This is a genomic window from Mesorhizobium sp. ArgA1, from assembly GCF_053714375.1.
On record NZ_JBSKBQ010000003.1, the window covers coordinates 55125 to 110979 of the forward strand.

General features: G+C 63.0%; 54 protein-coding genes and 2 pseudogenes (2 of these 56 only partly in view). 27 read left to right on the forward strand and 29 right to left on the reverse strand.

Annotated features, from left to right (window positions below; translation table 11 throughout):
• From ACWGTI_RS10000 to ACWGTI_RS10030, 7 genes and pseudogenes are all read left to right on the forward strand, one after another.
• Window positions 1-65: the 3' portion of a patatin-like phospholipase family protein gene (locus ACWGTI_RS10000; RefSeq protein WP_454586968.1), read on the forward strand. The gene continues 784 nt to the left of window position 1, outside the view; only the last 65 of its 849 coding nucleotides appear in the window; the start codon falls outside the window, past its left edge; the stop codon is at window positions 63-65.
• A 230-nt stretch (window positions 66-295) separates the two neighbouring features.
• Window positions 296-565: a BufA1 family periplasmic bufferin-type metallophore gene (locus tag ACWGTI_RS10005; RefSeq protein ID WP_378916685.1), complete on the forward strand. Its 270-nt coding sequence runs from the start codon at window positions 296-298 to the stop codon at window positions 563-565.
• Window positions 566-607: 42 nt separating this feature from the next.
• Window positions 608-1636 carry an MNIO family bufferin maturase gene (gene bufB / locus ACWGTI_RS10010; RefSeq protein ID WP_454586969.1) on the forward strand — a complete coding sequence of 343 codons (1029 nt, stop codon included), beginning with the start codon at window positions 608-610 and terminating at the stop codon, window positions 1634-1636.
• Between the two features lie 16 nt (window positions 1637-1652).
• Entirely contained in the window at window positions 1653-2408 is a 756-nt protein-coding gene (locus ACWGTI_RS10015; protein ID WP_454586970.1) for an HvfC/BufC family peptide modification chaperone, read from the forward strand.
• A gap of 11 nt (window positions 2409-2419) precedes the next feature.
• Window positions 2420-2896: a DoxX family protein gene (locus tag ACWGTI_RS10020; RefSeq protein WP_454586971.1), complete on the forward strand. Its 477-nt coding sequence runs from the start codon at window positions 2420-2422 to the stop codon at window positions 2894-2896.
• A 434-nt stretch (window positions 2897-3330) separates the two neighbouring features.
• The gene (locus ACWGTI_RS10025; protein ID WP_454587314.1) at window positions 3331-3726 is read left to right on the forward strand and encodes a GNAT family N-acetyltransferase; all 396 of its coding nucleotides are present in this window, start codon (window positions 3331-3333) and stop codon (window positions 3724-3726) included.
• A pseudogene (locus ACWGTI_RS10030) lies at window positions 3723-4148 on the forward strand (GNAT family N-acetyltransferase); the annotation flags it as partial. The gene ACWGTI_RS10025 and the pseudogene ACWGTI_RS10030, both read left to right, overlap by 4 nt.
• 217 nt (window positions 4149-4365) lie before the next feature.
• Here ACWGTI_RS10030 and ACWGTI_RS10035 read toward each other — a convergent pair.
• The 3 genes from ACWGTI_RS10035 to ACWGTI_RS10045 all read right to left on the reverse strand — a co-directional run bounded on the left by ACWGTI_RS10035 (window position 4366) and on the right by ACWGTI_RS10045 (window position 7253).
• Window positions 4366-5724, reverse strand: a complete 1359-nt coding sequence (locus ACWGTI_RS10035) for a chloride channel protein (RefSeq protein ID WP_454586972.1) — start codon at window positions 5722-5724, stop codon at window positions 4366-4368.
• A gap of 188 nt (window positions 5725-5912) precedes the next feature.
• The gene (locus ACWGTI_RS10040; RefSeq protein WP_454586973.1) at window positions 5913-6212 is read right to left on the reverse strand and encodes a hypothetical protein; all 300 of its coding nucleotides are present in this window, start codon (window positions 6210-6212) and stop codon (window positions 5913-5915) included.
• A gap of 135 nt (window positions 6213-6347) precedes the next feature.
• On the reverse strand, window positions 6348-7253 hold the full coding sequence (locus ACWGTI_RS10045; RefSeq protein ID WP_454586974.1) for a LysR family transcriptional regulator: 906 nt from the start codon (window positions 7251-7253) through the stop codon (window positions 6348-6350).
• A gap of 169 nt (window positions 7254-7422) precedes the next feature.
• Between ACWGTI_RS10045 and ACWGTI_RS10050 the strand changes: the two genes are divergently transcribed.
• From ACWGTI_RS10050 to ACWGTI_RS10075, 6 genes are all read left to right on the forward strand, one after another.
• Window positions 7423-8499: a class I SAM-dependent methyltransferase gene (locus ACWGTI_RS10050; RefSeq protein ID WP_454586975.1), complete on the forward strand. Its 1077-nt coding sequence runs from the start codon at window positions 7423-7425 to the stop codon at window positions 8497-8499.
• Window positions 8500-8538: 39 nt separating this feature from the next.
• Window positions 8539-8838, forward strand: coding sequence for a putative quinol monooxygenase (locus tag ACWGTI_RS10055; protein WP_454586976.1), 300 nt, complete (start codon window positions 8539-8541; stop codon window positions 8836-8838).
• A 139-nt stretch (window positions 8839-8977) separates the two neighbouring features.
• Entirely contained in the window at window positions 8978-9616 is a 639-nt protein-coding gene (locus ACWGTI_RS10060) for a DUF1326 domain-containing protein (RefSeq protein WP_454586977.1), read from the forward strand.
• 9 nt (window positions 9617-9625) lie between these two features.
• Window positions 9626-10483 (forward strand): DUF2182 domain-containing protein, encoded by an 858-nt coding sequence (locus tag ACWGTI_RS10065; protein WP_454586978.1) that lies wholly within the window; start codon window positions 9626-9628, stop codon window positions 10481-10483.
• Between the two features lie 113 nt (window positions 10484-10596).
• The gene (locus ACWGTI_RS10070; protein WP_454586979.1) at window positions 10597-12042 is read left to right on the forward strand and encodes a DUF5939 domain-containing protein; all 1446 of its coding nucleotides are present in this window, start codon (window positions 10597-10599) and stop codon (window positions 12040-12042) included.
• A gap of 89 nt (window positions 12043-12131) precedes the next feature.
• A complete protein-coding gene (locus ACWGTI_RS10075; protein ID WP_454587315.1) occupies window positions 12132-12380 on the forward strand; it encodes a substrate-binding domain-containing protein in 249 nt (82 codons plus the stop codon).
• A gap of 10 nt (window positions 12381-12390) precedes the next feature.
• Here ACWGTI_RS10075 and ACWGTI_RS10080 read toward each other — a convergent pair whose 3' ends face one another.
• Window positions 12391-12549: a hypothetical protein gene (locus ACWGTI_RS10080; protein ID WP_454586980.1), complete on the reverse strand. Its 159-nt coding sequence runs from the start codon at window positions 12547-12549 to the stop codon at window positions 12391-12393.
• Window positions 12550-12737: 188 nt separating this feature from the next.
• Window positions 12738-13040: a DUF982 domain-containing protein gene (locus tag ACWGTI_RS10085; RefSeq protein WP_454575040.1), complete on the reverse strand. Its 303-nt coding sequence runs from the start codon at window positions 13038-13040 to the stop codon at window positions 12738-12740.
• Window positions 13041-13232: 192 nt separating this feature from the next.
• On the opposite strand from ACWGTI_RS10085, the gene ACWGTI_RS10090 reads away from it, so the two are divergent.
• The 5 genes from ACWGTI_RS10090 (at window position 13233) to ACWGTI_RS10110 (ending at window position 20838) form a co-directional block, all read left to right on the forward strand.
• On the forward strand, window positions 13233-14294 hold the full coding sequence (locus tag ACWGTI_RS10090) for a glycosyltransferase family 4 protein (RefSeq protein ID WP_454586981.1): 1062 nt from the start codon (window positions 13233-13235) through the stop codon (window positions 14292-14294).
• Between the two features lie 43 nt (window positions 14295-14337).
• The gene (locus tag ACWGTI_RS10095; RefSeq protein WP_454586982.1) at window positions 14338-16500 is read left to right on the forward strand and encodes an amylo-alpha-1,6-glucosidase; all 2163 of its coding nucleotides are present in this window, start codon (window positions 14338-14340) and stop codon (window positions 16498-16500) included.
• A gap of 133 nt (window positions 16501-16633) precedes the next feature.
• Window positions 16634-18415 carry an alpha,alpha-trehalose-phosphate synthase (UDP-forming) gene (locus ACWGTI_RS10100; protein WP_454586983.1) on the forward strand — a complete coding sequence of 594 codons (1782 nt, stop codon included), beginning with the start codon at window positions 16634-16636 and terminating at the stop codon, window positions 18413-18415.
• Entirely contained in the window at window positions 18412-19182 is a 771-nt protein-coding gene (otsB, locus tag ACWGTI_RS10105; RefSeq protein WP_454586984.1) for a trehalose-phosphatase, read from the forward strand. The genes ACWGTI_RS10100 and otsB overlap by 4 nt, the downstream gene beginning before the upstream one ends.
• Before the next feature lie 198 nt (window positions 19183-19380).
• Window positions 19381-20838, forward strand: coding sequence for an NCS1 family nucleobase:cation symporter-1 (locus tag ACWGTI_RS10110; RefSeq protein ID WP_454586985.1), 1458 nt, complete (start codon window positions 19381-19383; stop codon window positions 20836-20838).
• 64 nt (window positions 20839-20902) lie between these two features.
• Here ACWGTI_RS10110 and ACWGTI_RS10115 read toward each other — a convergent pair whose 3' ends face one another.
• The 5 genes from ACWGTI_RS10115 to tpiA form a co-directional block, all read right to left on the reverse strand.
• The gene (locus tag ACWGTI_RS10115; RefSeq protein WP_454586986.1) at window positions 20903-21442 is read right to left on the reverse strand and encodes a DUF1697 domain-containing protein; all 540 of its coding nucleotides are present in this window, start codon (window positions 21440-21442) and stop codon (window positions 20903-20905) included.
• Between the two features lie 16 nt (window positions 21443-21458).
• Window positions 21459-23096, reverse strand: a complete 1638-nt coding sequence (locus ACWGTI_RS10120; protein WP_454586987.1) for a CTP synthase — start codon at window positions 23094-23096, stop codon at window positions 21459-21461.
• 154 nt (window positions 23097-23250) lie between these two features.
• Complete coding sequence (locus tag ACWGTI_RS10125; protein ID WP_454587316.1) at window positions 23251-24369, reverse strand: L,D-transpeptidase; 1119 nt, start codon at window positions 24367-24369, stop codon at window positions 23251-23253.
• A 201-nt stretch (window positions 24370-24570) separates the two neighbouring features.
• Window positions 24571-25056: a preprotein translocase subunit SecG gene (secG, locus tag ACWGTI_RS10130; protein WP_454586988.1), complete on the reverse strand. Its 486-nt coding sequence runs from the start codon at window positions 25054-25056 to the stop codon at window positions 24571-24573.
• Between the two features lie 179 nt (window positions 25057-25235).
• On the reverse strand, window positions 25236-26006 hold the full coding sequence (gene tpiA, locus ACWGTI_RS10135) for a triose-phosphate isomerase (RefSeq protein ID WP_454586989.1): 771 nt from the start codon (window positions 26004-26006) through the stop codon (window positions 25236-25238).
• A 145-nt stretch (window positions 26007-26151) separates the two neighbouring features.
• On the opposite strand from tpiA, the gene ACWGTI_RS10140 reads away from it, so the two are divergent.
• The 6 genes from ACWGTI_RS10140 (at window position 26152) to lexA (ending at window position 32458) form a co-directional block, all read left to right on the forward strand.
• Window positions 26152-28047, forward strand: a complete 1896-nt coding sequence (locus ACWGTI_RS10140) for a peptidyl-prolyl cis-trans isomerase (RefSeq protein WP_454586990.1) — start codon at window positions 26152-26154, stop codon at window positions 28045-28047.
• Window positions 28048-28077: 30 nt separating this feature from the next.
• Window positions 28078-29088 (forward strand): anthranilate phosphoribosyltransferase, encoded by a 1011-nt coding sequence (trpD, locus tag ACWGTI_RS10145; protein ID WP_454586991.1) that lies wholly within the window; start codon window positions 28078-28080, stop codon window positions 29086-29088.
• A gap of 4 nt (window positions 29089-29092) precedes the next feature.
• Complete coding sequence (gene trpC, locus ACWGTI_RS10150; protein WP_454586992.1) at window positions 29093-29905, forward strand: indole-3-glycerol phosphate synthase TrpC; 813 nt, start codon at window positions 29093-29095, stop codon at window positions 29903-29905.
• Window positions 29906-29907: 2 nt separating this feature from the next.
• Window positions 29908-30390, forward strand: coding sequence for a cyclic pyranopterin monophosphate synthase MoaC (gene moaC, locus ACWGTI_RS10155; RefSeq protein ID WP_454586993.1), 483 nt, complete (start codon window positions 29908-29910; stop codon window positions 30388-30390).
• Window positions 30391-31596 (forward strand): molybdopterin molybdotransferase MoeA, encoded by a 1206-nt coding sequence (locus tag ACWGTI_RS10160; protein ID WP_454586994.1) that lies wholly within the window; start codon window positions 30391-30393, stop codon window positions 31594-31596. It abuts the gene before it with no gap.
• Between the two features lie 118 nt (window positions 31597-31714).
• Window positions 31715-32458 (forward strand): transcriptional repressor LexA, encoded by a 744-nt coding sequence (gene lexA / locus ACWGTI_RS10165; protein ID WP_454575024.1) that lies wholly within the window; start codon window positions 31715-31717, stop codon window positions 32456-32458.
• Here the strand turns inward: lexA and ACWGTI_RS10170 are convergent.
• Window positions 32452-34908 carry a ComEC/Rec2 family competence protein gene (locus ACWGTI_RS10170; RefSeq protein ID WP_454586995.1) on the reverse strand — a complete coding sequence of 819 codons (2457 nt, stop codon included), beginning with the start codon at window positions 34906-34908 and terminating at the stop codon, window positions 32452-32454. The genes lexA and ACWGTI_RS10170 overlap by 7 nt on opposite strands.
• Before the next feature lie 103 nt (window positions 34909-35011).
• On the opposite strand from ACWGTI_RS10170, the gene gltX reads away from it, so the two are divergent.
• Both gltX and gltA read left to right on the forward strand, forming a co-directional pair.
• Window positions 35012-36436, forward strand: a complete 1425-nt coding sequence (gene gltX, locus ACWGTI_RS10175) for a glutamate--tRNA ligase (RefSeq protein WP_454586996.1) — start codon at window positions 35012-35014, stop codon at window positions 36434-36436.
• A 181-nt stretch (window positions 36437-36617) separates the two neighbouring features.
• Complete coding sequence (gene gltA / locus ACWGTI_RS10180) at window positions 36618-37946, forward strand: citrate synthase (RefSeq protein WP_454575021.1); 1329 nt, start codon at window positions 36618-36620, stop codon at window positions 37944-37946.
• A gap of 53 nt (window positions 37947-37999) precedes the next feature.
• Here gltA and lpxB read toward each other — a convergent pair whose 3' ends face one another.
• From lpxB to ACWGTI_RS10245, 13 genes and pseudogenes are all read right to left on the reverse strand, one after another.
• Entirely contained in the window at window positions 38000-39175 is a 1176-nt protein-coding gene (gene lpxB, locus ACWGTI_RS10185; protein ID WP_454586997.1) for a lipid-A-disaccharide synthase, read from the reverse strand.
• Window positions 39162-40067: an LpxI family protein gene (locus ACWGTI_RS10190; RefSeq protein ID WP_454586998.1), complete on the reverse strand. Its 906-nt coding sequence runs from the start codon at window positions 40065-40067 to the stop codon at window positions 39162-39164. The genes lpxB and ACWGTI_RS10190 overlap by 14 nt, the downstream gene beginning before the upstream one ends.
• Entirely contained in the window at window positions 40054-40887 is an 834-nt protein-coding gene (lpxA, locus tag ACWGTI_RS10195) for an acyl-ACP--UDP-N-acetylglucosamine O-acyltransferase (RefSeq protein WP_454587317.1), read from the reverse strand. The genes ACWGTI_RS10190 and lpxA overlap by 14 nt, the downstream gene beginning before the upstream one ends.
• Before the next feature lie 15 nt (window positions 40888-40902).
• Complete coding sequence (fabZ, locus tag ACWGTI_RS10200) at window positions 40903-41355, reverse strand: 3-hydroxyacyl-ACP dehydratase FabZ (protein WP_142865736.1); 453 nt, start codon at window positions 41353-41355, stop codon at window positions 40903-40905.
• 1 nt (window position 41356) lies between these two features.
• Window positions 41357-42415 carry a UDP-3-O-(3-hydroxymyristoyl)glucosamine N-acyltransferase gene (gene lpxD, locus ACWGTI_RS10205; RefSeq protein ID WP_454586999.1) on the reverse strand — a complete coding sequence of 353 codons (1059 nt, stop codon included), beginning with the start codon at window positions 42413-42415 and terminating at the stop codon, window positions 41357-41359.
• Between the two features lie 77 nt (window positions 42416-42492).
• On the reverse strand, window positions 42493-44865 hold the full coding sequence (bamA, locus tag ACWGTI_RS10210) for an outer membrane protein assembly factor BamA (RefSeq protein ID WP_454587000.1): 2373 nt from the start codon (window positions 44863-44865) through the stop codon (window positions 42493-42495).
• Window positions 44866-45082: 217 nt separating this feature from the next.
• On the reverse strand, window positions 45083-46225 hold the full coding sequence (rseP, locus tag ACWGTI_RS10215; protein ID WP_454587001.1) for an RIP metalloprotease RseP: 1143 nt from the start codon (window positions 46223-46225) through the stop codon (window positions 45083-45085).
• A 104-nt stretch (window positions 46226-46329) separates the two neighbouring features.
• On the reverse strand, window positions 46330-47145 hold the full coding sequence (locus ACWGTI_RS10220; protein WP_454587002.1) for a phosphatidate cytidylyltransferase: 816 nt from the start codon (window positions 47143-47145) through the stop codon (window positions 46330-46332).
• A gap of 11 nt (window positions 47146-47156) precedes the next feature.
• Entirely contained in the window at window positions 47157-47876 is a 720-nt protein-coding gene (locus ACWGTI_RS10225; RefSeq protein ID WP_454587003.1) for an isoprenyl transferase, read from the reverse strand.
• Window positions 47877-47907: 31 nt separating this feature from the next.
• Window positions 47908-48462, reverse strand: coding sequence for a ribosome recycling factor (gene frr / locus ACWGTI_RS10230; RefSeq protein ID WP_454575013.1), 555 nt, complete (start codon window positions 48460-48462; stop codon window positions 47908-47910).
• 103 nt (window positions 48463-48565) lie between these two features.
• Window positions 48566-49288, reverse strand: a complete 723-nt coding sequence (gene pyrH, locus ACWGTI_RS10235; RefSeq protein WP_454575012.1) for a UMP kinase — start codon at window positions 49286-49288, stop codon at window positions 48566-48568.
• Window positions 49289-49439: 151 nt separating this feature from the next.
• A pseudogene (locus ACWGTI_RS10240) lies at window positions 49440-50541 on the reverse strand (aldo/keto reductase).
• Window positions 50542-50576: 35 nt separating this feature from the next.
• Window positions 50577-51101, reverse strand: a complete 525-nt coding sequence (locus tag ACWGTI_RS10245; RefSeq protein WP_454587004.1) for a nuclear transport factor 2 family protein — start codon at window positions 51099-51101, stop codon at window positions 50577-50579.
• Between the two features lie 112 nt (window positions 51102-51213).
• Here ACWGTI_RS10245 and ACWGTI_RS10250 point away from each other — a divergent pair, with 112 nt between their 5' ends.
• A complete protein-coding gene (locus tag ACWGTI_RS10250; RefSeq protein WP_454587005.1) occupies window positions 51214-52140 on the forward strand; it encodes a LysR substrate-binding domain-containing protein in 927 nt (308 codons plus the stop codon).
• A gap of 34 nt (window positions 52141-52174) precedes the next feature.
• Here ACWGTI_RS10250 and tsf read toward each other — a convergent pair whose 3' ends face one another.
• From tsf to ACWGTI_RS10275, 5 genes are all read right to left on the reverse strand, one after another.
• On the reverse strand, window positions 52175-53095 hold the full coding sequence (gene tsf, locus ACWGTI_RS10255; RefSeq protein WP_454587006.1) for a translation elongation factor Ts: 921 nt from the start codon (window positions 53093-53095) through the stop codon (window positions 52175-52177).
• Between the two features lie 109 nt (window positions 53096-53204).
• Window positions 53205-53993 (reverse strand): 30S ribosomal protein S2, encoded by a 789-nt coding sequence (gene rpsB, locus ACWGTI_RS10260; protein ID WP_454587007.1) that lies wholly within the window; start codon window positions 53991-53993, stop codon window positions 53205-53207.
• A 176-nt stretch (window positions 53994-54169) separates the two neighbouring features.
• Window positions 54170-54781, reverse strand: coding sequence for a LysE family translocator (locus tag ACWGTI_RS10265; RefSeq protein WP_454587008.1), 612 nt, complete (start codon window positions 54779-54781; stop codon window positions 54170-54172).
• A complete protein-coding gene (locus tag ACWGTI_RS10270) occupies window positions 54778-55056 on the reverse strand; it encodes a DUF4031 domain-containing protein (RefSeq protein ID WP_454587009.1) in 279 nt (92 codons plus the stop codon). Before ACWGTI_RS10270 ends, ACWGTI_RS10265 begins: the two co-directional genes overlap by 4 nt.
• 31 nt (window positions 55057-55087) lie before the next feature.
• A protein-coding gene (locus ACWGTI_RS10275) for a cell envelope integrity EipB family protein (RefSeq protein ID WP_454587010.1) crosses the window boundary here: on the reverse strand, window positions 55088-55855 show its 3' portion. 63 nt of this gene lie beyond the right edge of the window; only the last 768 of its 831 coding nucleotides appear in the window; its start codon lies off the right edge, out of view — the gene reads right to left on this strand; the stop codon is at window positions 55088-55090.

Here is a 55855-nt window from a genome sequence, read left to right on the forward strand (position 1 = left end):
TTCTCGCCGACCATCCGATCTTGAGCGAAAGCTCAGTCGTCGACAGCAAAAATCGATACGTCTAGGCGCCTCCCTCCGCCTAGCCACGCCTGCTTCGCTCCGCTCACGAAGTGCAGGCGCAAAGCCCTCCGGTTCCCCGCCGGAGGGCTTTTTGCTCGTTATCCCCTCAACATAGTGACCGCGTATCAAATCCATGCCGAGACAGCATTTCAGCTTTATCACGCGTTGGACGACACTGCTTGCAGACAGGCCGCCAGGTCAGTCTTTCCTCGAAACGCAACCAGGAGAAATGACCGTGATCAACACCAAGACCCTCATCGGATCGGCCCTCGCTGCCGCCACCTCGCTTGCTGCAACTGCAGCTTATAGCGGCCCGGCCGCTCAGCCCAACTTCTCGTTCGAGAAGTGCTATGGCGTCGTCAAGGCCGGCCAGAACGACTGCCAGACCGCGACGCATTCATGCGCGGGCACCTCGACCGCCGACAACCAGCCGGACTCCTGGCTCTACGTGCCAGCTGGCAGCTGCGCCAAGATCACCGGCGGCAGCGACAAGCCGAAAGCCTGAACAGCCAGACTTCGAGCCAACCCCTAGGAATGGAGCAGACCGATGTCCCGTGCGTTTCAAGATATCGCCGTCCCCGCAACCGCGGGCATCGGTCTTCGCTCTCCTCACATCAGCGAAATGCTGAGCCGCAGGCCTTCCGCCGGCTGGCTCGAGGTGCATGCCGAGAATTATATGGGCGACGGCACCACCGTCGAGGCGCTTGAACGGCTGCGCCAGATATATCCGCTGTCGGTTCACGGTGTTGGCCTGTCTCTGGGCAGCGCACAAGGGGTGGACCGCGACCATCTGGAAAGGCTGCGCAAGGTCTGCGAGCGGTTCCAGCCTGACCTCGTTTCGGAGCATCTTGCCTGGAGCGTTGCCGACGGAGCCTATCTCAACGACCTGCTGCCGCTTCGCTACGACGAAGAGGCGCTGGCGATCGTGGCGCGCAACGTGGCGACCGTCCAGGATACGTTGAAGCGACGTGTGCTGATCGAGAACCTGTCCGCCTATGTCGCGTTTGCGGACTCGTCGATGAATGAAGCTGAATTTCTGGCTGAGCTGGTGGCGCAAACTGGCTGCGGCCTGCTTCTAGACGTCAACAATGTCCAGGTTTCGGCGCACAATCTCCAGTACGACGCAAAGACCTTCATCGACGCTTTGCCCGCCGATGCCATCGGGGAGATCCACCTTGCCGGTCACGCGACCAATGAGGTCGGCGGCGACACCGTGCTGATCGACGATCACGGCTCTCGTGTGCCGCCAGTTGTGTGGGGGCTCTATCACCATGCCATCAGCCATCTCGGGCCGCGCCCTACGCTGATCGAATGGGATACCGATGTTCCGGTTCTCGACGTGCTGCTCGGCGAGGCTATGTGGGCCGACATGCTCTCCGCTTCGATCATGTTCAGCCGCAAGCAGGCCGCAAGGCAGACCGCCCCGACCATCGTCCTGCCGGTGTCCAGCCTGCCAACTTTCGAAAGCACGCGAACCAGCATGCCTGTGCTTGCGGCATTTGCCGCCGCCAAGACGAGACCGGCCATGCCCGTCGCCTTGCCGACAATCGAAGGAGGATATCATGCTGCCGCTTGAACATCTGCAGACCATCGTGGCGCGCTCGGTGCTGGCCATGGAGCCTCTGGTCGACGCGAGAATGCTAACCGCTGGCAAGGCCGACCCAATGGCTCGCCTGCGCATCTACCAGAACAACACACGCAGTTCGTTGACTGCCGTGCTGATGGCGGTGTTTCCCGTTACGGCCCGCCTCGTCGACGAACGTTTCTTCCGCTTTATGGCGAGCGAGTTCATTCGACGGCATCCGCCGGCGGAGTCACGCCTGGTGCGATATGGTGCGGGCTTCCCTCGCTTCCTGAAGACCATCGACACCCTGTCCGACATGCCGATCGTCGCCGAGACGGCGCGGCTCGAATGGGCCATTGCCGAAGCGCTCGATACAGCTTCGCGGCCGGCCCGCAGCCTCGCAGAATACGACAGCAACGACCTTGGGCTGTCGCCGGATATCCTGCTCCAGCCCTCACTGCGATTGATCGTCTCGCACTGGTCGATCCTATCGGTATGGATGGAGCATCAAAAGGAGACGGCGGCCGATGAAAAAATCACCTGGACAAGGCGCCCCGAGCGCGTGGCGCTTTGGCGATCGGGGAACTACGTGCGGCTTTTTCTGCTCGACCGCGCGAGCTTCGCGTTCTGGCATTCGCTGAAGCACGGCTTCGGCCTTGAGCATGCCGCTGGCCGCGCCTTGGCGCTCGACCCGGCCTTCGACCTGGTTTCAGCGCTTGTGCGCCTGTTCCGCGACAGGCTCGTCACCGACGTGCGCGTCCCGGTGCCCCCCCTCTCAAACTGAAGGAGACGATCATGACTGCGATACCGGAATATTCCGCCCCTCGCCCTGGCGGCCTTGTTGGTCTTTACCGACGAGTGATCAAGTTGCCGGAGCGTATCCCATTTTCGCTGGTGCAGCTCGCAGCTCGAGCCGCGATTGCGCATGTCTTCTGGCAGTCAGCTCAATCGAAGCTGGCGTCCTGGCCGGTGACGCTGCAGCTGTTCGCCAGCGAATACAATCTACCCCTCATCGATCCGTCGATCGCGGCTCCGCTGGCGACAACGGCAGAGATCACCGGGGCGGTGCTGCTTTTCCTGGGGCTGTTCTCGCGTCTCGGCGCGCTGATGCTGCTCGGCGTTGTTTCAGTGATCCAGATCTTCGTGTTCCCGGAGAACTGGGCCGAGCATCTGCTGTGGGCCTCGCTTTTGCTGCTCGTTCTAACACGGGGCGCCGGCGTCCTCTCGCTCGACTACGTCGCCGAGCGGACCTTTTCGGCGTCGCCATCGTAGCCGAGAACTTCCTGACCAATCTCATCAACAATGTCGCCGAGACCGATATCGACTTTCCCGCCTTTCTCGCCGCCGAAGCCGCCTGACCGATGCCCGGTCCGCCGCCCAGGGTGGATCGGGCGATTTCGATTCTGCTCTCGTCGAGGCTCGCAGCGGCGATAACGATGCCGTGAGGTTGTAACGGTCGGTTCCCATGGGGCGAATAAGAGACCGTCACAGCCATTCCCAATACGGATTTTTCTCGGTGAAGTTTGCCGAAGTGACAGCCACAGGAATCCGGTTCGGGCCCGTCGGCTATGAAATCATCCTGCTTTATCTGGCCGGCCTTTTAACGCTTGCAGTAGGCGGCCCCGGCCGTCTGTCGCTTGAGACGGTCTTGTCTCGGCCCAAGGGAATCGAGCGCTCGACCCCAGCACGATCTTTCTGCAATTGAGATCGACGCCTTCGAAGACAGGATCTATGCCTACAATCGGGAGGCGGTAGGGCGCGATGACGCTCAGAGCCTTGGCTTTGTGATCCGCGACCCGGTTGGACGCATCATCGGTGCTGCAACAGGATTTTCCTGGGCAGGCACTTCCGAACTCAAACAGATGTGGATCGACGAGGGACATAGGGGACGTGGCTATGCGCGGGCGTTGTTGAACGCCTTCGCGGCCGAGGCCAAAGATCGAGGCGTTCGGCGGATTTGGGTGCAGAGCCATGATTTCCAAGCGCCAGGAATGTATGAAAAAGCCGGCTTCGTGCGTGTAGCTGAATTTGCGGATTGGCCCGAGGGACACTCCAACGTCATTCTCTGCAAAATACTTGAAGATCCGACTGCAACCCAATGACCACCATCCGAATTGCGCGAGACGCTGACGCGGAAGCCCTGCCCTATATCGAACAGTCGGCGGGTGAGGCCTACCGTGAGATCGAGGAGTTGGCCTGGATTGCCGACGACGACAACCAGACCGTCGAGCGCCACCGTGAACTCATCGCCAAGGGCACGTCCTGGGTGGCGGCGGACCCCTACGATCGACCGGTCGCATTCCTGAGCGCGGAGATCCAGGATGACACGTTGCACATCTGGGAACTTGCCGTGCGCCTTGATCGACAACGCTCGGGTATCGGACGCGCCCTGCTGGAAAAGGCAATTGCGGATGCGAGGCGTCGCCGCCTTGTCGCTCTTACCCTGACGACGTTCCGGGATGTGATCTGGAACGCGCCATTTTACCAGAAGCTGGACTTTCAGGTGCTGGATGACGCGCAGGCCGGAGAGCGGCTTCGCCAGGTGCTACTCCGAGAGGTCGAGCACGGGATGCCGGCAAGCAGACGTTGCGCCATGCGCCTTGTCCTCACTCAAGTTTGTGCTTGCTGGCGGAACTCAGACTGCGCTTCAGAGCGTTTCACGGAATCGCTGCACCGCTCTAACTCTTTGTTTTTACGCAATTCCGGACGGAACACCGTTACACACTTATCCTGGAATTGCTCTAAGCGGCGGCATCGGGTGTTTCAAGGTTTCTGGTTCTTCTGCGCCGGATCGCCTCGGCGACGAACAGGCGAGATAGGGCGTGGTAGAGCGGCTCGTTCGAAATCAATCGCGCTGTCCCATAGCCCAGCATCGATGCGCACATCAGCGCAATGACATTGTCGTGGTTCCCGGTCATTTCGAGGATGATGACGAAGGCCGTCATCGGAGCCTGCACGACGCCGGCAAAATAGCCGGCCATGCCGAGCAACGCAGCGGTGCCGGTGGCGGCGCCGAGGAGTAGGCCAAGCGTGCTGCCAAGGCCGGCTCCTACGGCCAGCGATGGCGCGAAGATGCCGCCCGGAATGCCCGAAACCATCGAGAGCAGGCCAGCCGCGAATTTCTCGGCAAAGAAGAACGCCGGCAGCGGCGTGCCTTCGATGGCTCCGCGTGCCTGCGCGTAACCGGTGCCGAAGGTGAGGCCATTCGAGGCCATCCCGATCGCGGCCACCGCCAGCCCGCAAATGCTTGCCACAACCATTGTGCGCCAGAGCGGCTGCAACGCGTTCCAGCGCCGGATGCGACGCGTCGCTTTCAGCGCCAGCAACGAAAACAGCGCGCCGATGCCGCCGCCGACGACGCCGCAGGCAAGCACCAGCGGCCAATCGCTGGCAAAGGCCACTGTTTCTTTGGCGACGCCGAAGTAAGTGTAGTTTCCGACCAGGCCCAACGAGGCGAGTCCGGCGAGGATCACCGCCGTTAACACCAGCCCGTTGGTGCGGGATTCATAGGCGCGCCCCATCTCCTCGATAGCAAAGACAATGCCGGCAAGCGGTGTGTTGAAGGCAGCCGCTATGCCTGCCGCCGACCCGGCCAGGATCAGCCCGCGCGCCTGCCCCATGCCGCCCCAGCGCGCGACCTGCAGCATCAGCGAGGCGCCGACCTGCACTGTCGGTCCCTCGCGGCCAATCGAGGCCCCGCAGCCGAGACCGACGACGGTGAGCGCGATCTTGCCCACCACTAGCCGCAGCGACAGGATGTGCCCGCGGTCGTCGTCATCGCGCAAATGACGTGCGGCGATCGCCTGCGGAATGCCGCTGCCCTGCGAGCCCGGAAAAAAGGAATGCGCAAGCCAGGCGCAGAGAACGAAGCCGAGCGGCGTCATCACCAGCGGCAGGTAAAAGCGCCAGCCGCCCTGATGGCCAATCGCGATGTGGAAGAGTGCCTGCGCCTGGTCGGCCAGAACTGCGAACAGCACGCTGATCAGACCAATCGAGATGGCACCCGCCCAAAAGACGATGCGGGGCTGCCAGACGCGCCGCGAAACCCACATTGCCTGCGAGCGCCGCAGCATCGGGTGTTTTCGCGAAATGGGTGCCATGTCGGATCCTGTCGTGATCGATCCGGCCTAGCACACCCATGGAGCCGATCAACCCTGCGAGGCCAGGGCCATGGCAGGCGGGATCAGCGACGAATGCTCCGGCAGAACTCCGACGGCGAAGGATGGATGGGACATCCCGCCAGCGCGCGTGCCGGCGGGACGAAAGCGTCGGCGGAGCCCGAAGGCTTCTACATCGCCATTTTTTCGCACTCGGCCTGGGCCTTCTTGGTCGACGTATCGATCATGTAGGTTTTGCCCTTGGCGTCGGTCATCATCATCATGCAATGCTTGATCGGCTTGGCCATTTTCATCATTTCGGCGCTCATTTTGGCGTCCGGCATCATGGTGCCCATATGCCCGTCGGGCATGATCGCCGTCACTTGCCCACCCTTCATCATGGACATCGTGCCCATAGTGTCTTCGGCGAACGCCTGCGACACGCACAGGGCGGCAATGCTGGCGGTGACAAAGATCCTGAACGAATGCATCTGGAATACTCCCATTTTTTGAGGGGCACAGTTGCCCCATTCGTGGGTTCGCCGGACGTTGCGGTCCGTTACATCGACACGAAGATGTGATCGCATGTTGCCTGTTTGACTGGCGCAGAAGGCGGAACCGCGGACCTACAGACCAGTCGCTTCCGCCGTCATCGGTAGGTGCCAGTCATACTCCATCACCGCTTTGGCAAATGCCGAAATGGCGGGCGATGGCAGGCGGTCTGCGACGGAAACCAGCGACACCTCGCGCACGATCTCGGGATCGACGACGAGCCGGTGGCAAACGCCGGGCTGGCTCGCGGAGAATTCGGCGATGAAGCAAACACCCATTCCGGCAGCGACCATGGCCAGGATCCAGTCCTCGCGCTCGCTGCGGTAGGCGCTCTTGATTTCGAAGCCGAGGTCTTGGCAGAGCTCGTCGATATGATTGCCGTATTCGCAGTTGATGCGCTCGAGATAGGACTCGCTGCGCACGTCGGCGAGTTGTAGCGTGTTGCGCGTCTCGAATGGATGCCCTGTCGAGAAGGCGAGCCCGAAGCGCTCCGCATAGACCGGCTCCGCTTTCAGCCGGGGGTCGAAGGGCTCGGGCCGTGCCAACAGCGCGATGTCCAGCTTGCCCTTCAGCAGAAGATCGGTGAGGTGGTTGGCGGCGCCCTCGATCACAGTCACATGAATGCCGGGAAAGCGCTCGCGAAACGCGTTGAGGAAACCGATAAAGCGCAGCGGGCCGATGGTGCACATCACGCCCAGGGTCAGCGGCGCGGCCTCCAGCGACAGGAAGCTTCTGGCGGTGCGTTTGGCATGCTCCGAGCGCTGCGCGATCTCGTCGAGGTGGCTTCGCATCAGCCGGCCGAAATCGCTTAGTTGGACATGGCTCTTGTCGCGATGGAAGAGCAGGCCGCCGAGTTCCGCTTCCAGCTTCTGTATGGCGCGGGTGAGCGCAGGCTGCGTGATATGCACCAGGTCCGCCGCCTGGCGAAAGTTGAGCGTCTGGCAGGCGGCCAGAAAATAACGAATTTCGTGCATTTCCATGACACATCCCCGCTGATGCCCGGCATGCATCGCCGCAATCAGAACTCAGCATTATCGGCGGGTGCTATCCTTAGGTAAACTTTCTCCGCTGTCCATGGGAGACCCTCCCGGTGGCCGAACCAGGTGCCGCCATGGCGAGTGTTTGGGACCGAGCCGAAGGAGAAAGCCGATGCTGGAGCGCAACAAGGAGAAACAGCCCGACCAGGAAAAACTGGAAGCGCTGCTTGGAAAGATGGTCGGCGATCTCGGTGCCATCACCACTGGGGCGGCGGTGTTGTTGGGCGACAGGCTCGGACTTTTCGCGGCCATGAGCGAGGGCGGCAAAATGACTGCCGGACAGCTTGCCAAAGCGACCGGGACGCAGGAGCGTCTGGTCCGCGAATGGCTTTCCGCGCAGGCGGCCGCCGGCTATGTCGAATATGACGAGGCCGGCGACAGCTTCTACCTCAGCCCCGAGCAGGAACAGGTCTTCGTCAATGAGGACAGTCCGGCCTTCATGGCCGGCGCCTTCGAGGTCGTCTCGACGCTGTGGCTCGACGAAGAAAAGGTACGGCAGGCGTTTCGCTCGGGCAAGGGACTGGGCTGGCACGATCACAGCGCCTGCCTGTTCCGCGGCACGGAACGGTTCTTCCGGCCCGGCTACAACGCCAATCTGATCGGCTCCTGGCTGCCCGCGCTCGATGGCGTGGTCGAGAAGCTGGAGCGAGGCATAGATGTTGCCGACGTCGGCTGCGGCCACGGCACCTCGACCGTGCTCATGGCTAAGGCATTCCCGAATTCGCGCTTCACCGGCTTCGACTATCATGCCCCGTCGATCGAACGGGCGCGCGCCGCTGCCAAGGAGGCCGGCGTCGCGGGTAACACACGCTTCGACGTGGCGGCGGCCAAGGATTTTCCGGGCACCTACGATCTCGTCGCCTTCTTCGATTGCCTGCACGACATGGGCGATCCGGAGGGCGCTGCCAGGCATGTGCACAAGGCCCTGAAGCCGGACGGCACCTGGATGATCGTCGAACCCTTCGCCCACGACCAGCTTTCGGCGAACCTCAATCCGGTTGGCCGCATCTACTACGCCGCCTCGACCTTCATCTGCACGCCTGCCTCGCTGTCGCAGGAGGTTGGGCTCGGCCTCGGCGCCCAGGCCGGCGAAGCCAGGCTGCGCAAGGTGGTTACCGGCGGCGGGTTCAAGCGGCTCCGCCGCGCGACCGAGACACTGTTCAACATGGTCCTCGAGGCTCGCCCGTAAGCCCGGTTGATCCAAGTTTGCTCTGGGTTGGAGGAAGGCATGACTGCTTACAACGTCGTCCGGTTCCGCACCAAGGCCGGCAAGGAACAGGCCTTCATCGATGCCCACAAGAAGGCGAGCCTCGACGTCAAGGGATTTCGAAAGGCCGCGCTGATCAAGACCGGCGACCGGACCTTCTGCGTCGTCGGAGAATGGAACGACATGGACAGCCTCGCAGCGGCGCGGCCGCAGATGATCGGCCTTCTCGATACGATGCGCGACATGCTGGAGGATCTCGGCGGCGACCTCGGCGTGACCGACCCGGTCTCCGGCACGTCCGTCGTCGAGATCCGGCCCTGAAGTGGCCCAACTGCAGGTTTGATGTGCACCGCTCGACCACCAATGTGGGGGCCAATCCATCAAAGCCAGCGACGCACGAACTGCTGGAGCGCGACCAGACTTCGACGTATAATCAGGCCCAATCTTCGGAGGATGAGCCATGAATGCAGTGCCCCAATGGCGGCTCGCAGGCGACTGGTTCGACATCTGCAGCTGCGACATCCCTTGCCCTTGCGAGTTCGCCCAGCGGCCAACCGGCAATCACTGCCAGGGCGTGCTCGCCTGGCATGTGCGTGAGGGTCAGTATGGCGGCGTGAAGCTCGACGGCCTGACGCTGGTGGCACTCGGCGAGTTCGAAGGCAATCTATGGGCCGGCGAGGCAAGGGCTGTGATGGGCATGTATCTCGACGAGAAGGCGGATGATGCGCAGCGCGAAGCCCTGCAGGCGATCTTCGGCGGCCACGCTGGCGGCTGGCCCGCGGGCTTTGCCGCAAATATCGGCGAGATGCGCGGCATGGAGTTTGTTCCGATCACTTTCGAGGTGGCGGGCGACCTGGCCACCTGGCGGGTCGAAATTCCTGGCCTCGTCGTTGGGCGCGCAGAGGCGCTTTCCGGCCCCACCACACCACCTGGCAAGCGGGTGCAGACGATCAATCCGCCGGGTTCGGAGGTCGGCCCGGGCCAGGTTGTCACCTGGGGGCGTTCTGTCGAGTTGAGCACCAAAGGCTTCGGGTTCGACTGGACTGGCACGGCCCGGTCGAGCAAGCACATCCCGTTCGACTGGACCGGCCCGAACTAGGGCATGACAATGGCTGACGCGTTCCCCAGGAAATCGCGGCGGTTCACCCGGAATCTGCGCGGCATCCCGCTCGGTCTGCTCGCATCGCTCGTCGGGCTGACAGCAGTGGCTTGGGCGCTCACCCTCTACCAGACCTTCAGCATGGATATGCCCATGGGCATTGCCGTGCGCGGCGGTATGGAGGGTATGGAAGGCATGGCCGGCATGGCGATGGCCGGAATTGCTGCCGACGGCTGGTCATTTGCCGGCGCCGCCGCATTTGTCGCTGTGTGGACCGTGATGATGGCGATGCTGCCAGCTGCGGCGCCCATGATATTTATGTTCGCGGCGGCGCAGGCCAGGCGCGAACAACACGTGGCCATCCCGACGTGGACCTTCGTCGCGGGCTATCTGCTCGTCTGGGCGGCGGTGGGCCTTGTTGTATATGTCCTGGTCCAACTCGGTAGCGACGTTGCAACCAACCTCGATCCGCCCCAGCGTTCGAAATGGGCACCGCTCGCGCTCGGTGCCACGCTTGGCGTCGCCGGGCTCTATCAATTCACGACCCTCAAGCATATTTGCCTCAGCCATTGCCGTTCGCCGCTCGCTTTCGTTGCGCAGCACTGGCGCGAGGGGCGTGTTGGCGCGCTCAAGATGGGACTGCGCCACGGTCTCTATTGCTTTGGCTGCTGCTGGGCGCTGTTTGCCGTGCTGGTCGCAACCGGCGTCATGAGCATCGCCTGGATGCTGCTTTTGACGCTGCTCGTCTTCGTCGAGAAGCTGCTGCCCCCTGGCCGCCGCTTCGAAGGTAGTTTGGGCGTTGCGCTAGTGGCCCTCGGGATCGTTGTATCGCTCGGGGCGATCGATATGCCTTGGATGGGGGGCTAGACGGGCAGGAGCATAAGCATCTCTGCTGTGCCGGCAGACGCTTTCGACGGCAATCCATTCGCATCGCGCCGGTTTTTTAGTAGGCTGTGGCGCGGCAAGGTTGAGGGTCCGGCGTGACAGTAGTCGACGATCGTCTTCTCGAAAGCAGCATGACCAAGGTGGAGCAGGCGCGAGCCTGGAGCCCACGCGTCATCTCGAAATTCGAGACGCTGATCAGGAGCGCCGACGACCAATCACTCTATCGCGTCAATCCGCTGAGCTTTGCTCGTGACCGCGCAATCGCCGAGCCTGAAGCAATCGACCTCTTCCTTCATGCCGCCCGCTGTGGCTTGTTCGACATGAGCTGGGATGTGCTCTGTCCCCAGTCCGGAATGGTGCTCGATAGTTTCGGCGCACTGCGCACGCTGAAGACCCACTACGTTTGTGGCCTGTGCGACGTATCGGGCGACACCGACCTCGACGACTTCATCGAGGTCACCTTCTCGGTGTCGCCGAAGTTACGGCGCCTGCCGTATCACGACCCCGAGACGCTCCCAGTCGAGGATTTTCATTGGAAGCTCCACTTCGAACATGACGGGCGTCTACCGGGGCAAGACGTTCGCTTTCTTGACGTTCTGCGAGGCTTCGTCAGGGGCATGACGTTTCTGCCGCCCGGCACCACCACAGTGCTCCGCGCCGAAGTAGGACCGGGCGCCCTTTCGGGTGTCAACGTGCGGACACAGGCCGCATTCGCCGTGCCAATATCAGGCAATCCGGTGTCGGCACCGACAGTTCTGAAGATCGATTATGATGGCAAACGCTTCCTGCCGGCATTGCCCGCCGTGCCACCTGGCCCGATCGTCATGGAGGTGGCGAATACTGGGCCAGTGCGCGGTTCGTTGCTTGTCATCAACTGGCCGCCCGAGCTTGTCGCGCTGACCACCAAGCCGGCGCTCGATTTCGACCCCTATGTTTCCGGTGGAGCGCTGCTTGCGCGGCAAACCTTCCGCCAGCTCTTCCGGTCCGAGCGTGTCGACGAGAAGGAGGGGCTCGGAATCCGGCAGATCACCTTCCTGTTCACGGACCTCAAGGGCTCGACCGCCATGTATGAGCGCCTGGGTGACCTCAACGCCTATGCTTTGGTCCGCGAGCATTTCGCTCTGGTCAACGCGACGGTTCAGCAACATTCCGGAGCGGTGGTCAAGACGATTGGCGATGCGGTGATGGCTGTATTCTCGCAGCCGACGGATGCGATCTCGGCTGCACTCCACATCCTTGACGAGATCGATCGCTTCAACGGCGACCATGACGGACCGGGGATCATCCTCAAGATCGGGGCCCACTGTGGGTCATCGATCGCCGTGACGCTCAACGAAAACCTCGACTATTTCGGCCAGACCGTGAATGTCGCCGCGCGAGTGCAGTCCCTGGCAGAAGGCGGACAGATCTGCATTTCCGAGGCGCTCCACTCCGCGCCCGGGGTTAGCGAAATGCTTGCCGGCCATCGCGTCGAGGCTTTTGACGCGCCTCTTCGAGGTGTGGAGGGTGATGCAACTGTCTATCGCATCATGCGGGGATAGACACGATCGCGTGCCAAGGCGCGAGGAAACGATAGCCGGCCAGTTGCTGCCGCAGGCCGGAGCGGTCGCGGGGCGCCTTCATTCAGGCACTGCAAAGCAGCGGCTTCTCGGTTCCCGACGATTTTTCCGTCATCGGTCTCGACGATATCGCTGTTGCCCTTCATGGCCGCCCGCCCTTGACGACCATCCGCATCGACCGCGTCGAACTGGGCCGTGCCGGAATACAGATGCTGATGAAACGCATCGCGGATCCTGGCGCAAACATTGTGCGCGTCAACATCGGCTTGCAATTGGCCGAACGCGCCACCGTCGGCCCGGTGCGAAAAAAGCCCCTATGATGAGGGTGGCTCAATTAGAGCGTCTGTCGACGTAGGTGTAGACGCCGGCCCCAATGGCGACCGCACCGACCGTGATCACGATCGACGGTGCGCCCATCAAACTGGCAAGGATCGCCCAGATAAGGGCAATGACGATGGCGCCGAGCGTTCCCAGGATCAGTCTCGGCAATGTCTACCCCTCCACGTACCGACCGTTTGTGGATTGGCCGTCCAACCACCGGTCATGCGAAACGCCGCATGAAAGCACAGTGCAGGCCATGAGGTGAAGGGCTGCGCGGGAATACTATGGTGCGAAAAAGATGATGTCCGCGCCGCCACGGCCCGGCTTGAATCGCCAAAAAAGTCTGTGGCCGTAGCCTAACGGCGCAGCGCGTAGACGTCCGCCATGCTTTCGCCGCCCATCGGCATCGCCATATCGTCGTCGAGCAGGCGGGTGATGCGGGCAAAGCCCGTAAACGCCTTCCTGGCTTCTTCGGCCGACATTCTGCCCGACAGGGCTGCGGAGCAGCAATTCACGGCACATTGATAGACCGGTCCACGCCGTCCCACCGGCCACTTCTGCAGAAAGACCATCGCTTCGGCAACGCTATCGACTTCCTCTATGGGGTGTCCCTGCCCGCGCGCGATGCGCACCGGCGTAAAGAAATGCAAGCGGTTCATTTTGTTCTCTCCCTGGTCGGCCGCAGTGCGAACCAACCTTATGAAATTCGCGAACAGCGAGTTGGTTCCCGCTCGTTGCAAAAAAATTGACGCTGTTCGAGCCGAGATTGCCGGGTGACGTCTTTTGTCCGGAACGTTACGCCCGCTGATGCATTTCGCTCCCGTACTCGCCTTTGAGGGACAGTTCAAACCATGCGCATAGCCCACGTCGCCCCGTTGCATGAATCCGTGCCACCCAGACTCTACGGCGGCACCGAGCGCATCGTTTCCTATCTCACCGAAGGGCTGGTCGAACTCGGCCATGAGGTGACCCTGTTTGCCAGCGGCGACAGCCACACCTCGGCCAGACTGATACCCGGACGCGAGCGTGCGCTGCGCCTCGATCCCCGCCCGCTCAAGTCAGAGACAGCAGCCCATCTTGCGATGCTGGCCGATGTGAGGAATCGCGCCGATGAGTTTGATATCATTCATTTTCATCTCAGCCATTTCCTGCATTTTTCGTTCTTCGAGACCATGCCGGGCAAGACGGTGACGACGCCGCATGGCCGGCTGGACTATGTCGATCTGGCGCCGGCGTATGAGCGTTTTCCACGCTTTCCCCTGATCTCCATTTCGCGCAGCCAGAGAACCGGGCTCGCAAACGCCAATTGGCTGGCCACCATCCATCACGGACTGCCGACCGGCCTCTATCAGCCGACCTTGGAGCCGGCGACGGACGAACCATACCTTGCCTTCCTCGGCCGGTTGTCGCGCGACAAGCGGCCGGACCGCGCCATCGACATCGCCTTGCGCTCGGGCATGAAGCTCAAGCTTGCGGCCAAGATCGGCGATGACGACCGTGCCTATTTCCACGAGACGATCGAGCCGCTGATCGACGGCAACCGTATCGACTATATCGGTGAGATTGCCGAGGACGAGAAGGCTGAATTCCTCGGCAATGCGGCCGGGCTCCTGTTTCCGATCGATTGGCCGGAGCCGTTCGGCCTTGCCGCGATCGAGGCGATGGCCTGCGGTACGCCAACCATCGGCTGGAACTGCGGTGCGTTGCCGGAAGTCATCGACCAGGGCCTCACCGGCTTTATCGTCGATTCGCGTGACGCTGCCGTCGCCGCGGTGCCGGCCCTGCTGCAGCTCGACCGGAGAAAGGTGCGTGGCGTCTTCGAAAAGCGGTTCTCCGCCAAGAGGATGGCCCGTGACTATCTCTCTGCTTATGCGCGCCTGATCGGCATTCCGGCGGAAGCGAAAGCATCTTGAGCGACGGCGGATGCTCCGGAGCCAAAACAGAGATTTGTGACTGATGACCCAACTTGACGAGCGCAAGCTCGACCCCGCCGTGGCCCTTGCCTCCCTGGATGAAACCGCGCCGCGCGAGCCGCACCGGCTGTTCGCCCTGAAACAAGGCGACTGTTTTGCGGTGGCCGATGCCTATGGCGACATACGCGGCGCCGGCGATGGGTTCTTCCGCGACGACACGCGGGTGCTGTCGGAATTCCGGCTGACCGTCGGCGGCCGGCAGACATCGCTGCTCGGCGCCTCACTCAGCCAGGACAACGTGCTGTTTACCAGCAATTTGACCAACCTGCCGATGCAGAGCGTCGGCGGCCGCGACATCCCGCAGGGCGCCATCCACATCGAGCGCGTCAGGCTGCTGTGGCAGGATCGGCTGTTCGAACGCATCACTCTGTCCAACTACAGTCAGGAGCATTCGGCGATCCGCATTTCGCTGCACTTCGCCGCCGATTTCCGCGACATGTTCGAGGTGCGCGGTTCAACCAGGCCAAAACGCGGCACGGCGCATGCGGCCGAGATAGATGCGACTTCGGTGCTCCTGCGTTACGACGGGCTGGACGGGCTGGCACGGCAGTCCGCGATATCGTTTTCGCAGGCGCCGGACCAGCTGAGTGCCGAGCGCGCGGATTTCCTCATCGCGGTGACCAAGCGCAGCAGCAAGGTGTTCTACGTCGAGGTTGGTCCGGAACTGGCCGAGCCACCCGACCGCGACCGGTTCCGGGCGGCTGCGGCGCGCGCCCGCTTCGGCATGCGGGCCAAGCGCCGCCATGGCGCGACGGTGCACAGTTCGGGCCGCGTCTTCAACGATTGGGTGGAACGCGCCCGCGCCGATGTGGCCCTGCTGACCACCGAATTGTCGACCGGCCCTTACCCCTATGCCGGCATCCCCTGGTTTTCGACCGCCTTCGGCCGCGACGGGGTCATCTCGGCGCTGCAGATGCTTTGGCTCAATCCCGGCCTGGCGCGTGGCGTGCTCACCTTCCTCGCCCAGCACCAGGCGACCGAGACCTCGCCGTTCAGTGACTCACAGCCCGGCAAGATCATGCACGAGACGCGCAAGGGCGAGATGGTGGCGCTGCAGGAGCTGCCCTTCGGCCGCTACTATGGCGGTGTCGACACCACGCCGCTCTACATCCACCTTGCCTGTGCCTATGCCGAGCGCACCGGCGACATGGACTTCATCGCCAGCCTGTGGCCGTCTCTCTGCGCCGCCGCCGAGTGGACCGAGGAAGCCAGCCGGGCGACAGGCTTCGTCACATATCAGCGCGCCGCCGAATCCGGCCTTGCCAATCAGGGCTGGAAGGATAGTTTCGACTCTGTCTTCCACGCCGACGGGCGCATCCCCAAGGGTCCGATCGCGCTGGTCGAAGTGCAAGGCTATGTCTTTGCCGCCTTCCGTGGCCTGGCGGCGCTCGCCCGCCGCCGGGGCGAGTTCGCCCAGGCCGATCACTGGGAAAACCGCGCCGAAGAGATGCGGATTGCCGTAGAGCGCGATTTCTGGCTCGACGATCTCGGCTTCTACGCGCTCGCCATCGATGGCGCCGGCGAACCCTGCAAGGTGCGGACGTCCAATGCCGGGCATTTGCTCTATGTCGGCCTGCCAGACCCGGCGCGGGCGCAAATGGTCGCCGACCAGCTGCTTTCGGCATCCTTCCAGTCCGGCTGGGGCGTGCGCACCCTGGCCGACGATGCGGTGCTGTTCAATCCGATGTCGTACCACAACGGGTCGATCTGGCCGCACGACACGGCGATTTGCGGTGCCGGCCTGGCGCGGTTTGGCGAGCGCGACAATGTGGTGCGGCTGATGAGTGGCACGTTCGAATCGGCCGTGCATTTCAACATGCGGTTGCCGGAACTGTTCTGCGGGTTCACCCGCTCGGTCGGCGAAGCGCCGATCGCCTATCCCGTTGCCTGCCTGCCGCAAGCATGGTCGGCGGGGTCGGCCTTCATGCTGATGCAGGCCTGCCTCGGCCTGGAAATCGACGGCTGGAACGGCGAAATCCATGTCACGCGTCCCCGGCTGCCGATCGGCATCGACACACTGACGCTCCGACATCTCGGCGTCGGCGAAAAGAAAGTCGATCTGACTTTCCAGCGGGTAGGCGACCGTGTCGTCGCCTTTCTCGCCGACCGCCATGAAGGGCTGGTTCCGCTGATCGTGCGAAGCTGAGCTGGGTAATTTTCGCGGGAACCGATCGTGGTTTTGTGCGTTGCAACATGACAGCTGCCGGCGGCCAGCCGCCGGAAGCGTGTTCAAATTCAACGAAGAAGAATGGCCGCCGAAGGCGGAGATTGGCACTTTAATGACAGATTATGGCGTCGACATGCTCTGGATCGTGATCCTGGCAAGCCTCGGCCTATCCGCCCTCGCCATTATGTTTTCAATATCCCGGCAGCGCGGCAGCCACCCACCAGTCGCCCGAACGGCGGGCGAGGATGTGGTGGCGGAAGCAGCGCGCAAAGTCATGCGCGAGTTTGAAAAGAACGGCCAGTCCGTCGATGCCGCACTGGTGACGTGGTCACCCGAAACCTTGCGCAAGATCCTCACCGACGATCTGCCGGACGCGCAGGTCATCGTCGTCTCCAATCGCGAGCCTTACATCCACAACGTCAAGGACAATGGCGTCGAGCTTGTCGTGCCTGCCAGCGGACTGGTCTCGGCGCTGGAGCCAATCACACGCGCCTGCGGCGGCACCTGGATCGCCTATGGCGGTGGTAGCGCTGACCGCCTCACCGTCGACGAGAACGACCGGTTGCCGGTGCCGCCGGATCATCCGTCCTACACGCTGCGCCGCGTCTGGCTGAGCGAGGACGAATATCAGGGCTATTATCTCGGTTTTGCCAATGAAGGCCTGTGGCCGCTCTGCCATATCGCCTTCACCCGTCCTATCTTCCGCGCCTCGGACTGGGAGGCCTATGAGGCCGTCAACCGCAAATTCGCCGATACGGTGGTGGCCGAAGCGCGCAACGAGCGGCCGATCGTGCTGGTCCAGGATTACCATTTCGCGCTTTTGCCGCGCATGATCCGCGAGCGCCTGCCGGAGGCGATCATCATCACCTTCTGGCATATCCCCTGGCCGAACTCCGAAGTCTTCAGCATCTGCCCGTGGCGGGAGCGCATCCTGGAGGGATTGCTCGGCAGCTCGATCATCGGCTTCCACACCCAGTTCCACGCCAACAATTTCACCGAAAGCGTCGATCGCTTCCTGGAAAGCCGTATCGAACGCGCCGATGCGGCGATCTCCTATGGCGGGCAGACGACACTGGTGCATGCCTATCCGATCTCCATCGAGTGGCCGGCCGAGCTGCTGGCGAAGCTCCCTACTGTCGAGGAATGCCGCGGCCGCCTGCGCGACCGGTTCGGGCTTCGGGCTGACGTCAAACTTTGCATCGGCGTCGAGCGGCTCGATTACACCAAAGGGATTCTCGACCGCTTTCAGGCCTTGGACGAATTGTTCACGCGCCATCCCGAATGGATCGGCAGACTTGTCTTCCTGCAGATCGCGGCGCCCAGCCGCGGCACGCTGCCGGCCTATCAGCAACTGCATGACGAATGCATGCGCTATGCCGAAGACCTCAACCAGCGCTATGGCAGCAGTAACGGCTACAAGCCGGTGATCATGGTGGCCGAACATCACTCGCAGGAGCAGGTCTACGAGATCTACCGCGCTGCCGACATCTGCATGGTCACCAGCCTGCATGACGGCATGAACCTCGTCGCCAAAGAGTTCGTTGCCGCGCGCGACGATGAGCAGGGCACTCTTTTGCTCAGCACCTTTGCTGGAGCGTCGCGCGAACTGCTGGAGGCGCTGATCGTCAATCCTTACGACGCGGCGATGATGAGCGAGGCCTTGCAGCAGGCGCTGACCATGCCGCCGGAAGAGCAGCGCCAGCGCATGCGGCGCATGCGCGAGAACGTGCGCGACAACAATGTCTATCGCTGGGCCGGCAGCATGCTGCTCGACGCGGCGCGGCTGCGCAAACGCGGCGATCTCGACCGGGCGACAGGTGTTGCCGAGCGGCCAGCAAGCACCGACACCAACATCGTCTCGCTGGTCGAGCGCATGCACAAGGTGGCATCATGACAAGCCTGCCAACCGCACCCAACCTGCCCGCAGGACAATGGGCACTTTTCCTCGACATTGACGGCACCTTGCTGGAGCATGCCGCTCACCCGGACGCTGTGTCCGTCAGCGACGAATTGCGCTCTCTGCTCGGCGCCATTGACGAACGGCTGGACGGCGCCGTCGCCTTCATCACCGGCCGCTCGGTTGAGGTCGCCGATCGCCTGTTTCATCCCCTGAAGCTGCGCGTTGCCGGCCTCTACGGGCTGGAACATCGGCTCTCGCCCGACGGCCCGGTCGTTGCCGCGGATGCTCCCGCCGATATGGCTGCCCTTGCCGACGCAATTGAAGCCGAACTGGATGACGGCCAAGTCCATATCGAGCGCAAGGGTCCGATTCTCGCCATTCATACGCGTGCGGCGCCGCATTTGCTGGCCAGGGCCACCCAACTTGTCGAGCAGGCATTGGCCAATCTTCCCAGGGGCTATCGGGTCATTCCGGGAAATGCCGGCGTCGAGCTCATGCCGCTCGAAGCAGCCAAGGGCGCTGCCGTGCGGCGCTTCATGGCAATCCCGTCCTTTGCCGGGAGGCGGCCGGTTTTCCTCGGCGACGATACCGCTGACGAAAACGGTTTCGAGGCGATCAATGAAGCCGGCGGCATTTCGATCCGTGTCAAACCGCGCGGCCCCACGGCGGCTCAATACAAGCTCGATGACGTCACCCGCGCGATCGCCTGGCTTGCCGCCAATTTCGAGGCGTCTCCGGTCCTTGACCGGAAAGTGTCCTGATCGCGGCTGTCAGCAGATCGAATCAAGACCGCTGCGATGGCGTCCGCCTCTACAAACGCCAATCGATAAGCGCGATTTGCATTGAATATCTTTAAGGTCAGAGCCGGCAAATGGATTGCTTGCGGGTTCCCCTGCGTCAGGCTTAACCTCCACGCAGCCAACGCGTGAGGGCGCGTGCTGCAAAAAGGGGACATCGCCATGACAATACAGGGTGCCTCGCCTGACCTCTACAATGAGGATCTGGCTCCGGCAAAGGTTCGAAACTGGGGACCGTTTTCCATCTTCAATGTCTGGACGTCGGACGTCCACAGCCTGTGGGGCTACTATCTCGCGGCCAGCCTGTTTCTGTTTTGCGGCGGCTTCGTCAATTTCATCATCGCCATCGGCATCGGCTCGCTGATCATCTATGCACTGATGAACATGGTCGGCTATGCCGGCGTGAAGACCGGCGTGCCCTACCCCGTGCTGGCCCGCGCCTCCTTCGGCATCTGGGGCGCCAACATTCCTGCCCTGGTGCGCGCCATCGTCGCCTGCTTCTGGTACGGCGCGCAGACGGCGGCGGCCTCAGGCGCGATCGTGGCGCTGTTGATCCGCTCGCAATGGTTCGCCGATTTCAACGCCAACACGCATTTCCTCGGCCATAGCGGCCTAGAAGTGATCTGCTTTGTCGTCATCTGGGCGCTGCAGCTCCTGATCATCCAACGCGGCATGGAAACCGTGCGCCGCTTCCAGGATTGGGCTGGCCCGGCGGTGTGGGTGATGATGCTGATCCTGGCGATCTATCTCTGCGTCAAGGCCGGAACCTTCGCGTTCACCAGCGATATCCCAATGGATGTGCTGTTGGAAAAGACCAAGGATGCCGGCGTGCCGGGAACCCCCGGTTCGTGGACGGCACTGTTTGCGGTGGCGGCGATCTGGGTGACCTATTTCTCGGCTCTCTATCTAAACTTCTGCGATTTCGCCCGCTATGCGCCCGACCAGGCGTCGCTGCGCAAGGGCAACATCTGGGGCCTGCCGGTCAACCTCATCCTGTTCTCGCTGGTCGCCGGCGTCACCACCATCGCCGCTTATGACGTCTACCACGAGGTGTTGCTGCATCCCGACCAGATCTCGGCCAAGTTCGACAGCTGGTTCCTGGCAGCACTTGCCGCACTGACCTTCGCCGTGGCGACGCTCGGCATCAATGTGGTGGCAAACTTCGTCTCGCCGGCCTTCGACTTCTCCAACGTCTTTCCCCGGCAGATCGACTTCAAGAAGGGCGGCTACATCGCTGCACTGATCGCACTTGTGCTCTATCCCTTCGCGCCATGGGAAGGCAGCGCCGCGTCCTTCGTCAACATCATCGGCGCGACGATGGGGCCGATCTTCGGGGTGATGATGGTCGACTACTATCTGATCCGCAAAGGCGAGGTCGATGTCGAGGCGCTCTACCGCGAGGACGGCGAATTCCGCTTCCAGGGCGGCTGGCACGTCAATGCTTTCATCGCCGCCGGCATCGGCGCCATCTTCTCGTCGATCCTGCCCAACTTCACCAACTGGCTACCGGCCTGGTGGGGCGTCTATGGCTGGTTCTTCGGCGTGGCGATTGCCGGCGCGATCTACTACGTGCTGCGCACCATGGCGCTCGGCGCTGGAGCGAAGACGGCGAAGGCGTGAAATGAGTCAGTAGGGAGTAGTCAGTAGGGAATTGAACTCCCTACTTTCCTACTTTCCTACTTTCCTACTTTCCGACCATCTCGGCCAGCCTACGCACCGTGTTCCAGTTGCGTGCAGTGCCTATGCCGAGACGCTTGTGATTCATGGCCGCAAGCAGCCTTGAACTTGGCCGCTCGCGCGAAAAGACGACCCAGATGTCGCCGTCGACCGACGCCACCTTCTCGTCCTCGGCGGCATACGCCTGTAGCGCGGCGACGCCATCTACGGGCGCCGGCTTGCGCATGATCCGAACCGCCACCTGATCGCCAGTTTCAGCCGACTCTGCCGGGAATGGATTGCCGGCGGCGAGCTTCAGCCAGTCCTCGGCAGTGCGCACGATGATGACGACATGGCGGCCGAAGGTCTTTTCGAAGGCCGTTTCCAGCCGCTGTTCCAGCCTGGCGATATCCGTCGCCGGCGCCTCGAAGACCAGATTGCCGGTCGCCACAAGCGTGCGCGGGTTCTTCAGCCCGAGGCTTTCGGCCATCGCCTTGAGGTCGGACATGACGACCCGGCGGCCGTCGCCGAGGATGATGCTGTAGAGCAGCGCGACATAGGTCTTCACCGGCGCCGCCAGCGGCCTATACCAGCCGCGACTGATCCACCGCAGCCGAGATGAAGCTGGCAAACAGCGGATGCGGCTCAAGCGGCCGGCTCTTCAGTTCCGGGTGATACTGAACGCCGATAAACCAGGGATGGTCTGGGTATTCGACCGTTTCCGGCAGCACGCCGTCGGGCGACATGCCGGCAAACACCAGGCCGCAATCTTCCAGCCGCTCCTTGTAGTCGACATTGACCTCGTAGCGGTGGCGGTGGCGCTCTGAAATCTGCGTGTCGCCATAGATCTCAGCGATCTTCGAGCCCTTGGTGAGCTCGGCCTGATAGGCGCCGAGCCGCATGGTGCCGCCGAGATCGCCGGTTTCGCGGCGCTTTTCCAGCATGTTGCCTTTCAGCCATTCCGTCATCAGGCCGACCACCGGCTCCTCGGTCGGGCCGAACTCGGTCGACGAGGCATGCTCGACCCCGGCCAGCGACCGCGCAGCCTCGATGCAGGCCATCTGCATGCCGAAGCAGATGCCGAAATACGGCACCTTTCGCTCGCGGGCGAATTTCGCTGCCAGGATCTTGCCTTCGGAACCGCGCTCGCCGAAGCCACCGGGGACCAGGATGCCATGCACCTTTTCCAGCCACGGCGCCGGGTCTTCCTTCTCGAAGATCTCGCTTTCGATCCAGTCAAGCTTGACCTTGACGCGGTTGGCCATGCCGCCATGCGACAGCGCCTCGATCAGCGATTTGTAGGCGTCCTTGAGGCCGGTATATTTGCCGACGACGGCAATCGTCACCTCGCCTTCGGGATTGTGGATGCGGTTGGACACCGCCTGCCAGGGCTCCATGCGCGGCTTGGGCGCCGGATCGATGCCGAAGGCGGCCAGCACTTCCGAATCGAGGCCTTCCCTGTGGTAGGCCATCGGCACGTCATAGATGTGCGGCACGTCGAGCGCCTGGATGACGGCGCTTTCCCTGACATTGCAGAACAATGACAGTTTTCTGCGCTCTTCCTTGGGGATGGCGCGGTCGGCTCGGACCAGCAGGATGTCGGGCGCAATGCCGATGCCGCGCAGTTCCTTGACGGAATGCTGGGTCGGCTTGGTCTTCAACTCGCCCGCCGTCGGGATGTAGGGCATCAAGGTCAGGTGGACATAGACCGCATTGTTGCGCGGCAGGTCGTTGCCGAGCTGGCGGATCGCTTCCAGGAAAGGCATCGCCTCGATGTCGCCGACGGTGCCGCCGATCTCGCACAGCACGAAGTCGTAGTCGTCATTGCCGTCGAGGACGAAATGCTTGATCTCGTCGGTGACGTGCGGAATGACCTGCACAGTGGCGCCCAGATAGTCGCCGCGCCGCTCGCGCTCGATGATATTCTTGTAGATGCGGCCGGTGGTGATGTTGTCCTGCTGATTGGCCGAGCGGCCGGTGAAGCGCTCGTAATGGCCGAGATCGAGATCGGTCTCGGCACCGTCATCGGTGACGAAGACCTCGCCATGCTGGTAAGGCGACATCGTGCCGGGATCGACGTTGAGGTAAGGGTCGAGCTTTTTGATGCGTGCGCGATAGCCTCGCGCCTGCAAGAGAGCCCCAAGGGCCGCTGCGGCAATGCCTTTTCCAAGTGAGGAAACCACGCCGCCTGTGATGAATACATATCGCGCCATGGGAGTCATCGCTTAACGCGGCCGAATTGATTCCGCCAGAGAAAAAACCGCCGCTGAGGTTTTTTCCAGAGAAGGCGCGATAGTCCCGAGGTTCGAGACTGTTGTTTTAGTCAAAACAAAAGGGCCGGCAGAAGCCGGCCCTTTCGGCAGGATTGGGAGAACGTCAGATGATGACGACCTTGGTGCCGACCCTGACACGGCTGTAGAGGTCCATGACGTGCTCGTTGATCATGCGGAAGCAGCCATTGGAGGCGCTGGTTCCGATCGACTGCGGCGCGATGGTGCCGTGGATGCGCAGATGCGTGTCCTTCTTGCCGTCATAGAGATAGATGGCGCGGGCGCCGAGCGGGTTCTGACCGCCGCCGGGCATGCCGTCCTTGTACTGGCCATAGTGCTTGGGCTCGCGCTTCTGCATGTCCAGCGTCGGGATCCAGCGCGGCCATTCCTGCTTGTCGCCGACCGCGACCGTGCCCTTGAACTGCAGGCCTTCGCGGCCGACGGCGATCGCATAACGGCGGGCCGTCGAGGATGATTCGACGAGATAGAGGCGGCGCGCGCTGGTATCGATGACGATGGTGCCGGCCGAATAACCGCTGAATTCGACTTCCTGCGGCACGAATTCCGGCTTCACCTTGAACTGCTTCTTGGCCTCGCGCTTGGCCAGAGCCTGGTCGAGCGCGCGCGTCTCGGGAAGATAGGCGATCGAGGAGGCAGAAGATGTACCACCGAACAGGCCGGCGAACAGACCGCCGCTCTGTGGCTTCTGGCCAGGGGCCTCGCTGCGCAATTCGCTATTGTTGCCGGTCAGCGCGACGTTCATCGCTTCGGCCGGGAGCGGCTCGGCCGACAGGATCGGCTCGATTGGCGCTAGCGGGTCAACCGGCGCAATGATCTTGGTGGTCTTCTTGGCCGACTTGGCGTCGGCGACCACGACCGGCTTGCCCTTGCTGGCCAGGAAGGCCTGGCGCTGGGCGTCGGCTTTGGCTTTTGCCGCCTCGCGCATGGCCAGCTTGCGGGCCTCGAGCGCCTTGGCGCCGGCTGCCGCCTTGTCGGCAGCGATCTTGTCTTCGAGCTTGCTGATCTGAGCCAGATCCTCCGGGCTCGGGTCTTTCTTCTTCTTGAGAAGCTTCAGCTGCGCCGCATCGCTCTTGGCGGCGACGTTGATGACAGCGGTTTTGCTAACCGACGGCGGTGAGGTCATTGCCGGAGTGCCGGCGAAGGCCGCGGAGCTCATGCCGAATACGGCACAAAACCCCACGAAAATGAAGCTGCGAAGCTGCATGGCGAAGATCCGATCGTTCAATGCTTGTTGCCCACGGCGTCGCCCGGCGCCCCCCAAGGGCGCAGAAAGTGCCGCGCGCAATCTATAATCGAAGTGCCGGAGGAGCCTCAAGCGGGAGGCGTAGTCGAATCTTCGTGATCATGTGCATTTGCCGCGACTGTGTTGAAACAACAACAGATCGCGGCGTCTGACCTTACCCGACTACTGGTTCGGAACCTGTGGCGTGACCGGCAAGGTGACGCCGTTGGCAGCCGGCGGCGTAGCCGAATCGGTTGCAGGCGGCGTCGCCGGGGCCGGAGCCGTCGCAGGGGCTGTGGTGGCGGGAGCGGAGGCCGGAGGCGTCGTGGCGGCGCCATTGCCCGAAGGCGCAGCCGGTGCGGTGGTGCCGGCGGGCGGCGTCGTGCCGGGCAACTGGTTGAGCACGCCATTGCCGGCCGGCACGCGGTCGAGAATGTCGATCGGCTTTTCGCCGTAGCGGGCAACGATCGAGAGTGTCAGCGACGTGACGAAGAAAGCCGCGGCCAGGATCGCCGTCGCCCGCGTCAGCGCATTGGCGGCGCCGCGCGCGGTCATGAAACCGGAACCGCCCCCGATGCCGAGACCACCGCCTTCGGAGCGCTGCAGCAGCACCACGCCGACAAGGGCGAGCACGACCATGAGGTGGATGACGATCAGTACGGTTTCCATATTTTATCCTGGCAAGCCCTGCCGCTCCCTGGCGATCAGGGCCGGCGATTTGGAGGCGGCTCCATACAATGCTTTAACGGCATTTCCAAGCCCGTGGCCGGAATATGGGAAGCAATGCGCCCTTTGCAACGATTTCGGCCGCAGCGCGGCGTTTGATCAAGTCGGCGACGGAATGCCGGCTAGGCGATATTCTGGTAGGCTTCGGCAATGGCGAGAAAATCCGCCGCCTTAAGGCTGGCGCCGCCGACAAGCGCGCCGTCGACGTTTTTGACGCCGAGCAGTTCGACCGCATTGGACGGCTTGACCGAGCCGCCATAGAGGATGCGGATCTTGCCGGCCACCGAGGCGCCGAGCCCCTCCGACAGTTTTTCGCGGATATGCGCATGCGCCTCGGCCACGTCGTCGGCGGTTGGCGTCAGGCCGGTGCCGATCGCCCATACCGGCTCGTAGGCGATGACGGTGTTGGCTGGCGTCGCGCTGGGCGGCACCGAGCCGGCGACCTGGCGCGACAAGACGTCGAGGGCGGCGCCCGCCTCGCGCTCGGCCTTGGTCTCGCCGATGCAGATGATGGCGACGAGCCCGGCTCGCCATGCGGCAGATGCCTTGGCCTGGACGGTCGCATCGTCCTCGCCGCGCTGTTCACGGCATTCGGAATGGCCGACAATGACGTGGCTGGCGCCGGCGTCCTTCAGCATCTCGGCCGAGACACAGCCGGTGAAGGCGCCGCTCTCCTTGATGTGGCAATCCTCGCCGCCGGACCGGACCGGCGTGCGCGACAGGATTTCGGCCGCGCGCGACAACAAGGTGGCGGGCACGCAGACCAATGCCTCGGTCTCGGCGTCAAGCCCGCTCATGAAGCCGTTGCCGATCATCCTGAGCTCGTTCAGCGAGGCGCTGGTGCCGTTCATTTTCCAGTTGCCGGCAACGAGCGGTCGAATTCCTGGCGTCATGGGATCTGGTTCTCCGGGCGACATTGGGGTCTCGCCCTCCCTACCAAAATCAGGCCACAAAGCAATCGACAGTGAGCCGGAAGGGCGCTATTGCGCTTGTTTCAGACTCGGGCGCACACGAAAGTGCGGAAAATCGGAAGTAGCAATGCTTGGTATATTGAGAAGCGCGGCGGGGACCTGGGTCGCGAAGACCCTGCTGTTACTGCTGGTGGCAAGCTTTGCCGCCTGGGGCGTCACCACCCGCCTGGCGGGCGGCTTCCTGGCCGGCCATCACGCGGTCATCACCGCCGGCAGAACCACCGTGTCGATCACCGAATACCGCCTTGCCTACGATCGCCAGATCAACATGCTGCAGCAGCAGATCGGCCAGCGCATCAGCCGCGAGCAGGCCAAGGCCTATGGCATCGACAACCAGGTGCTGGCGCAGCTGGTGTCGGGTGCCGTTCTCGACGAACAGGCGCGCAAGCTCGGGCTCGGCTTCTCCAAGGACAAGCTGGCCGAATTGACGCGCCAGGAACCCGCCTTCCAGGGCCCGAATGGCCAGTTCGACCGGCGGCTGTTCGAATCGCGGCTGCGCGAGCTCGGCATGCGGCCGGAGGACTATCTCAAGAACCGTTCCCAGGTGGCGGTGCGTCAACAGATCGTTGAGGCGGTTTCGGACGGCCTCAAGGCGCCGAACACCTTTTTCAAGGCGGTCGCGCTTTATCGCGGCGAAGACCGCACCATCGACTATCTGACCTTGCCGAAGGCGCTGGTCGAGCCGATCGAGGCGCCATCCGACAGCGTGCTTCAAGCCTATTTCGAGGCCAACAAGAAAACCTACGCGGCGCCTGAATACCGCAAATTCTCCTATGTCCGGCTCGAGCCTGAAGACATCATGGATGTCAGCGCCGTGACCGACCAGCAGGTCAGCGACGACTACAACAAGAACAAGGGGCGCAACACCACGCCGGAGATGCGCACCATCGAACAGCTGGTGTTCCCGACGCTGGATGCCGCCGAGGCAGCATCCGATTCGCTGAAGACGGGCGCTACCTTCGACAAGATCGTTATCGCGCAGGGAAAGACCCAGGCCGACACGTTGCTCGGCACGCTCTCCAAGGACAAGATCAGCGACAAGGCGGTCGCCGATGCCGCATTCGCGCTTGCCGTCAACGAAGTCAGCCCGGTCGTCCAGGGTACGTTCGGCCCTGTGCTTTTGCGCGTCACCGATATCAAGCCCGAGGTGGTGAAGCCGCTGGCCGAAGTGTCAGACCAGATCCGCAAGGATCTGGCCCTGGGCGAAGCAAGCCGCATCCTGCTCGACGTGCACGACAACTACGAAGACACCCGCGCCGCCGGCAGCACGCTGGCCGAAGCCGCCGCCAAGCTGAAGCTCAAGGACGTCACCGTCGACGCCATCGACCGCACCGGCCTCAAGCCGGACGGAACCGTCATCAAGGACCTGCCGGCATCGCCGGACCTGATCAAGGCGGTGTTCGATGCCGAACCCAACACCGAGAACGAGGCCCTGACCACGACCAACAATGGCTTCGTGTTCTACGAGCTGACATCGATCACGCCGGCGCGCGACCGCACGCTGGACGAGGTTCGCCAGCGGGTGGTGGCGGACTGGACGACAGAGGAAACAACCAAGCGGCTGACCGCCAAGGCCGATGAGCTCGACAAACGCCTCAAGGCCGGCACCACGCTTGACGTCATCGCCGGCGAACTGAAACTTGAAAAGCAGACCAAGCGCGGCGTGAAGCGCGAGGCCGACGATGTCGATTTCGGCAAGGACGGCGCGGCAGCGATGTTCGGCGTCGGCGAAGGCGGCACCGGGCTGATCCCCTCGCCCACCGGCGAAGGCCAGATTCTGTTCAAGGTGGCCGAAGTGTTCGAGCCGGCCGGAGCCGACGCCAGTTCGGTGCCCGACGATGCGCAGAAATCCTTCACGCAAGGCATGTCCGACGATCTGCTCGACCAGTTGGTGGCGCAGTTGCAGACGCAGTACGCCGTCAGCGTCGACCAGGCCGCCGTTGCCCAGGCCTTGGCTCAATGAGCGCCTTAACCCAATGAATGTCTTGGCCCCATGAGCGCGCTGAAGATCCATATCGCCAAGGTCGCCACCGGGACCGCGCTGACCTTTGACGAAGCGCGCGAAGCCTTCGACATCATCATGTCTGGCGACGCGACGCCTGGCCAGATCGGCGGCTTCCTGATGGCGCTGCGCGTGCGCGGCGAGACGGTGAGCGAGATTTCCGGCGCTGTCGCCACCATGCGCGCCAAGATGCTGCGCGTCGAAGCCCCTGAAGGCGCCATCGACATCGTCGGTACCGGCGGCGACAACTCGCACTCCGTCAACATCTCGACGGCTTCGGCCTTCGTCGTCGCCGGCTGCGGCGTGCCGGTGGCCAAGCATGGCAATCGCGGCCTGTCCTCGCTGACGGGCGCCGCCGACGTGCTGGTTGCGCTCGGTGTCAAGATCGATATCCCGCCGGAAGTGATCGGGCGCTGCATCCATGAGGCCGGCGTCGGCTTCATGTTCGCGCCGGCGCATCATCCTGCGATGAAGCATGTCGGCCCGACCCGCGTCGAACTCGGCACCCGCACCATCTTCAACCTGCTCGGCCCGCTGTCCAATCCGGCTGGCGTCAGCCGGCAGATGGTCGGCGTGTTCCTGCCGGAATGGATCGTGCCGGTGGCCGAGACATTGAAGGCGCTGGGCACAGAGCATGCCTGGGTCGTCCATGGCGACGGCTATGACGAGATCACCACTACCGGCGAGACGCAAGTTGCGGAACTTGCCGGCGGCGAGATCCGCCATTTTACGCTCACCCCGGAAGCAGTCGGCTTGCAGCGCCACACCAAGGAAGAGTTGCGCGGCGGCGACGCCGCCTACAACGCCAAGGCGTTGCGCGACATGCTGAGCGGCGCTGCCGGGGCCTATCGCGACACGGTGCTGATGAATGCCGGCGCCGGTATGGTGGTGGCGGGCAAGGCAACGACGCTGGCCGACGGCATGGCGGCGGCGGCACAAGCCATCGACAGCGGCCGGGCGCTGGGCGTGCTCGACAGGCTGGTCGAGATTTCGAACGGATAGGACCGTGGCTGACATTCTGCGCAAGATCGAGGCCTACAAGCGCGACGAGATCGCGACGGCAAAGGCGAAGATGCCGCTGGCCGAGATCAAGGCGCGGGCCAAGGACGCGGACGCGCCGCGCGGCTTTCTCAAGGCGCTTGAGGCGAAGCGCAGATCGGGCAGTTTCGGGCTGATCGCCGAAATCAAGAAAGCGAGCCCTTCCAAAGGCTTGATCCGCGCCGATTTCGACCCGCCAGCGCTGGCGCAGGCCTATGAGAAAGGCGGCGCCGCCTGTCTTTCGGTGCTGACCGATGCGCCGTCCTTCCAGGGCGCGCCGGAATTTCTCACCAACGCGCGCAAGGCGGTGTCGCTTCCCGCGCTGCGCAAGGATTTCCTGTTCGACCCCTATCAGGTCTACGAGGCACGCGCCTGGGGCGCCGATGCCATCCTGATCATCATGGCCAGCGTCGACGATGCCTTGGCTAGCGAACTGGAAGCGACCGCATTCGAACTCGGCATGGATGCGCTGATCGAGGTGCATGACGAGGCCGAGACGCAGCGCGCGGTAAAACTGTCGTCGCAGCTGATCGGCATCAACAACCGCAATCTGAGAACATTCGAGACCAGCCTTGAAACCTCGGAGCGGCTGGCTTCGATGGTGCCGGGCGGCCGATTGCTGGTCAGCGAAAGCGGCATTTTCACCCACGACGATTGCCTCAGGATGCAAAAGACCGGCATCGAAACCTTCCTTGTCGGCGAAAGCCTGATGCGGCAAGAGGATGTCGCCACGGCAACGCGCCTGCTTTTGACAGGCAAGGCGACAGCCGAGGTAGCCTGACGATGACAGCCGCCCTCACCCATCTCGGCGCCAAGGGCGAGGCCAACATGGTCGATGTCGGCGGCAAGGACGAGACGACGCGCACGGCAGTCGCCGAGGGCTTTGTCTCGATGCGGCCTGAAACCCTGAAGATGATCCTCGATGGCGACGCCAAGAAGGGCGATGTGCTGGGCACAGCGCGCATCGCCGGCATCATGGCGGCCAAGAAGACGCATGAGCTGATTCCGCTCTGCCATCCGCTGCTGTTGACCAAGGTGTCGGTCGACATCGAGCCGGATCCCGCTTTGCCCGGCCTCAGGGTCACCGCGCTCGCCCGCGTCACCGGCAAGACGGGCGTCGAGATGGAGGCGCTGACCGCTGCATCGGTGGCTTGCCTGACCATTTACGACATGGCCAAGGCGGTCGACCGCGCCATGATCATCTCCGGCATTAGGCTGGTGGAAAAGACCGGCGGCAAGTCCGGCGACTACAAGGCGGGTTCGTAAATGGCGCTGGTTCCGGTCGCCGAGGCGCTTCAACGCCTCCTCGACGGCGCTACCGTGCTGCGGGGTGAAAGCGTCGCGCTGGCGGATGCGGCCGGCCGGGTGCTGGCGGAGCCTGTCGTAGCGCTGCGCACCCAGCCGCCTTTCAACGCGTCCGCCATGGACGGCTATGCGGCGCGCGCGCAGGATGTGGCATCCGCCCCGGCGCGGCTTTCTGTAATCGGAATGGCGCCAGCCGGGCGCGGCTTTGACGGCACTGTCGGCAAGGGTGAGGCCGTGCGCGTCTTCACGGGCGCGCCGCTGCCTGGAGGCGCAGACACCATCGTCATCCAGGAAAATGTCAGGGATCTCGGCGGTGGCCAGGTCGAGGTCACCGAGCCGACGGCAAAGGAACGCAACATCCGCCGCCGGGGGTTGGATTTTGCGCAAGGTGACGTCCTGCTGGAGAAAGGCCGCGTGCTCGATCCGGCCGCACTTTCGCTGGCGGCATCGGCCAACCATCCGATGGTGAATGTGGTGCAACGGCCGCTGGTCGCCATCATCGCCACCGGCGACGAGTTGCTGCCGCCGGGCAGCGCGCTTGGCCCCGACCAGATCATCTCGTCCAATGCCTATGGCGTCGCGGCCGCCGCGCAATCGGTCGGCGCGCGCGCTCTCGATCTCGGTATCGCGGCCGACCGCAGGGAGGCGATTGCAGCACTGGTGCAGAAGGCAGTCGCGGCAAAGGCCGACGTCATCGTCACGCTCGGCGGAGCTTCGGTCGGCGACCACGACCTTGTGCACGACGTGCTTAACGGCGAAGGCATGAAGCTCGATTTCTGGAAGCTCGCCATGCGCCCGGGCAAGCCGCTGATGTTCGGGCGGCTCGGCGAAATCAGATGCATCGGCCTGCCCGGCAACCCGGTGGCGAGCCTGGTCTGCTCGCAACTGTTCCTGAAACCGCTTTTGGCGCAGCTGGGTGGCCGCGTCCATCGGCAGGATATGCGGCAGGCGCAGCTCGGCGCCGCGATGCCGGCCAACGATCTCAGGCAGGACTACGTGCGCGCCGTGGTCCGGGAAGAAGCCGGCGCACTTGTCGCAACGCCGTTCGGCATCCAGGATTCCTCGATGCTGAGAATGCTGGCCGACGCCAACGGCTTGATCGTGCGCGAGCCCTTCGCTCCGGCCGCCGCCGCGGGCGCCGCCTGCAGCGTGCTGATGTTACGCTGAACAAAACGTCAACACATTCATTAAACTTTAAAAGGTTGCGGAACACAACTGGAACAGATAGTGTTTGTTCTGGGTTTGTTTTTTCTGATTCTGGTTTCAGAACCCTCGGGGGGCCGCGATGCTGACGCGCAAACAACATGAACTCCTGATGTTCATTCATGAACGCCTGAAGGAGAGCGGAATCCCGCCGTCTTTCGACGAGATGAAGGAGGCGCTCGACCTCGCTTCCAAGTCCGGCATCCACCGCCTGATCACGGCGCTTGAGGAGCGCGGTTTCATTCGCCGGCTGCCGAACCGGGCGCGTGCGCTGGAAGTGCTGCGGCTGCCAGACTCGATTGCGCCCGGCCTCAATGCGGCGAAAAAGTTCTCACCAAGCGTCATCCAGGGCAGCCTCGGTCAAAACCAGGGCGGTCTCGGCCGCCAGATCAAGCCGGCCTCGCCATCGCGTTCGATGTCTGCCGGCAATGACGACGCGGTTTCGGCGGTGTCGATCCCGGTGATGGGACGCATCGCCGCCGGCGTGCCGATCGACGCCATCCAGCACCAGACGCATTCGATCTCGGTGCCGCCCGACATGATCATGGGCGGCGAACATTACGCGCTCGAGGTCAAGGGCGACTCGATGATCGAGGCCGGCATTTTCGACGGCGACACGGTCATCATCCGCAATGCCGACACCGCCAGCCCCGGCGAGATCATCGTGGCGCTGGTCGACGACGAGGAAGCGACGCTGAAACGCTTTCGCCGCAAGGGCGCCTCGATCGCGCTGGAAGCCGCCAATCCGGCCTATGAGACCCGCATCTTCGGGCCGGACCGGGTCAAGGTGCAGGGCAAGCTGGTCGGGCTGATCAGGCGTTACTGAGCCGGCTTGGGTTTGTACTTTTCGCGCTGCTTGTAAGGCGGCAGGCCGCGTGCTTCGCGTGAGAAGTGGCGTTGCTCGTGCCAGGGACGGTAGGGCTTGTCGACGGCGAAGCGAATGGTTGGGGCTGTCGCGGCCGATTGCGGATCGAAGAAGACGGCGGCACTACCATCGCGGGCAAGCTGCTTCTTGGTCACGACCAGAACCAACGGGTCGCGGCACGGATTGTAGGCGGTGGCGTCGTCGATGACGATCAGGCTCGCGAAAGCGCAGGCTGGCTGGGCTGTCTTGCGGTCTTTTGCAAGCGCGACAATGGCTCCGGACGGGTGCCGGGCAATGCAGAGATCGCCTGTGCAGTAGAAGGGTGAGCCGGGCGGCAGGTCGAGCGGATCGAGATCGAACCGCCTGTCTCCCGTCTCAAATGTCTCGGGCTGAATGATGGTCTCGGCCATCAGCGCCCGTTTCCAGTTGTCGGTGGTGAATTCGTTTGCGCGCTCCCGGTTGAGAGCGAGCTCGCCGCCACCGATCGGCACGGCCACCAGATGCGCGTCCTCGGAAATGAGCACATCGGGCGTGCGCACCTGCGGCACCGTCAACAGACCGGCCAGCGCGAAAGGCACGGCCGCCAGTCTGAGCCAGGTGGTGGCCATGGTCGCGATGACCAGTGCAACCGTTGCCAGCAATACGGACTGGATGGAGATCAGCCCGACGGCATCGAGCGGCGAACGCTCGGAGATCCAGGCAGAGATCGCGATCATTGCCGTCAGGCCCTTGCCCATGACGTAGAGGAACGGCCCGTCCGCGCCGAACGGCATGGCCAGCGCGCTGAGCACTCCGAATGGCATGACAACCAGCGATACGATCGGCATCACGGTGAGATTGGCGAGCAGGCTGAGCGGCGACACACGCTGGAAATGCCAGATCGCGAACAGCAACGTGGCGCTGCCGGCAATGATCGAGGTCATGGCGAGGCCGCCCATGCCAGCCAAGAATCTTCGCGACAGAAAACCGGCAAGGGAGCGCTTTGTCGGCGGCGTTCTCACTTTGTCGGCGCGGTAGTCGGCCCAGCCGGCATAGGCGCCGACAAGGGCGGCGGTGGCAGCAAACGACATCTGAAAGCTCGGGCCGACAACCTCATGCGGCGACACCAGGATGACGGCGATGGCCGAGATTGCCAGATTGCGCATGGTGAGCGCGGCACGATCGAACAGCACCGCGATGAGCATCACCGCCAACATGATGAAGCTGCGCTCTGCGGCGACCACGATGCCTGAAATGACGAGATAGGCGGCGATCGAGACGAGTGCCACGGCGGCCGCATATTTCTTCACCGGCCGGCGCGAGGAGAAATCGGGAAACAGCGCGAAGGCGCCACGCAGCAACGCCATGATGGTGCCGGCGACCAGCGCCATGTGCAGACCCGAAATGGAGATGATGTGGTAGATGCCGGTGCGCCGCATCGCTTCGTTGACCTCGTCCGGAATGCCGGCGCGCACCCCAACAATGAGCGCCGCGGCAATCTCGCCTTCGGCCCCGCCGATCTTGCCCCTGATATGATCGGCAATGTTTTCGCGCGCATTCTCAATCGCAGAGGAGAGCCGTGCAGTCAGCGGCGGCGGTTCCTGCGCGGCGATGGTTTTGGGATTGCCGAGAAAGAAGCCGCTGCCGCCGATGCCGCTGAAATAGCTGTCGAAGGAGAAATCGTAGCTGTCCGGCCGCACCGGACCCGTCGGCGGCAACAGCCTGGCATAGCCGGTCACCAGGGAGCCTGCCGTCATATCGGCCGGAATCCCACGCGCCGAGAGCCTGACCCGCTCCGGCGCGTAGCGCAGCTTGGGGTGAGCGGTGGAAATCACGTCGAGCGTCAGCCTGACGCGGCCATTCTCCATGTCTTCAAGACTGACAACGCGCCCGGTCAACCGTGTCTGGATCTCGGAGCCCAGCATCTGCGTTCCGGCGCGCCAGGTCTCGACCTTGGCGGCAACCACGCCCAACGCGCATAGCATCGCAGCCATGCAGCACAGATGCGTCCTTTGCCAGGATCGCGTGGCGACAGCACAGCATGTCGCCAACGCCACAATGGCGATTGGCTGGGCAAAGCCCGGCTCGCTGGCCAGCGAGAAATAGACAATGACCCCGGCCGCCAAGAAGACCGGCACCAGCAGGAAGGCAACGCCACGGTCGAGTTCCGTGCCGGCGGCCACTGCAACGCTGCGGCGGATTGCGGGCCATGATGGACGGCGGAGCAGTCTGCCCAGACGGATGCCAGTTCCAGGCACGGCGACAGGCGCTGATGGCGCGTCATCCGGAGACAAGGGCCGGAGGCCAGGTCGCGTCTCGGGCAACGCGATGGGCATCGGCTCGGCATAGGGAGTATCGGCAAACAGAGAGCGTTCGCTGACGCTTGCATCAGCGCCCTCGCCTTCCCTCGCGCCCCAGCCACGTCCAGCCATCGGGTCTGCCCCTTGCGCCCCAGACCTCCTATGCTACATGAACGCGCAAAGCGCGAAAGTCCGCGCGATCATGCGCCGCTTTCCAGCCCTTTCCGAGAGTTCCATGTCCGACAAGGTCGTCACCCGTTTTGCCCCCTCGCCCACCGGCTACCTGCATATCGGTGGCGCGCGCACGGCGCTGTTCAACTGGCTCTACGCCAAGCACACCGGCGGCACGATGGCGCTGCGCATCGAGGATACCGACCGCGAACGCTCCAGCGCCGCGGCGACGCAGGCCATTCTGGATGGGTTGACCTGGCTCGGCCTGTCCTGGGACGGCGAGGCCGTCTCACAGTACGAGCGCGCGCCGCGCCACCGCGAGGTGGCCGAGGAACTGGTGCGCCTGGGCAAGGCTTATTACGCCTACGAGACGCCTGCAGAGCTCGAGGCGATGCGCGAGGCGGCACGCGCCAAGAGCTTGCCGCCGCGCTACAATGGCGCGTGGCGCGACCGCGACCCCTCACAGGCTCCTGCCGGCGTCAAGGGCGCCATTCGCATCAAGGCGCCGATCTCGGGCGAGACCGCGGTGCATGACCGCGTGCAGGGCGAGGTGCGCTTCCCCAACAAGGATCTCGACGATTTCATCATCCTGCGTTCGGACGGTGTTCCGACCTACATGCATGCCGTCGTCGTCGACGACCATGACATGGGAGTCACCCACATCATCCGCGGCGACGACCATCTGACCAATGCGGCGCGCCAGACGGTGATCTACAACGCCATGGGCTGGGAGGTGCCGTCCATGTCGCACATCCCGCTGATCCATGGGGCCGATGGCGCCAAGCTGTCGAAGCGGCATGGTGCGCTCGGCGTCGAGGCCTACCGTGCCATGGGCTATCTACCCGAGGCGCTGCTCAACTATCTGGCACGGCTTGGCTGGAGCCATGGCGACGACGAGGTGATGTCGATCAAGGACATGATCGCCTGGTTCGATATTGGCGACGTCAACAAAGGTGCGGCGCGCTTCGACTTCGCCAAGCTCGATGCGCTGAACGGTGTGCATATGCGCAAGATGGACGACGTCCAGCTGCTCGAGATCTTCATCGCCACTTTGCCCTATCTCGAAGGCGGCCCGGCGCTTGCCGCCCGCCTCGACGATACGAGGAAGGCGCAGCTGCTGGCCGCCCTGCCGGGCCTGAAGGAGCGCGCCAAGACGCTGGTGGAACTGGCCGATGGCGCCGGCTTCCTGTTCGTCGAGCGGCCGCTGCCTGTCGACGAGAAGGCGGCGGCACTTCTCAGTGCCGATGCGCGTACGATCTTACGCGGCGCGCATGCGGCCTTGCAGACCGTTTCCGGCGAATGGACGGCCGCTGCGGCGGAAGCCGCCGTGCGCGAGTTCGCGACGGCCGGTGGCCACAAGCTCGGCGCCGTGGCCCAGCCGCTGAGAGCAGCCCTTACCGGCCGCAGCACCTCGCCCGGCGTGTTCGACGTGCTTGCCGTGCTCGGCCGCGAGGAAAGCCTGGCGCGGATTGCGGATCAAATCGATTAGGAGCGAACTGGCCCAAAAAGATTGGCATTGAAAGGCGCGTTTCGCAGTGCAACATTAGGCCCTGGCCCAATCTGGCACGCACCTCCCAAAATGCGGTGGCGAGTTCGCGCATTCCGGTGATTTCGACGTGTCGTTTGCAGGACTTGCCTTGCCGGCATAAGGAAGATGAAGGAGTTTGAGAATGAGCGAAGCTGCGACAAAACTGGACACCGGCAGCAAGACGCATCCGTCGACTGCCACGCTCGAACTGGCCGGCAAGACGCACGAACTCAAGGTGCGAAGCGGTTCGGTCGGGCCTGACGTCATCGATATCGGTGCGCTCTACAACACCACCGGCGCCTTTACCTACGACCCCGGCTTTACCTCGACGGCAAGCTGCGAGTCGGCGATCACCTTCATCGACGGCGATGCCGGCATCCTGCTGCACCGCGGCTACCCGATCGATCAGCTGGCCGAACATGGCGACTTCCTCGAAGTCTGCTACCTCCTGCTTTACGGCGAACTGCCGACCAAGGCGCAGAAGGACGATTTCGACTACCGGGTGACGCGCCACACCATGGTGCATGAGCAGATGTCGCGCTTCTTCACCGGCTTTCGCCGCGACGCGCACCCGATGGCTGTGATGTGCGGCGTGGTCGGCGCGCTGTCGGCCTTCTATCACGACTCCACCGACATTTCGGACCCATATCAGCGCATGGTCGCCTCGATGCGACTGATCGCCAAGATGCCGACGATCGCGGCGATGGCCTACAAATACCACATCGGCCAGCCCTTCATTTACCCGAAGAACGAGCTGAACTTCGCCGCCAACTTCCTGCATATGTGCTTTGCTGTGCCCTGCGAGGAATACAAGATCAACCCGGTGCTGGCGCGCGCCATGGAGCGCATCTTCATCCTGCATGCCGACCACGAGCAGAACGCCTCGACCTCGACGGTGCGTCTCGCCGGCTCGTCGGGCGCCAACCCGTTCGCCTGCATCGCCGCCGGCATCGCCTGCCTGTGGGGCCCGGCTCATGGCGGCGCCAACGAGGCGGCGCTCAACATGCTGGGTGAGATCGGCCATGTCGACCACATCCCGGAGTTCATCGCCCGCGCCAAGGACAAGAACGACCCGTTCCGGCTGATGGGCTTTGGCCACCGCGTCTACAAGAACTACGACCCGCGCGCGAAAATCATGCAGAAGACGGCGCATGAGGTGCTGGGCGAGCTCGGCATCAAGGACGATCCGCTGCTCGATATCGCCATGGAGCTGGAAAAGATCGCGCTGACCGATTCCTACTTCATCGAGAAGAAGCTTTACCCGAACGTCGACTTCTATTCAGGCATCACGCTGAAGGCGCTGGGCTTCCCCACCACCATGTTCACCGTGCTGTTCGCGGTCGCCCGCACCGTTGGCTGGATCGCGCAGTGGAAAGAGATGATCGAGGATCCGCACCAGAAGATCGGCCGCCCGCGCCAGCTCTATACCGGCGCGCCGGAACGCGACTACGTGCCGATCGCGAAGCGGTGAGTGACTAGTGAGTAGGCAGTAGGGAATAGAAAGAAAGCCCTACTGCCTACTGCCTACTGCCTACTGCCTACATGCCTCATCACGACCTCGGCCGCGATATCGCCGGCGGGCCGGTCTGTCGCCATGCGCCGGGCGATCTCGGCAAAGCCGTCTTTCTGCCAGGCCCGCATGCCGGTGTCTGCAAACAGCGCTTCCAGCTGGCGGGCGAGATTGTCCGGCCTGACATACTGGTCATAGAATTCCGGCACCAGCGCGCGGTCAGAAATCAGATTGGGCAAAAGCGCCGACCAGACGGTCAGGAGATGCTGCGCCAGTTGGCGAGCGATCGGGTCGAGCTTGTAGCAGGACACCATGGGAACGCCGGCCAGCGCCAGTTCCAGGGACACGGTTCCGGAAGCGATCAGCGCTGCGTCGGCCTTGCCGAAGGCCTGCCATTTTCGCTCCGGTTCGACAATGATCTCAGGCTTCTCGTCCCAGCGCGCGACCGATGCCCTGACCAGATCCGCAACGTGCGGCACCGTCGGCAGCAGCAGGCGCAGACGATGACCACGCTGGCGCAGAGCAGAGACCGTCTTGCCGAACGGGTCCACCAGCCGGCGCACTTCGCCACGGCGTGAACCAGGCAGCACGAGCAGTGTCTTGACGCGGTCGTTGGCGAGGTCGCGCGGCTGGGCCTGCGCCAGCGCGGCGCCAAGCACGCCGGCATCCTGCGTCAGCCTGTGTCCGACATAGGTGCCGGGCGGACCGCCGAGGCGGGCGAGCGCCTTGACCTCGAAAGGCAGGATACAAAGGATATGGTCGACATAGGGCTTCATTGCGACTGCCCTGCCCGGCCTCCATGCCCACACGCTTGGGCAGACATAGTGGACGATCGGGATGGTCGAATCGGTGGCGCGGACCTTTTTCGCGACACGCAGCGAAAAGTCCGGGCTATCGATGGTGACGAGGCAATCGGGTTTCTCGGCCGCGATCGCAGCTGCTGTCTGGCCGATACGTTTGACCAGCCGCGGCAGGTCACGCAGGATGGCGCTGAATCCCATCAGCGCGATCTCGCTGCCATCGAACAGCGACTTCAGCCCTAGTTCCTGCAAATGACGGCCGCCTATGCCGACGAGCCTGATCTCGCGGCCGGTGGCGCGCTTCAGTGCCGCGACGATATCAGCGCCGAGCAGATCGCCGGATTCTTCACCGGCGACAACGGCGATCTTCAGCGGCTTACTGTTGCCCATTGGCCGGCTCCTCGGCAGGCAGGCCGATCACGAACAGGCCGAGCGCATTGGCGCGTGCAATGGTGACGGGACCTTGCAGAATAAGCGAACGGCCGGCTTCGACGGCAATGCCGGCCAGCCCGGCGGCGTGTGCCGCCTCGATGGTCTGCGGCCCGATCGAGGGCAGGTCGGCGCGCAGCTCCTGGCCGGGCTTGGCGCATTTGACCAGGACGCCGCGCGTCCTGCCGGCGAGCCTGCCATGGCCGCGCAGTTTGGCTGTGCGCGCGATCAGTTCGGCGGTGCCTTCGATGCCTTCGAGAGAGATGACCCGACCTCCGACCGCTATCGCAGCCTGGCCGATGTCGAGGGCGCCGATGGCCTTGGCGGCGATACGCGCAGCCTCGATGTCGCGCCAGTCCGATTGAATAGGCCCAGCCGCGGTAAGCGTTCCCTGGCCAGCCGCCAGTTCAGGAACGACCTGATGGGCGCCGACCACTTTGATGCCGCGCTTTTCCAGGCCCCGCGTCACAATTTTCAACAGCCCGTCGTCGCCACGCGCCAGCGCCATGATCACGGACGGCAAGATGGCCAGCAGACCAAGGCTCGGGCGTATGTGAGTCAGCTGCGGCCTGCGCCTGATTTCGCCGGCGAGGATCACATGGGTGATACCGTGGTGTTTCAGGGTCGGCACCAGAGAGCCCAGTTGCTCCAGCGCAAGCACGTCGTGGTCATATCGATGGAGGTCCTGCAGCCGGTCCGCCTCGCCGTCCAGCAGCAGAATGAACGGTGGATGCCCGTGCGCGGCGAGACCTTCGGCGACTTCGACCGGCAGGCTGCCGCCGCCGGCAATGATACCGACCCTGGCGTCCGGCGCGAGATCGAGGCCTGCCGAGGTGGCCTCAGCCTGCGTCATCGGCATCATCGCCGTCGCCACTTCCAAGCGACGGGACGGCAAAATGCCGCTTGCCGCGACTGGTGATGAAATCGATAATTTTCATGGCGGTCGGCGACGAGGCGAACTCGGCCTTGGCGAATTCGATGTTCTCGCCGACGGTGCGGGAGCGGTCGAAGATCGTCTTGTAAGCCTTGCGCAGCAAGTAGATTTCAGCGCGCGGCAACCCAGCGCGCTTGAGGCCGATGATGTTAAGCCCACGCAGGCTGGCGCGGTTGCCCACGGCAATGGCGTAGGGAATGACATCGCCGACAAACGCCGAGCAGCCGCCGAGAAAGGCGTTGTCGCCAACACGCACGAACTGATGAACGGCGCTGAGGCCGCCAATATAGACGTTGTCACCGATCTCGCAGTGTCCGCCGAGCGTTGCGCCATTGGCGAAGGTTGCGTTTTTGCCGACGACGCAATCGTGAGCGATATGGGCATAGGCAAGGAAATTGCCATTATCGCCAATGGTCGTCTCGCCGCGGCTGGAATCGGTGCCGAGATGCATGGTCACGCCTTCGCGGATCGTGCAGTTCTGGCCGATGACCAGCGTGGTGCGGCCGCCCTTGTGCTTGGTGTTTTGTGGCGGCCCTCCCAGCGTCGCCATCGGATAGACCTTGGTACAGGCGCCGATGGTGGTCGCACCCAGCACCGAGACATGGCTGACCAGTTCGACGCGGTCACCGATAACGGCGTCAGTGCCGACATAGCAAAAAGGCCCGATGGAGGCGCCTTCGCCGATTTGGGCACCGGCCTCGATAACGGCCGAGGGATGGATTAAAGTCTGTATTTTCATAAGCATTTTGAACCGTCAGCCGGTAACCATCATTGCAGAGATCTCGGCTTCGGCGGCCTTTGCGCCTTCCACCATGGCCTCGCAGGCGAATTTGAGCAGGTTGCCGCGCATCTTGATTTTCTTGACGTGGATCTTCAGCTGGTCGCCCGGAACGACCGGTTTGCGGAATTTCGCATTGTCGATGGTCAGGAAATAGACCAGTGACGGCTTTTCCGTGTTAAGGCTGCGGATGCAGATCGCACCAGCCGTCTGGGCCATGGCCTCGACGATCAGCACGCCCGGCATCACCGGCTGGTCCGGGAAATGGCCCTGGAAATGCGGCTCATTGATGGTCACGTTCTTGATGCCGATGGCCGAGTCGTTGCCATCGATTTCGACGATTCTATCGATCATCAGGAAGGGATAGCGATGCGGCAAAAGCTTCATCAACCCCAATATATCGACCGCTTCGAGCGTCGCCGGCACCATCTCAGCTACTTCCCCCCTCGCCCTGCTTGCGCGTCCTGGCGAGCTTGCGCAGCATGGCGATCTCGCGCATGGCTTCCGCCATCGGCTGCGCCGGATAGCCTCCCCAGATCTCGCCCGCCGGCACGTTGCTCATAAACCCGCTTCTCGCCGCAAGCTTGGCTCCCGATCCTATGGTCAAATGATCGGCAAGGCCAACGCCGCCGCCCATGGTGACACCATCGCCGACGACGACGGAGCCGGAGATACCCGAAAGCCCTGCTATAATGCAATTGCGGCCGATGCGAACGTTATGGGCGATCTGCACCAGATTGTCGATCTTGGTGCCCTGGCCGATGACCGTATCCGACATGGCGCCGCGATCGACTGTCGTGTTCGATCCGATTTCAACATCGTCCTGGATGATGACACGGCCGATCTGCGGCACACGCTCGGGCCCTTTGGCACCGCCGACGAACCCGAACCCGTCCTGGCCGATGCGGGCGCCGCCATGGATGATGACGCGGTTGCCGATCAGCGCATACTGGACGCTCACGCCTGGACCAATATAGCCATCGCGGCCGATCTGGCAGGAAGGACCGATAACGGCGTGCGGCGCAATGACGGTTCCGCTGCCGATGGAAGCGCGCGGGCCGATGACTGCTCCGGCCTCGATGATGGCACCGGCCTCGACATGCGCCGAGGCATCGACATGAGCGTGCGGCGAGACCCCGGTTTCGTTGGTCATCGGTCCTGGAGTGGCCGCCGTCGGGAACAGCAGCCGGCCGACCATGGCGAAAGCCTGTTGCGGTCGAGGATGGACCAGAACCGCAATACCGGCCGGCGCCTTCGCGGCGAATTCGGTGGGACAAAGCACTGCCGCCGCCTTCAGCGACTGCATCAGCGCGAAATTGCGCTTGCCATCGACGAAGACGAGTGCACCCTCGCCGCCTTCACTGGCTGGCGCCAAGGCGTCGATCGATATGTGGGCAAGGTCGGAATCGACAAGCGACGCGCCGGTCAGATTCGCGACTTCGCCAGCCGTATACCGGCGTGATGGCGCGAAGAACACCGGATCGGTCATTCCAGAAGCAATATCCAGCTAGGTCGGATCAGTTCACTTCCGGACCCCAACGGCCCGGAAGCATCGTTACCCGCGCATTAGAAGCGGCTCGACATGCCGAAGTTGAACTCCTGCACGTCGTCGGTCTTTTCCTTCTTGACGGGCATCGCGTAGTCAATGCGGATCGGGCCGAAAGGCGATGACCACAACAAGCCGACACCAACCGAGGCGCGCAGCTTCATGTCAGTTGAGGTTTGGGTGACACCAGCGGTGTCAATCGCGCTGCCATACAGTGTAGCGGCATCTGCAAACACGGCTCCGCGCAAACCAAAGCTTTCCGGAATGACCGGTACCGGGAACTGCATCTCCGCCGAGGCATTGAAATAAGTAGTGCCGCCGAGATGGTCACCCGTTGCAATATCCGCAGGGCCGATACCACCATACTCGAAGCCGCGGATCATGCGGTCGCTGCTCTGGAACTGATCGAAGATACGCAGGCCATCATCGCCATAGCCGGCAATATGGCCAGCGCCGCCTGAGATTAGGCCGACCAGATCCAGCTGTTCGGACAAGGTCTGGTAGACTGTGCCGCGACCCGTAACCTTGACGAATTTGGCATCACCACCAAGGCCGGCCACTTCCACACCCGTGGTGGCATAGATGCCCTCATGCGGGCTCTTCATGTCGTCGATGGTGTTGTAAACCAGCCCAAGGCTGACCGACGACTTGATCCACGGGCTATCGTCGATTCCCTCGACGATCGCCGGAGATATGTCGCAGTCGGCGTCGGGAACGCCATCGTGAGGTGTGTCGTCGCAACCGTCGTCGAGCTTGTACTTCTCCCGAGCGATATTGTACGCCAGCTGGGTCGAGATATTGTCGGTGATCGGCAGACCGAAGCGAACGGTCGCGCCCAGCGTCTCGCTGTCATACTTGGAATAGTTTCGCGTCTGTTGGTAGATGTCAAAGCCCGCTGCGATGCGCCGCCCGAGGAAATAGGGCTCGGTGAAGGAGAGGCTGTAGTCGCGCGAATTCTTGCCGCCACCGGCGGAGACCTTGATGTACTGGCCGCGACCGAGGAAGTTGCGCTCCGCGATCGATCCTTCGACGGACGGACCTGCGGTCTCGCCACCGGTCGAATAACCGGCGCCGACCGAGAATTCGCCGGTCGACTTCTCGACCACGTCAACCACCAGCACGACCTGGTCGGGCTCGGATCCCGGAACGGTCGAGATGTCGACTTTCTCAAAATAATCCAACGCTTCCAGCCGCTTCTTCGCGCGCTGGATGAGGACCTGATTGAAAGCATCGCCTTCGCTGACATCGAACTCGCGGCGAATGACATAGTCACGCGTGCGATCGTTGCCGCGAATTTCGATGCGCTCGATATAGGCCTTGGTGCCCTGGTCGATCGTATAGACGACCGAAATGGTGTGATTTTCGAAATTACGGTCGCCGCGCGGCGTCACCTGGGCGAAGGCATAGCCCGAACCCGCGACCTTCTCGGTCAGCGCGATGATGGTGTCCTCGACATCCTTGGCGTTGTAGACGTCGCCCTTGTGGGTCTGGACCACCGATTCCAGCGACTTCGAGTCGACCTCGGGAATAGTACTCTCGACACTGACGTCGCCGAACGTATAGCGGTCGCCTTCCTGCACGGTGATGGTGACCGTGTACTGGTTGGTGGTGTCGTCGAGTTCGCCGACAGCGGAGACCACCTGGAAGTCGGCATAGCCGTGATTGTAGTAGAAGCGGCGCAGCGTCTCCTGGTCGGCGCGCAGCTTGTCCTCGTCATAGACGTCGTCGCGCAGCACAAAGGACAAGATACTCGAGCGCTTGGTGGCGATGACGTCGGACAAACGGCGGCTCGAATAGGCGCTGTTGCCGACGAAATTGACCGCAGCGATCTTGGTGCGACCGCCTTCGTTGATGTTGAAGACCACGTTTACCCGGTTGTCGCCGAGATCCATGATCTGCGTTGTGACGGCGGCATCGTCACGGCCGATACGCCTGTAGGCGGCCTTCACCGCCTCGACATCGGAATCCAGCGTTGCCTGGGAGAAGGTGCCGCGCGGCTTCAACTGCACCGCAATTGCCAGGGCATTGTCCTTGAGCTTCTTGTTGCCCTGGAACAGCACCTGGTTGACGACCTGGTATTCTGCGACCTTGACCACCAGCGTCGAGCCGACCTGGTTGATCTGGACGTCGGAGAACAACCCGGTGCCGAACAGCGCCTTGACCGCATCGTCGACATCGGCGCTGGAAAACGCCTTGCCGGGCTTGATCGTGATGTAATTGCGAATGGTGTCGGCGTCGACACGCTGGTTACCGCTGACCTCGACTCTCGAGACAACGGCCGCCTGCGCCGCAGATGTGGCAACGAACTGCACTGCGAGCGCGCCTGGCACAACCAGAGCGGCGGACATAGCCACCGCGGACGCGGCGCTCAAAAACTTGGATGCTGCCTTCATCGGGCTTTTGTACCTTTTCTCGAAGTCCCCACGGCGAGAAAACCGGACGTGCGGTAATTTCCCCTACCGTATTAACCGGATTTTCCCTACACGCAAGGCTTCTGGTTAATTTGTAATTACTTAACCCTGATGCGTGGCTTTCGCGTCACGCATACCCCCGTGCATGGTAAACGGCGTCTCAACATTGCCGGTGCCGAAGCCGAATTTCTTCATGATTTCAGCACCCAAACAGATCGTTCCAGAAAACGAAGCCCATAAATCCCAGCACCAGAAAGAGGCCGGCCCGGTACCCCATCTCCATCATCCGCTCCGATACCGGACGTCGGAAAACGGCTTCGATGGCGTAGAACAGGAGATGGCCGCCGTCGAGGGGGGGAATCGGCAAAAGGTTCAGAATTCCGATCCCGACTGACAGCAAAGCAACAAGTTGCACCAGCCATTCGAAGCCGAGTTTGGCCGCCTGCCCCGACATCTTGGCGATCTTGATCGGGCCGCCCAGCTGGCATTTGTCCTCGCGGCCGACAACGAAACGTTGCAGGAAGTGACCAGTGCCCTGAATGGCCTGCCCCGTCTGCTCAACCGCTGCACCCAGCGCGCCAATCGGGCTGTAGGTGATCACCCTTGGCTGGCCGAGTTCCTTGTTGTTGACGACGCCGATGACGGCCACCCTGGTTTTGTTGCCTAGCGCGTCCTGCTGTTCCATCAACTCCGGCGTCGCGGTGACGGTGATCTCCTTGCCATCGCGCAGCATGGTGAAGGTAAGCGAGTCGCCGGCGCGGCCCTGCACAAGGCGCTGGACGTCGGCGAAGGTCTCAACCTTGCTGCCATTGACGGCGACGAATCGATCGCCGGGCAAAATGCCGGCCTTTTCCGCCGGGCTACCGGCGGTGACTTGAGCCACCATCGGCTCCAGCACCGGGCGGCCATAGAGAGAAAACATCACGGTGAAGACGGCGATGGTCAAAAGGAAGTTGAACAGCGGCCCGGCAAACACCGTGGCCGCGCGTTTCCAGATCGGCCGGGTGTGGAAGGCAACTTCGCGTTCGGCATCGCTCAGCTTGTCCAGCTCTTCCGTGCCGGGCTGGCTCGACGTGACGCTCATGTCGCCGACGAATTTGACATAGCCGCCGAGCGGTATGGCGCAGAGCTTCCAGCGCGTGCCGTGGCTGTCGTTGAAGCCGAAAAGCTCGGGGCCGAAGCCGATCGAGAAGGCTTTTACGCCGATGCCGCACCAGCGGCCGACGAGATAGTGCCCCATTTCGTGAACGAAGACGACGACGGTCAGCACGAACAGAAACGGCACCAGCGTGCCGAGGACAAAGCCATCCGTGCTGAAAAACGCGTGAAGAATCTCGTTCAAGTCGTGCCCTCAAATTCACCCACGGCGAACAGGTGACGCCGCGACTGTGACATCAATCCAGGCGAATCCGTGGCGCGCGCCAGTTCTTCGCCGATAAATACCGCTCAAGCCGGAAACAGCCCCTGCGCCGGATGATCGGCGCCCGCCGAAATCCAGCCGATGACGTATAGGGCGAAAGCCGCCGCGACAAGCCCGTCCACTCTGTCCATGACGCCGCCGTGCCCCGGTATCAATGCGCTGGAATCCTTACGGCCGTGGCGGCGCTTAACCCAGGATTCGAAGAGGTCGCCAGCCTGGGCAACAATCGACAACACCAACGCGACCAAAGCGAGCACGCCAAGATTGCCGGCCCCGGCGGCGGCAGCCAGAAGCACGCCGGCAACCACCCCGCCGACAGCACCGCCAAGGGCGCCGCTCTGCGTCTTGCCGGGGGATATCGATGGAGCGAGCTTGGGACCGCCGACGGCGCGGCCGACAAAATACGCAAAGATGTCGGTCGCCCAGACCACGGCGAACAGAAACAGGATCGCGACCAGGCCGGAACGGTCGCCGTCGCGCAGCAGCGCCAGCGACAGGCCCGACAGGGCCGCATAGGCAAGGCCGGCGGCATCCCATTGCGCGGCTGCGCGCATGCGTGCGCCGACCGCCGCGACGACGACCATCGCCACTACAAGAAGCAGCAGCCACGACGCCGGCACGCCGGCGACAAGGGCGCCGACGAAAAACAGAAGCAACGCTTCCGGAACGAATCCGAGGGCCGCACCGGCCGCAGGGCGCGACATGCGCGCCCACTCATAGAAGATGACCGCCACTATTCCGGCGCAAAGCAAGCGGAACCACAGCCCACCCAACCAGGTCAGGCCAAGCGCTATCGCCGCCAGCACCAGCGCCGAGACGATGCGAAGCTGAAGATTGTTCATCCCGCCGCCGGTCACGAGGCGGCGACGTCTTGGGCAAGCCCGCCAAAACGGCGCTCGCGGCTGGCGAAATCACGTATTGCGTCGGCCAGGTGCTCGCGGCTGAAATCGGGCCAGTAGCAAGGCAGGAAGACCAGTTCGCTGTAGGCTGCCTGCCACAAAAGGAAATTCGACAACCGGAGCTCGCCGCTGGTGCGAATGACCAGCTCCGGATCGGGAATGCCCGCGGTGTCGAGGGCGCCGGCAAAACTGTCTGCCGTGATCGCCTCTGCGTCGATCTCGCCACGGGCCACGGCGGCTGCCAGCTTGCGCGCCGTGCGCACGATCTCGTCACGTCCGCCATAGTTGAAGGCGATGACCAGCGTCAGCGCTTCATTGCGGGCGGTCAGCGATTCGGCCTCTTCCAGCAGGCCCCTGATGTCCGGCTGGAGCCCTGCCCTGTCACCGATTATCCTGACGCGCACGCCGCTCTGGTGCAGTTCGGCCAGATCGCGGCGGATAAACAGCTTCAAAAGCCCCATGAGATCGCTGACTTCGGATTTGGGCCGCGACCAGTTTTCCGACGAAAAGGCGTAGACGGTCAGGAAGGAAATGCCGAGACCGGGCGCGGCGCGCACCGTCTTGCGCAGCGCCTCGACGCCCGCGCGGTGGCCGGCAAGCCGCGGCATGCCGCGCGCCTTGGCCCAGCGTCCGTTTCCATCCATGATGATCGCGACATGCGCGGGCGTTGCCATGGTCTCGCTTTCGGGCCGGTGTGGGCCGACCCTAAACCTGCATGATTTCAGCTTCCTTATCGGAAAGCAGGTGGTCGATGGTGCTGATCGTCTCGTCGGTCAGCTTCTGGACCTGATCGGAGCGCTTGCGCTGATCGTCCTCGCTGATGTCGCCGTCCTTTTCCGCTTTCTTCAAGAAGTCCATGCCGTCGCGGCGGACATGGCGCACCGCAACGCGGGCGTTCTCGGCATAACCGTGCGAAATCTTGACCAGTTCCTTGCGGCGCTGCTCGTTGAGCTCAGGCAGCGGAATCCGCAGATTCGTACCATCGACGATCGGATTGAAGCCGAGATTGGATTCTCTGATGGCACGGTCGACAGCGCCGACCATCGACTTGTCCCAGACCGAAACCGAAATCATGCGCGGCTCCGGCACCGACACGTTCGCCACCTGGTTGATCGGCATGGCGGTGCCATAGGCCTGGACCTGGATCGCGTCGAGCAGATTGCTGGAGGCACGGCCGGTGCGCAGCGAAGCCAAATCGTGCTTGAACGCAGCAATCGCGCCGTCCATGCGCCGCTTGAGGTCGTCGAACTCACCACTCATCTTGGTCTCCTCGACCCGTTTGATCCGGGTTCACTGCTTAGGGCCCGTGTTTAAGCCCGCTTTGGAAAAACTGATCCCTTGTCCGGAGAGTATATACTCCGGCTCACTCGTCGGCGACGATCGTGCAACGGCCGCCGCCCCTCAGAATATCGCCGAAACCGCCTTGTTCGTGGATCGAATAGACGATTATCGGGATGTTGTTTTCGCGCGCAAGTGCAATTGCGGCGGTATCCATGATCGAAAGCCCCTTGTTGATGACCTCGGCATGGCTGATGCGCTCGAAGCGGGTCGCATTCGGATCCTTCTTGGGGTCGGCTGAGTAGACACCGTCGACCTGGGTGCCCTTGAACAAGGCGTCGGCGCCGATTTCGGCGGCGCGCAAGGCTGCGGCCGAATCGGTGGTGAAGAACGGATTGCCGGTGCCGCCGGCGAAAATGACGACCTTGCCCTGGTTCATATAGGCGGTGGCCTGGCGCTGGGAAAAGCTCTCGCACAGTTCGGGCATGGCGATCGCCGACAGCACGACGGCGTCGACGCCGATCTTGTTCAGCGAAGTGCGCAGCGCCAGCGAATTGATGACGGTGGCCAGCATGCCCATATGATCGCCGGTGACGCGATCGCCGCCCTTGGACGCCACCGCCACGCCGCGAAAGATGTTGCCGCCGCCGATGACGACGCCGACCTCGATGCCGAGCGCGCGGGCTTCGGCGATGTCGGCCGCGATGCGGTCGACGACCGAGACATCGATGCCGAAATGCTGTTCGCCCATCAACGCTTCGCCCGACGCTTTCAGCAAGACACGTCGATAGAGGGGCTTTGCCGTCATCTGGACCTCGTCATTTTGCGTGTGGCGCGCCTGGGCAGGCCACCCCCGCGCGGGCGCCGCCGCTGGCGCGATGCCGAGTTCCGATACACGAAGGGCGCCGCGATGTCACGCGGCCCCCCATGCCCAATTCCGCCTCTCTCGTCGCGGCCCGTCAGTTGCTGGTGATGCTGACGGCGTCACCTTCGATCAGCAGCGGCGGCGCATAGAAGGGCGGCTTGTCGCCGGTCACGGCGCCACCGGTAACCCGGGCCTGGATCTCGGAACCGAAAAAGGAATAGGGGAAGGGCGGCGGCGGCTTGCTGACCGTATCCAGCCGCGCGCGAAGCTCGCCGGGAATCTCGAAATCCAGTGCCGCCAGATTGTCCTGCAGCTGCCCCAGTTTCGTGGCGCCAAGAATAACCGAGGCGATGGCCGGCTGCGTTGCCACCCAGTTGACCGCGACCTGAGCCATGCTGTGTCCGAGCTCGGCGGCGACCTTTTCGAGCTCCGCAACGATCGCCCAGTTGCGCTCAGAAAATTTCTGGAAGCCCGGATGGGTGGTGTTGCGAAAGCCGTCGAGGCGGCCGGCATTGCCATCCTGCACCGGTCGGTATTTGCCGCTGAGCAGGCCGCTGGCCAGCGGGCTCCACACCATGATGCCGGCGCCATGGCGGGTACCGAAAGGCACGAATTCATGCTCGATCGAACGCTCCGCCAGCGAATATTCGAGCTGCAGGGCCGACACCGGCTCATAGCCGCGCAACTCGGCGATCGTTTGCGCGCGACCCGCATACCAGGCCGGCACATCGGACAGGCCGACATGACGAATTTTGCCTGCACGCACGAGATCGTCCATCGTGCGCATGACCTCCTCGGCCGGCGTCAGCCGATCCCATACATGCAGGAGGTAGAGGTCGATGTAGTCTGTGCCCAATCGTTTCAGCGAGGCGTCGACGGCGCGCAATGCGACCGTTGCCGCCGCCATTCGGGTTGCCAGGTTCCGCGTTGAAGGTGAATTTTGTGGCGATCACCGCTCTGTCGCGCAAGCCGCGCTCGGCGATGAATTCGCCGAGCCAGGTTTCGGCGGTGCCACCGGTATAGAGGTCGGCGGTGTCGAAGAAATTGCCACCGGCGTCGACATAGGCGTCGACCATGGCACGTGCCGTCTCGCTGTCCGCGCCCCAACCCCATTCGGTGCCGAAGGTCATGGTGCCAAGCGCCAGCCGGCTGACGCGCAGGCCGCTGTTGCCGAGGGTGTAATAGGTCATGGTCATGGCGTGATTCCGATTCTGATTTTCTTGACGCCGGCTCACTGGCCGGGCGTGGTCTTGACCCAGGGATTGCCGCGCTCATGCGTGGCGCGGAAAATGAAGCCGTCGACCTTCCAGCCGGTGCCGGAGCGGACCAGACGGTGCTCGTAGGTGCCCCAGACTTCCCAGAGCGGGTCGCCATTGCCTTCCATCCGGTTCCAGGCATAGCCGTTGGAGGAGACGGTGGCCGCATCCGCTTCAAGCACCACCTGATGGTTGGTGCGCAGATGCAGGCTCGTCTTGCTGCCCCGGAGGTTGCCAGCCCAGGTGGCGATCAGGTCGTCGGAGGGGATGGTCGCGGGCTGTCCCGACAGGCTGCTAAAGTCGACGGTGACACGGTCGGCGAAATAGGAACGCGCAAGCTTCCAGTCCTGCGCATCGACGGCACGGTCAATGCCGTCGGCGATGCGGATGACGGCGCGTTCGTCGGCGAGCGCGCGCCAGCCGGACGGCTCGGCGCCACCGGCATCGACCGGCGCCAGGGCCAAGCCTGCGGCGAAGGTTAGTTGTTTCAAGGCGTTCATGTTTTTTCTCCGTGCATCTGCCCACCGCCGATGTGTTGGCAACAATATGGTCCGCTACGCTGGCATCGGTAAGATTGCATTGTTTGCAAAGACTATGCGATATCATGCATGAATGGACCGCGACCTGCTCAGCCATCTGCCTGTTGTCATTGCCGTCGCCCGGCGCGGCGGCTTCGCGCTTGCAGCGGCAGAACTCGGCATGAGCCCGTCCGCGGTCAGCCACGCCGTTCGCCTCGTGGAGGAGCGTATCGGCCAGCCGCTGTTTGCGCGCACGACGCGCAGCGTCTCATTGACGGAAGCCGGCAAGGCGCTGGTGGAGACGGCGGCCCCTGCCCTTCAGGACATTGCCGAGCGGATGGATCGCATCCGCGCCATCAAGGGCCGGCCCTCAGGCCTGCTCAGGCTCAACGTTCCCAACATCGCGGTCCCGCTTGCCGTCACGCCTGTGGTCGCGGCGATGGCGGCGCGCTATCCGGATGTGACGGTCGAATTGCTTACCGACCAGGGCCTCATCGACATTGTTGGCGAGGGCTTCGACGCCGGCATCCGGCTGGGCGAGATGATCGCGCAAGACATGGTCACGGTCCGGCTGACGCCACCGTTCAAGGCCGTCATCGTTGCCTCTCCCGCCTATGTCGGCCGGCATGGCCGCGCGCGCAGCGTGACCGATCTCGCCAACCACAATTGCATCGGCTACCGGCTCGTCCGCTCCGGTGCACGCTACCGCTGGGACCTGACCGAGGATGGCAAGGATGTCGTGGTCGAGACGAAGGGCACTGTCATCGTTACGGATTCGCTGGCCGCGATCGACCTTGCGCTTGCCGGCGTCGGGCTGACCTATGTGTTCGAGCCGCTGGTGCGCGCGGAGTTGGCCGCCGGCCGCCTAGTTCAGATCCTGCCGCAGACGGCAATCGAAGAGCCAGGTCTCTTCCTTTACTTTCCGCGCCGCGCATCGATGGCGCCGAAGCTCAGGGCCTTCATCGATGCGGCACAAGAAATCGGCCGAGCATCCTTGCGGACACCCGGCCGAGTTGCCTGAGCTGAGAAGCCCCTTCCGAGGCTATTTCTAATGATTATTTCTTCACCGCAGCCGCGACTTCCGCCGCGAAATCGGTCTCTTCCTTTTCGATGCCTTCGCCGAGCGCAAAACGCAGATAGGCGGAGATCTTGGCCGGAGCGCCGATCTCCTTCTCGGCATCCTTCAGCGCCTTCTCGACGGTAATGTCGGGATTGAGCACGAAGGCCTGCTTCAGGAGCACGACTTCCTCGTAGAACTTGCGCAGGCGGCCCTCGACCATCTTTTCGATGATCGCTTCCGGCTTGCCGGACTGGCGTGCCTGATCGGAGAAGATCGCCTTTTCGCGTTCCACCGCAGCCGGATCGATCTGCTCGGCCGTCAGTGCCATCGGGTTGGTGGCGGCGACGTGCATGGCGACCTGGCGGCCAAAAGCGTTGGCGGCATGCTCGTTGCCCGTGGTCTCGATCGCGACCAGCACGCCGAGCTTGCCAAGGCCATCGGCAACCGCGTTGTGGACGTAGGTAGCAACCGCGCCATGCGGCACGGTCAGCTTGGCCGAGCGGCGGAAGCCCATGTTCTCGCCGATTGTGCCGACGGCGTCCTTGATGGTGTCAGCAACCGACTTGTCCGAACCCGGGTATTTTGCGGCAGCCACGGCCTCCGTCGCGCCATAAGCGAGTGCAACCTTGGCGACGTTGGCGACGATTTCCTGGAAAGCTGCGTTGCGGGCGACGAAGTCGGTCTCGGAATTGACCTCGACGACAGCAGCCTCGCGCACGCCGTTGTCGACGCCGATCAATCCCTCTGCTGCGGTGCGGCCGGCCTTCTTGTCGGCCTTGGAGATGCCCTTCTTGCGCAGCCAGTCGACGGCCTCTTCCATGTTGCCGTTGGTCTCGGTCAACGCCGCCTTGCAGTCCATCATGCCCGCGCCGGTCAAGTCGCGGAGTTCTTTGACCTGTGCAGCCGAAATGCTCATTGTCGCCTCTTTGTCTGGAATGCACCGACGCACCACCGGTACTCGGTGATGCGTCTGTCTAGCGTGCCAAAATATGAGAATGATGAAGGCCGCAACCGGCCTTCGATTTTCAAGCTTCCGGAGCGTCCGCAGCCGGGGCCGGGGTCGGATCGAGCGCCGGCTCGACCGGAGCCTCGACCGAGGCGCCGATGTCGACGCCGAGCGCGCCCTGCTGGCGAGCGATGCCGTCGATCGCAGCCTTGGCGATCAAATCGCAATAAAGCTGGATGGCGCGGGCCGCATCGTCGTTCCCGGGGATCGGGAAGTCGATCTTGTCCGGATCGCAGTTCGAATCGATGATGGCGACGACCGGGATGCCGAGGCGCTTGGCCTCGAGGATGGCGATCGCTTCCTTGTTGGTGTCGATGACGAACATCAGGTCGGGCGTCGAGCCCATGTCCTTGATGCCGCCGAGGGCCTTGTCGAGCTTCTCGCGCTCGCGGTCGAGGTTGAGGCGTTCCTTCTTGGTCAGGCCCTGGGCCTCACCCGCCAGCATCTCGTCGAGCTTGCGCAGGCGTTGGATCGAATTCGAGATCGTCTTCCAGTTGGTCAGCATGCCGCCGAGCCAACGCGAGTTGACGTAGTACTGGGCCGAACGCTGCGCCGCGTCAGCGACGATGTCCGACGCCTGGCGCTTGGTGCCGACGAACAACACGCGGCCGCCCTTGGCGACGGTGTCGGAAACCTGCTTCAGCGCCTGGTGCAGCAAAGGCACCGTCTGCGAGAGGTCGATGATGTGGATGTTGTTGCGGGCGCCGTAGATGTAGGGCGCCATTTTCGGGTTCCAGCGGTGGGTCTGGTGGCCGAAGTGAATGCCAGCTTCCAAAAGCTGGCGCATGCTGAAATCAGGCAGTGCCATTCAAAGTTCCTTTCCGGTTAGCCTCCACGGACACAGGCATTTTTGGACTTTGTCCTCGAACGCCACCGGAGGTTTCAGCCGGATTTCTCCCGGGCAGACACCAAAGTCCGTGTGTGGAATGAGCGCGCATATAGAGGGGAAGTGCTGCAAACGCAAGCGGTGAGGCGCGTTAGCGCTTAGCGTGCGGCAATCAGCGCTCCAGTGCCGATCATGGCACTGCCGGCAAACCGGTTCATCAGCCGCATGCGTTTGGGCGTTCTGAACCAGCCGGATGCCCTGCCCGCCAGCGCGGCGTAGGTGCCCATGGTGAGGATGTTGACGCTGACGACGACAGCCACCACCAGCACTCCATCGGCAAATGTCATGGTGTCGAGGTTGAGAATGAGGGGCATGATCGAAGCATGGAACAGAATCGCCTTCGGGTTGCCAAGCGCCACGGACGCGCCAAGCAGGAATGACCGCGACAATCTGGCTTGAGGCATCGCCTGCGCGATCGATTGCGCGGCGGCGGCCCGCCACATCCTGACGCCGAGAAAGATCAGGTAAGCCGCACCGGCATATTTCAAGGCGAGAAACACCCATTCGAACGTCTGGGCCAGCGCCACCAGTCCAAGCAGGGCCAAGGTGACCAGAACCGCATCGCCAGCGGCTATGCCAATTCCGGCGACGAAGGCGCGCAGGAAGCCGCGCGATACACCGTTGGTGATCACCGTGAACATCGCCGGACCCGGCGTTGCAGCGGCAAGCGTGATGGCAAGGCAATACGCCAGGAATGCCGTTAAAGTCACGATCGGCCCTTTCCGTTGGGTACCCGCACGCGCCGGAAGATCGCGACGATCTCCTCGCGGCTGCATTCGATGGCGCCGAGCCGCACCGCGCGGTCGCGCTCGAAGCCGGTTATGTCATAGTGCGGCGCCGATGTCTTGGGCGGTCCCTGGTAGGACGAACGCTTGACGCCAAGCTCGGTGGCGAAACGATGCAGTTCGTCGGTATCGTCGGCCATCAGGTGGCACCAGCGATGGCCGGCCCACTTCCAGATCGCCGCATCGACATAAACCGCCATCAAGCCTGCCGTGGCCAGCTCCACCCTGTTGCTATTTCGAGACCGGGCAAGGCTTGGTCTGGTCGAACAGCGACAAGTTGACCAGCTTGCCGGTCATCGAGAACTCGCCATAGTCCATGGTAAGGTCGCGGGTGATGCCGTTCTCATGCAGCTTGAAGCTGATGCGGTATTCCGGCACCTCTTCGCCCGATTTGTCGGTCTCGTCGAAATAGGCGATGTCTACTGGCCAGTATTTGTCGCCGGCAAGGTTGGCAAGCGCCGGCGCTTCGGGGTCGGCCTTGTCGCCTTCGGTCTTCTTGCCGACGATGACGGTGGTGGTCATCACCTTGTTGGCGTCCTCCGAACCGTCGAACAGGCTGGTTTCGTAGAAATTCTCACCCTTTTCGGCCTTGCCGATCAGCTCGACCAGATGCTGGGTCGGGAACTGGGTGGCGGCAAGTTCGAGGCTGTTTTTCTCGGGCTTGTCGATGTCGACCTTGAGGCCCTTGGTCTCTTTGGTGGCCGTGCCCTTGACCTCCTTGTCGAGGTTCTGGTCGGAGAAGGATTTGGTCACGAACGAAAAGGTCTTGCCTTCGGCGTCCTCAAAGGTGGTCGTCTGCTGGTCTGTCAACTTCGTACCGTCGGCGGTGACGATCTGGGTGACGAAGCGGAATTTCACCGTGTAACCCTCGCAGGACGAGCCATTGAACTCGTAGACCATGCGGCCGGTGATGCCGGTGATTCCCGAGCGGTCCGAGGCCTTGTCGAGGGTAAGATCATAGACGGCTCGATGCGCCTGCAGCGCCGGCACGGCAAAGGC

What these genes read in the sequence shown, in the direction of transcription:
- ACWGTI_RS10020 (WP_454586971.1), top strand. Translation starts at nt 2,420, where the DNA reads ATGACTGCGATACCGGAATATTCCGCCCCTCGCCCTGGCGGCCTTGTT.
- fabZ (WP_142865736.1), bottom strand. Translation starts at nt 41,355, where the DNA reads ATGGTGCCGGCGACGCTCGAAGCGGTCGATATATTGGGGTTGATGAAG.
- ACWGTI_RS10225 (WP_454587003.1), bottom strand. Translation starts at nt 47,876, where the DNA reads ATGGCAACGCCCGCGCATGTCGCGATCATCATGGATGGAAACGGACGC.
- ACWGTI_RS10190 (WP_454586998.1), bottom strand. Translation starts at nt 40,067, where the DNA reads ATGACGCAGGCTGAGGCCACCTCGGCAGGCCTCGATCTCGCGCCGGAC.
- ACWGTI_RS10220 (WP_454587002.1), bottom strand. Translation starts at nt 47,145, where the DNA reads ATGAACAATCTTCAGCTTCGCATCGTCTCGGCGCTGGTGCTGGCGGCG.
- ACWGTI_RS10035 (WP_454586972.1), bottom strand. Translation starts at nt 5,724, where the DNA reads ATGGCACCCATTTCGCGAAAACACCCGATGCTGCGGCGCTCGCAGGCA.
- lexA (WP_454575024.1), top strand. Translation starts at nt 31,715, where the DNA reads ATGCTGACGCGCAAACAACATGAACTCCTGATGTTCATTCATGAACGC.
- ACWGTI_RS10120 (WP_454586987.1), bottom strand. Translation starts at nt 23,096, where the DNA reads ATGACTCCCATGGCGCGATATGTATTCATCACAGGCGGCGTGGTTTCC.
- moaC (WP_454586993.1), top strand. Translation starts at nt 29,908, where the DNA reads ATGACAGCCGCCCTCACCCATCTCGGCGCCAAGGGCGAGGCCAACATG.
- otsB (WP_454586984.1), top strand. Translation starts at nt 18,412, where the DNA reads ATGACAAGCCTGCCAACCGCACCCAACCTGCCCGCAGGACAATGGGCA.
- ACWGTI_RS10125 (WP_454587316.1), bottom strand. Translation starts at nt 24,369, where the DNA reads ATGCAGCTTCGCAGCTTCATTTTCGTGGGGTTTTGTGCCGTATTCGGC.
- tsf (WP_454587006.1), bottom strand. Translation starts at nt 53,095, where the DNA reads ATGAGCATTTCGGCTGCACAGGTCAAAGAACTCCGCGACTTGACCGGC.
- gltX (WP_454586996.1), top strand. Translation starts at nt 35,012, where the DNA reads ATGTCCGACAAGGTCGTCACCCGTTTTGCCCCCTCGCCCACCGGCTAC.
- trpD (WP_454586991.1), top strand. Translation starts at nt 28,078, where the DNA reads ATGAGCGCGCTGAAGATCCATATCGCCAAGGTCGCCACCGGGACCGCG.
- ACWGTI_RS10040 (WP_454586973.1), bottom strand. Translation starts at nt 6,212, where the DNA reads ATGCATTCGTTCAGGATCTTTGTCACCGCCAGCATTGCCGCCCTGTGC.
- pyrH (WP_454575012.1), bottom strand. Translation starts at nt 49,288, where the DNA reads ATGACGGCAAAGCCCCTCTATCGACGTGTCTTGCTGAAAGCGTCGGGC.
- gltA (WP_454575021.1), top strand. Translation starts at nt 36,618, where the DNA reads ATGAGCGAAGCTGCGACAAAACTGGACACCGGCAGCAAGACGCATCCG.
- frr (WP_454575013.1), bottom strand. Translation starts at nt 48,462, where the DNA reads ATGAGTGGTGAGTTCGACGACCTCAAGCGGCGCATGGACGGCGCGATT.
- ACWGTI_RS10140 (WP_454586990.1), top strand. Translation starts at nt 26,152, where the DNA reads ATGCTTGGTATATTGAGAAGCGCGGCGGGGACCTGGGTCGCGAAGACC.
- ACWGTI_RS10270 (WP_454587009.1), bottom strand. Translation starts at nt 55,056, where the DNA reads ATGGCGGTTTATGTCGATGCGGCGATCTGGAAGTGGGCCGGCCATCGC.
- ACWGTI_RS10050 (WP_454586975.1), top strand. Translation starts at nt 7,423, where the DNA reads ATGCTGGAGCGCAACAAGGAGAAACAGCCCGACCAGGAAAAACTGGAA.
- ACWGTI_RS10170 (WP_454586995.1), bottom strand. Translation starts at nt 34,908, where the DNA reads ATGGCTGGACGTGGCTGGGGCGCGAGGGAAGGCGAGGGCGCTGATGCA.
- ACWGTI_RS10060 (WP_454586977.1), top strand. Translation starts at nt 8,978, where the DNA reads ATGAATGCAGTGCCCCAATGGCGGCTCGCAGGCGACTGGTTCGACATC.
- ACWGTI_RS10250 (WP_454587005.1), top strand. Translation starts at nt 51,214, where the DNA reads ATGGACCGCGACCTGCTCAGCCATCTGCCTGTTGTCATTGCCGTCGCC.
- ACWGTI_RS10085 (WP_454575040.1), bottom strand. Translation starts at nt 13,040, where the DNA reads ATGAACCGCTTGCATTTCTTTACGCCGGTGCGCATCGCGCGCGGGCAG.
- bufB (WP_454586969.1), top strand. Translation starts at nt 608, where the DNA reads ATGTCCCGTGCGTTTCAAGATATCGCCGTCCCCGCAACCGCGGGCATC.
- ACWGTI_RS10095 (WP_454586982.1), top strand. Translation starts at nt 14,338, where the DNA reads ATGACCCAACTTGACGAGCGCAAGCTCGACCCCGCCGTGGCCCTTGCC.
- secG (WP_454586988.1), bottom strand. Translation starts at nt 25,056, where the DNA reads ATGGAAACCGTACTGATCGTCATCCACCTCATGGTCGTGCTCGCCCTT.
- ACWGTI_RS10055 (WP_454586976.1), top strand. Translation starts at nt 8,539, where the DNA reads ATGACTGCTTACAACGTCGTCCGGTTCCGCACCAAGGCCGGCAAGGAA.
- lpxA (WP_454587317.1), bottom strand. Translation starts at nt 40,887, where the DNA reads ATGAAAATACAGACTTTAATCCATCCCTCGGCCGTTATCGAGGCCGGT.
- rpsB (WP_454587007.1), bottom strand. Translation starts at nt 53,993, where the DNA reads ATGGCACTGCCTGATTTCAGCATGCGCCAGCTTTTGGAAGCTGGCATT.
- ACWGTI_RS10065 (WP_454586978.1), top strand. Translation starts at nt 9,626, where the DNA reads ATGGCTGACGCGTTCCCCAGGAAATCGCGGCGGTTCACCCGGAATCTG.
- bamA (WP_454587000.1), bottom strand. Translation starts at nt 44,865, where the DNA reads ATGAAGGCAGCATCCAAGTTTTTGAGCGCCGCGTCCGCGGTGGCTATG.
- ACWGTI_RS10110 (WP_454586985.1), top strand. Translation starts at nt 19,381, where the DNA reads ATGACAATACAGGGTGCCTCGCCTGACCTCTACAATGAGGATCTGGCT.
- ACWGTI_RS10160 (WP_454586994.1), top strand. Translation starts at nt 30,391, where the DNA reads ATGGCGCTGGTTCCGGTCGCCGAGGCGCTTCAACGCCTCCTCGACGGC.
- lpxD (WP_454586999.1), bottom strand. Translation starts at nt 42,415, where the DNA reads ATGACCGATCCGGTGTTCTTCGCGCCATCACGCCGGTATACGGCTGGC.
- ACWGTI_RS10090 (WP_454586981.1), top strand. Translation starts at nt 13,233, where the DNA reads ATGCGCATAGCCCACGTCGCCCCGTTGCATGAATCCGTGCCACCCAGA.
- ACWGTI_RS10245 (WP_454587004.1), bottom strand. Translation starts at nt 51,101, where the DNA reads ATGAACGCCTTGAAACAACTAACCTTCGCCGCAGGCTTGGCCCTGGCG.
- lpxB (WP_454586997.1), bottom strand. Translation starts at nt 39,175, where the DNA reads ATGGGCAACAGTAAGCCGCTGAAGATCGCCGTTGTCGCCGGTGAAGAA.
- ACWGTI_RS10100 (WP_454586983.1), top strand. Translation starts at nt 16,634, where the DNA reads ATGACAGATTATGGCGTCGACATGCTCTGGATCGTGATCCTGGCAAGC.
- ACWGTI_RS10045 (WP_454586974.1), bottom strand. Translation starts at nt 7,253, where the DNA reads ATGGAAATGCACGAAATTCGTTATTTTCTGGCCGCCTGCCAGACGCTC.
- tpiA (WP_454586989.1), bottom strand. Translation starts at nt 26,006, where the DNA reads ATGACGCCAGGAATTCGACCGCTCGTTGCCGGCAACTGGAAAATGAAC.